Origin of the sequence: Geopseudomonas aromaticivorans, from assembly GCF_019097855.1 — a bacterium.
GTDB classification, from domain to species: Bacteria; Pseudomonadota; Gammaproteobacteria; order Pseudomonadales; family Pseudomonadaceae; genus Geopseudomonas; species Geopseudomonas aromaticivorans.
In genome coordinates this window covers 1-54,193 of sequence record NZ_JAHRGL010000013.1, presented here as the reverse complement: position 1 = coordinate 54,193, position 54,193 = coordinate 1, and the positions used below count along the sequence as shown (strand labels likewise).

At 67.0% G+C, this 54,193-nt stretch carries 55 protein-coding genes (1 of these 55 cut by a window edge); 28 read left to right on the top strand and 27 right to left on the bottom strand.

The genetic code is table 11. The features are described 5' to 3' along the window. The 4 genes from flgE to flgB form a co-directional block, all read right to left on the bottom strand. Window positions 1-1,211, bottom strand: partial view of a flagellar hook protein FlgE gene (gene flgE, locus KRX52_RS05470; protein ID WP_217680186.1) — the 5' portion only. Its footprint begins 19 nt before the window's first position; only the first 1,211 of its 1,230 coding nucleotides appear in the window; it begins with the start codon at window positions 1,209-1,211; its stop codon lies off the left edge, out of view. A 64-nt stretch (window positions 1,212-1,275) separates the two neighbouring features. Then, complete coding sequence (gene flgD / locus KRX52_RS05465; protein ID WP_217680184.1) at window positions 1,276-1,950, bottom strand: flagellar hook assembly protein FlgD; 675 nt, start codon at window positions 1,948-1,950, stop codon at window positions 1,276-1,278. A gap of 11 nt (window positions 1,951-1,961) precedes the next feature. After that, window positions 1,962-2,369, bottom strand: a complete 408-nt coding sequence (flgC, locus tag KRX52_RS05460; RefSeq protein WP_217680183.1) for a flagellar basal body rod protein FlgC — start codon at window positions 2,367-2,369, stop codon at window positions 1,962-1,964. Between the two features lie 6 nt (window positions 2,370-2,375). After that, on the bottom strand, window positions 2,376-2,792 hold the full coding sequence (flgB, locus tag KRX52_RS05455; RefSeq protein ID WP_217680180.1) for a flagellar basal body rod protein FlgB: 417 nt from the start codon (window positions 2,790-2,792) through the stop codon (window positions 2,376-2,378). A 165-nt stretch (window positions 2,793-2,957) separates the two neighbouring features. On the opposite strand from flgB, the gene flgA reads away from it, so the two are divergent. From flgA to KRX52_RS05435, 4 genes are all read left to right on the top strand, one after another. Then, the gene (gene flgA / locus KRX52_RS05450) at window positions 2,958-3,665 is read left to right on the top strand and encodes a flagellar basal body P-ring formation chaperone FlgA (protein WP_217680178.1); all 708 of its coding nucleotides are present in this window, start codon (window positions 2,958-2,960) and stop codon (window positions 3,663-3,665) included. A 118-nt stretch (window positions 3,666-3,783) separates the two neighbouring features. Further along, entirely contained in the window at window positions 3,784-4,065 is a 282-nt protein-coding gene (gene flgM, locus KRX52_RS05445; RefSeq protein ID WP_367890523.1) for a flagellar biosynthesis anti-sigma factor FlgM, read from the top strand. Window positions 4,066-4,087: 22 nt separating this feature from the next. Beyond that, complete coding sequence (locus KRX52_RS05440; protein ID WP_217680175.1) at window positions 4,088-4,540, top strand: flagella synthesis protein FlgN; 453 nt, start codon at window positions 4,088-4,090, stop codon at window positions 4,538-4,540. 148 nt (window positions 4,541-4,688) lie between these two features. Then, complete coding sequence (locus KRX52_RS05435) at window positions 4,689-6,350, top strand: methyl-accepting chemotaxis protein (protein ID WP_217680174.1); 1,662 nt, start codon at window positions 4,689-4,691, stop codon at window positions 6,348-6,350. A 99-nt stretch (window positions 6,351-6,449) separates the two neighbouring features. Here KRX52_RS05435 and KRX52_RS05430 read toward each other — a convergent pair whose 3' ends face one another. Together KRX52_RS05430 and KRX52_RS05425 are read right to left on the bottom strand one after the other, a co-directional pair. Next, window positions 6,450-6,980 carry a DUF934 domain-containing protein gene (locus KRX52_RS05430; RefSeq protein WP_217680173.1) on the bottom strand — a complete coding sequence of 177 codons (531 nt, stop codon included), beginning with the start codon at window positions 6,978-6,980 and terminating at the stop codon, window positions 6,450-6,452. Continuing rightward, window positions 6,977-8,644, bottom strand: a complete 1,668-nt coding sequence (locus KRX52_RS05425) for a nitrite/sulfite reductase (RefSeq protein WP_217680172.1) — start codon at window positions 8,642-8,644, stop codon at window positions 6,977-6,979. The genes KRX52_RS05430 and KRX52_RS05425 overlap by 4 nt, the downstream gene beginning before the upstream one ends. 260 nt (window positions 8,645-8,904) lie before the next feature. On the opposite strand from KRX52_RS05425, the gene ccoG reads away from it, so the two are divergent. From ccoG to KRX52_RS05405, 4 genes are all read left to right on the top strand, one after another. Beyond that, window positions 8,905-10,317, top strand: a complete 1,413-nt coding sequence (ccoG, locus tag KRX52_RS05420; protein WP_217680171.1) for a cytochrome c oxidase accessory protein CcoG — start codon at window positions 8,905-8,907, stop codon at window positions 10,315-10,317. Window positions 10,318-10,397: 80 nt separating this feature from the next. After that, a complete protein-coding gene (gene mapR / locus KRX52_RS05415; protein ID WP_217680265.1) occupies window positions 10,398-11,807 on the top strand; it encodes a GntR family transcriptional regulator MpaR in 1,410 nt (469 codons plus the stop codon). A 161-nt stretch (window positions 11,808-11,968) separates the two neighbouring features. Beyond that, on the top strand, window positions 11,969-12,301 hold the full coding sequence (locus KRX52_RS05410; protein WP_217680169.1) for a c-type cytochrome: 333 nt from the start codon (window positions 11,969-11,971) through the stop codon (window positions 12,299-12,301). 146 nt (window positions 12,302-12,447) lie between these two features. Further along, window positions 12,448-12,771, top strand: a complete 324-nt coding sequence (locus tag KRX52_RS05405) for a hypothetical protein (protein ID WP_217680167.1) — start codon at window positions 12,448-12,450, stop codon at window positions 12,769-12,771. 63 nt (window positions 12,772-12,834) lie between these two features. Here KRX52_RS05405 and KRX52_RS05400 read toward each other — a convergent pair whose 3' ends face one another. Then, entirely contained in the window at window positions 12,835-13,716 is an 882-nt protein-coding gene (locus KRX52_RS05400; RefSeq protein WP_217680165.1) for a LysR family transcriptional regulator, read from the bottom strand. A 102-nt stretch (window positions 13,717-13,818) separates the two neighbouring features. Between KRX52_RS05400 and KRX52_RS05395 the strand changes: the two genes are divergently transcribed. The 3 genes from KRX52_RS05395 (at window position 13,819) to KRX52_RS05385 (ending at window position 16,386) form a co-directional block, all read left to right on the top strand. Beyond that, the gene (locus tag KRX52_RS05395; RefSeq protein ID WP_217680163.1) at window positions 13,819-14,889 is read left to right on the top strand and encodes an alkene reductase; all 1,071 of its coding nucleotides are present in this window, start codon (window positions 13,819-13,821) and stop codon (window positions 14,887-14,889) included. Window positions 14,890-14,900: 11 nt separating this feature from the next. Continuing rightward, window positions 14,901-15,737 (top strand): pirin family protein, encoded by an 837-nt coding sequence (locus tag KRX52_RS05390; protein ID WP_217680161.1) that lies wholly within the window; start codon window positions 14,901-14,903, stop codon window positions 15,735-15,737. 64 nt (window positions 15,738-15,801) lie between these two features. Then, window positions 15,802-16,386 carry an isochorismatase family protein gene (locus KRX52_RS05385; RefSeq protein WP_217680160.1) on the top strand — a complete coding sequence of 195 codons (585 nt, stop codon included), beginning with the start codon at window positions 15,802-15,804 and terminating at the stop codon, window positions 16,384-16,386. A 205-nt stretch (window positions 16,387-16,591) separates the two neighbouring features. Here the strand turns inward: KRX52_RS05385 and KRX52_RS05380 are convergent, their stop codons facing one another. Further along, the gene (locus KRX52_RS05380; protein WP_217680155.1) at window positions 16,592-17,485 is read right to left on the bottom strand and encodes a LysR family transcriptional regulator; all 894 of its coding nucleotides are present in this window, start codon (window positions 17,483-17,485) and stop codon (window positions 16,592-16,594) included. A 245-nt stretch (window positions 17,486-17,730) separates the two neighbouring features. On the opposite strand from KRX52_RS05380, the gene KRX52_RS05375 reads away from it, so the two are divergent. From KRX52_RS05375 to KRX52_RS05365, 3 genes are all read left to right on the top strand, one after another. After that, window positions 17,731-18,786 (top strand): NAD(P)-dependent alcohol dehydrogenase, encoded by a 1,056-nt coding sequence (locus tag KRX52_RS05375; RefSeq protein ID WP_217680153.1) that lies wholly within the window; start codon window positions 17,731-17,733, stop codon window positions 18,784-18,786. A 214-nt stretch (window positions 18,787-19,000) separates the two neighbouring features. After that, window positions 19,001-19,891, top strand: coding sequence for an EamA family transporter (locus KRX52_RS05370; protein WP_217680151.1), 891 nt, complete (start codon window positions 19,001-19,003; stop codon window positions 19,889-19,891). Between the two features lie 157 nt (window positions 19,892-20,048). Further along, window positions 20,049-20,432: a DUF3775 domain-containing protein gene (locus KRX52_RS05365; RefSeq protein WP_217680149.1), complete on the top strand. Its 384-nt coding sequence runs from the start codon at window positions 20,049-20,051 to the stop codon at window positions 20,430-20,432. A gap of 11 nt (window positions 20,433-20,443) precedes the next feature. Here the strand turns inward: KRX52_RS05365 and umuC are convergent, their stop codons facing one another. Both umuC and KRX52_RS05355 read right to left on the bottom strand, forming a co-directional pair. Beyond that, window positions 20,444-21,721 carry a translesion error-prone DNA polymerase V subunit UmuC gene (umuC, locus tag KRX52_RS05360; protein ID WP_217680146.1) on the bottom strand — a complete coding sequence of 426 codons (1,278 nt, stop codon included), beginning with the start codon at window positions 21,719-21,721 and terminating at the stop codon, window positions 20,444-20,446. Beyond that, on the bottom strand, window positions 21,708-22,139 hold the full coding sequence (locus KRX52_RS05355; protein ID WP_217680144.1) for a LexA family protein: 432 nt from the start codon (window positions 22,137-22,139) through the stop codon (window positions 21,708-21,710). Before KRX52_RS05355 ends, umuC begins: the two co-directional genes overlap by 14 nt. A 404-nt stretch (window positions 22,140-22,543) precedes the next feature. Between KRX52_RS05355 and KRX52_RS05350 the strand changes: the two genes are divergently transcribed. The 6 genes from KRX52_RS05350 (at window position 22,544) to KRX52_RS05325 (ending at window position 28,545) form a co-directional block, all read left to right on the top strand. Beyond that, window positions 22,544-23,059, top strand: coding sequence for a rhodanese-like domain-containing protein (locus KRX52_RS05350; RefSeq protein ID WP_217680142.1), 516 nt, complete (start codon window positions 22,544-22,546; stop codon window positions 23,057-23,059). An 84-nt stretch (window positions 23,060-23,143) separates the two neighbouring features. After that, window positions 23,144-24,091, top strand: coding sequence for a serine O-acetyltransferase EpsC (gene epsC, locus KRX52_RS05345; protein ID WP_217680140.1), 948 nt, complete (start codon window positions 23,144-23,146; stop codon window positions 24,089-24,091). Window positions 24,092-24,300: 209 nt separating this feature from the next. Continuing rightward, window positions 24,301-24,864 carry an FMN reductase gene (msuE, locus tag KRX52_RS05340; RefSeq protein ID WP_217680138.1) on the top strand — a complete coding sequence of 188 codons (564 nt, stop codon included), beginning with the start codon at window positions 24,301-24,303 and terminating at the stop codon, window positions 24,862-24,864. Between the two features lie 77 nt (window positions 24,865-24,941). Then, window positions 24,942-26,129 carry an acyl-CoA dehydrogenase family protein gene (locus tag KRX52_RS05335; protein WP_217680132.1) on the top strand — a complete coding sequence of 396 codons (1,188 nt, stop codon included), beginning with the start codon at window positions 24,942-24,944 and terminating at the stop codon, window positions 26,127-26,129. Window positions 26,130-26,137: 8 nt separating this feature from the next. Then, window positions 26,138-27,241, top strand: coding sequence for a sigma-54 interaction domain-containing protein (locus tag KRX52_RS05330; protein ID WP_217680131.1), 1,104 nt, complete (start codon window positions 26,138-26,140; stop codon window positions 27,239-27,241). 260 nt (window positions 27,242-27,501) lie between these two features. After that, on the top strand, window positions 27,502-28,545 hold the full coding sequence (locus KRX52_RS05325; protein WP_217680130.1) for a lysylphosphatidylglycerol synthase transmembrane domain-containing protein: 1,044 nt from the start codon (window positions 27,502-27,504) through the stop codon (window positions 28,543-28,545). Window positions 28,546-28,613: 68 nt separating this feature from the next. On the opposite strand, the gene KRX52_RS05320 is transcribed toward KRX52_RS05325, so the two are convergent. The 7 genes from KRX52_RS05320 to msuE (KRX52_RS05290) all read right to left on the bottom strand — a co-directional run bounded on the left by KRX52_RS05320 (window position 28,614) and on the right by msuE (KRX52_RS05290) (window position 35,925). Beyond that, window positions 28,614-29,939, bottom strand: coding sequence for an ABC transporter substrate-binding protein (locus KRX52_RS05320; protein ID WP_217680129.1), 1,326 nt, complete (start codon window positions 29,937-29,939; stop codon window positions 28,614-28,616). 188 nt (window positions 29,940-30,127) lie between these two features. After that, complete coding sequence (locus KRX52_RS05315; RefSeq protein WP_217680128.1) at window positions 30,128-31,195, bottom strand: branched-chain amino acid ABC transporter permease; 1,068 nt, start codon at window positions 31,193-31,195, stop codon at window positions 30,128-30,130. A 12-nt stretch (window positions 31,196-31,207) separates the two neighbouring features. Next, window positions 31,208-32,089 carry a branched-chain amino acid ABC transporter permease gene (locus KRX52_RS05310; RefSeq protein ID WP_217680127.1) on the bottom strand — a complete coding sequence of 294 codons (882 nt, stop codon included), beginning with the start codon at window positions 32,087-32,089 and terminating at the stop codon, window positions 31,208-31,210. Between the two features lie 184 nt (window positions 32,090-32,273). Further along, the gene (locus KRX52_RS05305) at window positions 32,274-33,044 is read right to left on the bottom strand and encodes an ABC transporter ATP-binding protein (protein WP_217680126.1); all 771 of its coding nucleotides are present in this window, start codon (window positions 33,042-33,044) and stop codon (window positions 32,274-32,276) included. A 15-nt stretch (window positions 33,045-33,059) separates the two neighbouring features. Then, entirely contained in the window at window positions 33,060-34,217 is a 1,158-nt protein-coding gene (locus KRX52_RS05300) for an AMP-binding protein (protein ID WP_217680125.1), read from the bottom strand. Window positions 34,218-34,227: 10 nt separating this feature from the next. Next, window positions 34,228-35,316, bottom strand: a complete 1,089-nt coding sequence (gene sfnG, locus KRX52_RS05295; RefSeq protein WP_217680124.1) for a dimethylsulfone monooxygenase SfnG — start codon at window positions 35,314-35,316, stop codon at window positions 34,228-34,230. Between the two features lie 42 nt (window positions 35,317-35,358). Next, entirely contained in the window at window positions 35,359-35,925 is a 567-nt protein-coding gene (gene msuE, locus KRX52_RS05290) for an FMN reductase (RefSeq protein ID WP_217680123.1), read from the bottom strand. A 405-nt stretch (window positions 35,926-36,330) separates the two neighbouring features. Between msuE (KRX52_RS05290) and KRX52_RS05285 the strand changes: the two genes are divergently transcribed. The 5 genes from KRX52_RS05285 (at window position 36,331) to KRX52_RS05265 (ending at window position 40,484) form a co-directional block, all read left to right on the top strand. Then, window positions 36,331-37,572, top strand: a complete 1,242-nt coding sequence (locus tag KRX52_RS05285) for an acyl-CoA dehydrogenase family protein (RefSeq protein ID WP_217680122.1) — start codon at window positions 36,331-36,333, stop codon at window positions 37,570-37,572. A gap of 14 nt (window positions 37,573-37,586) precedes the next feature. Then, window positions 37,587-37,733 (top strand): hypothetical protein, encoded by a 147-nt coding sequence (locus KRX52_RS05280; RefSeq protein ID WP_217680121.1) that lies wholly within the window; start codon window positions 37,587-37,589, stop codon window positions 37,731-37,733. Between the two features lie 302 nt (window positions 37,734-38,035). Beyond that, window positions 38,036-38,641, top strand: coding sequence for an OmpW/AlkL family protein (locus KRX52_RS05275; protein ID WP_217680120.1), 606 nt, complete (start codon window positions 38,036-38,038; stop codon window positions 38,639-38,641). A gap of 56 nt (window positions 38,642-38,697) precedes the next feature. Beyond that, on the top strand, window positions 38,698-39,939 hold the full coding sequence (locus KRX52_RS05270) for an SfnB family sulfur acquisition oxidoreductase (RefSeq protein ID WP_217680119.1): 1,242 nt from the start codon (window positions 38,698-38,700) through the stop codon (window positions 39,937-39,939). A gap of 140 nt (window positions 39,940-40,079) precedes the next feature. Continuing rightward, on the top strand, window positions 40,080-40,484 hold the full coding sequence (locus tag KRX52_RS05265; protein WP_254797413.1) for a MarR family winged helix-turn-helix transcriptional regulator: 405 nt from the start codon (window positions 40,080-40,082) through the stop codon (window positions 40,482-40,484). On the opposite strand, the gene KRX52_RS05260 is transcribed toward KRX52_RS05265, so the two are convergent. The 4 genes from KRX52_RS05260 to KRX52_RS05245 form a co-directional block, all read right to left on the bottom strand. Continuing rightward, the gene (locus KRX52_RS05260; RefSeq protein WP_217680262.1) at window positions 40,467-40,964 is read right to left on the bottom strand and encodes a hypothetical protein; all 498 of its coding nucleotides are present in this window, start codon (window positions 40,962-40,964) and stop codon (window positions 40,467-40,469) included. The genes KRX52_RS05265 and KRX52_RS05260 overlap by 18 nt on opposite strands. Before the next feature lie 243 nt (window positions 40,965-41,207). Next, complete coding sequence (locus KRX52_RS05255) at window positions 41,208-41,687, bottom strand: VOC family protein (protein WP_217680118.1); 480 nt, start codon at window positions 41,685-41,687, stop codon at window positions 41,208-41,210. 240 nt (window positions 41,688-41,927) lie between these two features. Beyond that, complete coding sequence (locus KRX52_RS05250) at window positions 41,928-42,236, bottom strand: hypothetical protein (RefSeq protein ID WP_217680117.1); 309 nt, start codon at window positions 42,234-42,236, stop codon at window positions 41,928-41,930. A gap of 71 nt (window positions 42,237-42,307) precedes the next feature. Continuing rightward, complete coding sequence (locus KRX52_RS05245) at window positions 42,308-43,300, bottom strand: TerC family protein (RefSeq protein WP_217680116.1); 993 nt, start codon at window positions 43,298-43,300, stop codon at window positions 42,308-42,310. A gap of 535 nt (window positions 43,301-43,835) precedes the next feature. Here KRX52_RS05245 and KRX52_RS20640 point away from each other — a divergent pair. The 3 genes from KRX52_RS20640 to KRX52_RS05235 all read left to right on the top strand — a co-directional run bounded on the left by KRX52_RS20640 (window position 43,836) and on the right by KRX52_RS05235 (window position 46,190). Then, complete coding sequence (locus KRX52_RS20640; protein ID WP_254797427.1) at window positions 43,836-44,168, top strand: hypothetical protein; 333 nt, start codon at window positions 43,836-43,838, stop codon at window positions 44,166-44,168. Continuing rightward, window positions 44,141-44,842 carry an AmmeMemoRadiSam system radical SAM enzyme gene (gene amrS, locus KRX52_RS05240; protein WP_367890522.1) on the top strand — a complete coding sequence of 234 codons (702 nt, stop codon included), beginning with the start codon at window positions 44,141-44,143 and terminating at the stop codon, window positions 44,840-44,842. Before KRX52_RS20640 ends, amrS begins: the two co-directional genes overlap by 28 nt. Before the next feature lie 211 nt (window positions 44,843-45,053). Continuing rightward, window positions 45,054-46,190, top strand: coding sequence for a glycerate kinase (locus tag KRX52_RS05235; RefSeq protein WP_217680114.1), 1,137 nt, complete (start codon window positions 45,054-45,056; stop codon window positions 46,188-46,190). A gap of 12 nt (window positions 46,191-46,202) precedes the next feature. Here the strand turns inward: KRX52_RS05235 and KRX52_RS05230 are convergent, their stop codons facing one another. The 6 genes from KRX52_RS05230 to KRX52_RS05205 all read right to left on the bottom strand — a co-directional run. Further along, window positions 46,203-48,446 (bottom strand): beta-agarase, encoded by a 2,244-nt coding sequence (locus KRX52_RS05230; RefSeq protein ID WP_217680113.1) that lies wholly within the window; start codon window positions 48,444-48,446, stop codon window positions 46,203-46,205. A 148-nt stretch (window positions 48,447-48,594) separates the two neighbouring features. Next, on the bottom strand, window positions 48,595-49,422 hold the full coding sequence (locus KRX52_RS05225) for an NADPH-dependent oxidoreductase (protein ID WP_217680112.1): 828 nt from the start codon (window positions 49,420-49,422) through the stop codon (window positions 48,595-48,597). Between the two features lie 45 nt (window positions 49,423-49,467). Further along, window positions 49,468-50,709, bottom strand: coding sequence for a bifunctional 3,4-dihydroxy-2-butanone-4-phosphate synthase/GTP cyclohydrolase II (locus KRX52_RS05220; protein WP_217680111.1), 1,242 nt, complete (start codon window positions 50,707-50,709; stop codon window positions 49,468-49,470). A gap of 221 nt (window positions 50,710-50,930) precedes the next feature. Continuing rightward, window positions 50,931-51,707 carry an ABC transporter ATP-binding protein gene (locus KRX52_RS05215; RefSeq protein ID WP_217680110.1) on the bottom strand — a complete coding sequence of 259 codons (777 nt, stop codon included), beginning with the start codon at window positions 51,705-51,707 and terminating at the stop codon, window positions 50,931-50,933. 283 nt (window positions 51,708-51,990) lie between these two features. Further along, window positions 51,991-53,328 (bottom strand): OprD family porin, encoded by a 1,338-nt coding sequence (locus tag KRX52_RS05210; protein ID WP_217680109.1) that lies wholly within the window; start codon window positions 53,326-53,328, stop codon window positions 51,991-51,993. Between the two features lie 593 nt (window positions 53,329-53,921). Next, window positions 53,922-54,193 (bottom strand): 4Fe-4S dicluster domain-containing protein (locus KRX52_RS05205; protein WP_217680108.1); only part of this gene is annotated, 272 nt, incomplete at its 5' end.

The window sequence follows — 54,193 nt, the reverse complement described above, 5'->3', positions numbered from 1 at the left end:
TGCTGCAGCACTTCGTCCTGCAGCTTGATGGTCTGGGCGTTGGCCTGGAAGTTGCGCTGGGCGATGATCAGATTGACCAGTTCCTTGGTCAGATCGACGTTGGACGTCTCCACCACCCCGGCCTCAATGCCGCCGAACAGCCCCGTGCCGGCCTCGCCGATCAGCGCCTGCCCGGAGTCGGAGGTTTCCACCCAGGCGCCGCCCACCGGCGACAGGCCCTCGGGATTACGGAAGTTGGCCATTGCGATGGTGCCCAACACCTGGGTGCGCTCGTTGGAGTAGCTGCCGATGATCTGGCCCTTCTTGTCGACGGAAATATCCACCAGGCTGCCGGAGGTGAAGCCGTCCTGATTCAGGCTGCCCAGCTCGAATTCGTTGGCGAACTGGGTGCTGCCAGTGAGGTTCAGCTGGAAGTCGAGGTTGTTTGCCCCGCCAGTCAGCGCAAAGGTGACCGGAGTCGACTCGTAAGGACTGCTGGCAGTACCCGCAACGCCCCCGCTGATCGAGGAGCTGCCCTGCAGCAGGCCGTTGCTGTCGAAGGTCAGCCGGGTAGTGTCTGCGGAGAACTCCTGCCCTTCGGGTGTCGCACGCGCCGCCTTGACCTCCCAGGTGTTGACGCCGGTCTTGAGGAAATACAGGGTGAGTGTCTGCGCGCTGCCCTGCGAGTCGAAGACGGTAGCCCCGTTGGCGTAGGAGTAGGTGGCCGGCTTGAGCGGATCGAAGGCGGCCGGATCCAGAGTTGCCATTCCGGCGTCCAGGTTCAGGGTCGCCTTGAGCTCCTCGGTGGCCTTGGCCGGCAGCCCCACGGCCGGGATGTTCAGCTGCTGCAGCTGGCCGCCATTGCCGGCAGCCCCCGGATAGCCGGTCAGACGGCCGCCCTGGGCATTCTCCAGGTAGCCGTCCGGGGTCATGGTCAACTGGCCGTTGCGGGCATAGACGATCTGCTCGCCCTGGTCAAAACGCAGGAATCCGCCCCCGCTGATGGCCAGGTCGAGATTGCGTCCGGTAGCCTCCAGGTTGCCGTCCTTGAAGTTCTGCTGCACCCCGGCGACGCTGACACCCAGGCCGACCTTGGCGCCGGCATACACATCGGCAAACTGCATGGTGGCGCTCTTGTAGCCGATGGTCTGCGAGTTGGCGATGTTGTTGCCCATCACATCGAGGTTCTTGGAGGCCGCGTTGAGACCGCTGAGTGCCTGCGAAAAGCCCATATTGACTTCACTCCCCTGGCGCAGCGGCCGTCAGCCTGCCACGCGAATCCGTATAAAAAGGCGGTTAAAGGATCTGACGAACGTTCTGCAGGCCGACTCGGCCCAAGGTGGCGCCCAGGTCCAGCAGCGGGCCGCTGGCGCCGGTACTGATCGCGCCGACCTGCGCATAGCTGAGCACGGTGGCCTGCTGGGCCTGCTCATCGGCACTGGCCTCGACAGCTACTCGGTAGGCCCCGTCCGGCGCGGCACTGCCATCGTCCAGCGTGCCGTCCCAGACGAACGACTCGACGCCAGCGTCCAGCGCGCCGAGTTCGAACTGGCGCACCAACTGGCCGCTGCCGTCGTAGATGCTGACCTTGGCCTGATCGACCGGCGCCGCCAATTCGATGCCGAACGGGGTCGCCGTTCCGTTACCGACCAGCACGCGGTCGCCGGGCACCAGCACGTTGCGCCCGATCAGCGCCGAGGCCTGCAGGGTCTGCCCGGCATCGATCTGTCCGGTGATGCCCTGCAGCGTCTCGTTCAGCTCCTCGATGCCGCTCAGCGTGTTGACCTGGGCCAGCTGCGAGGTCATCTCGGCGTTTTCCATCGGCTTGAGCGGGTCCTGGTTCTGCAACTGGGTGACCAGCAGGGTCATGAAGTTGGAACGCAGGTCTTCGGCCTTCTGCCTCTCGCTGGCAGTCGTCGCGGCGCCGCCGTTGATCGCATTGATGACCGAAGTATCGATAGTGGTAGTCATGCCGGTACTCCTCAGCTATCGCCCAGCGTCAAGGTCTTGAGCATCAGCTGCTTGCTGGTGTTCATCACCTCGACGTTGGCCTGGTAGGAGCGGGAGGCGGAGATCATGTTGACCATCTCGTTGACCGGCTCGACATTCGGCATGCTCACATAGCCGCGCTCGTCCGCCAGGGGATGACCGGGGCGGTACTCCAGACGCATCGGCGCGTCGTCCTCGATCACCCGGGCCACGCGCACGCCGCCCACGCCCTGGCTGTCACCGCCCTGGGCCTCGAAGATCACCTGCTTGGCGCGGTAGGCCTGGCCATCGGGACCGGTCACGCTATCCGCATTGGCCATGTTGCTGGCCGTGACGTTCATGCGCTGCGACTGCGCGCTCAGCGCGGAGCTGGAGATATTGAAGATGTTGAACATCGACATGACGGATTACTCGGGCTGCAGGGCCGACTTGAGCCCCTGGATACGACTGTTCATCAGGGCCAGGCTGGCCTGGTAGCGCACCGCGTTATCGACGAACTCGCCACGCTCGAAATCCATGTCCACGGTGTTGCCGTCCATGCTCGGCTGGGCGGGGATGCGATAGAGCATCTCGCGCGCGGCACCGAGGCTGTCCAGCTGTGCATGGAGGTGGCGGGCATTGGTGGTCCTGAGCCCCTGGGCGCCAGAGGCAAGCGGGGCGCCCTGGGAGGCCTTGCTCAGTTCGGCGGCAAAGTCGAAGTCCCGCGCCTTGAAGTTCGGCGTGTCGGCATTGGCGATGTTGTTGGCCAGCACCTGCTGGCGCTCTGCACGCAACCCCAATGCCAGCTGGTGCATACGCAGTGCACCGTCAAGCTTGTCGATCATGCGGGCGACCTCCGCGCACAAGAAAATATGATTCAGTGCACAGAATAGGGGGCGCCCGGCCAACGCAAAGGCCTGAACAGGCCGGTATTTACCAGCCAATTTCAGCCTTGCCGTATGGCCTGCGCCCCTAGAATTGCCCTCCGTCGCACCTCCCGAGCCACCGCCATGCCGAGCCAGCGCTGCCCCTCCCACACCCGGTTGCGCACGGCGCTGTCCGCCGTGCTGGCCCTGCTGGCGCTACTCAGCGCCGGTCACGCGACCGCCGAGCCGGAGCCGCTGGCAGCCCGGGTGCAGGAACTGCTGGTCGGTGCGGCTGGCGGCCCCGGCCGGCAGGTCAGCGTGACGGTGCAGCCGAGCGCAGCCCAGCTGCCCCCCTGTGAGAACCCCCAGCCCTTCCTGCCGCGCAACGAACTGCCGGTGCCCGGACGGGTAGCCGTGGGCGTGCGCTGCGAGGGTGCCAGGACCCGCTATCTACAGGCGACGGTGGCGATCAGCGCCGAGTATCCGGTCACCCGCCGCGCGCTGAGCGCTGGCGAGATCCTGACTGCCGACCTGCTGGAGCTGCGGCACGGCGATCTCGGCCGCCTGCCGCGCCATGCAGTGCTCGACACGGCGCAGGCTGTCGGCCGCCAGCTCGCTCGCGACCTCCCCCAGGGCAGCCCGCTACCGGGCAATGCCCTGCGCAGCGTGCCGCTGGTCAGCCGTGGCGCCCAGGTTCGGGTCGAGGCACGCGCCAGCGGCTTCGTCATCAGCCGCGACGGCACCGCCCTGGACAGCGGCGCAATGGGCGAGCAAGTCCGCATCCGCAGCGAAGCCGGCGAGGTCATCCGGGCCCGGGTCAGCGGTCGCAACCTGCTGAGCGTGGAGTTCTAGACCGCGGCCATGGCGTGCATAATCTGAGACCAAGCGCACACATCTGCCCTCGGAACGGCTCAAGTCGGCTCGCCAGCGGCCGATATTGCGTACAGAACCCATGCAAGGGAGATTTCCCGTGAAAATCGACAGCTCTCATCCGCCGACCCGCCCGACAGCGACGGAAGGCAAGGAAGCCAGTGCCCGGGCTTTGCGCAGCCAGGCCAAACCCGTGGCCGAATCGCCGTCGACGGTCAGCCACCTGAGCGCCGCCAGCGGCAAGAATGCGACCCAGGATGTCGACCCGGCGCGTGTGGCCGAGATCCGCCAGGCCATCCTCGAAGGTCGCCTGCAGATCAGTGCCGAGCGCATCGCCGACGGCCTGATCGCCAGCGTGCGCGAACAACTCGAGCACGACTGATCCATCCCACTCCGGAGTCCGCATGAGCCTGGCCAAGCACCTCGCCCGCCAATCCGCCACCGTGGCGCGCTTCATCCAACTGCTCGAAGCCGAGGCCCAGCAGCTGGGTGCAGGCCGGGTCGACGGTCAGCGCCTGAGCGCACTGGCGAACGACAAGCAGGCCCTGCTGGACGAGATCGAGCAGCTGGAAACCCAGCGCCAGTATGCCCAGCGGCGCCTCGGCTATGGCGAGGAGCGCGCGGGGGCGACCCGTGCGGCCGAAGATGCCGGCTGCCTGGCGACCTGGCAGCAACTGCTCGAACAGGCCGGCCGCGCCCAGCAGCTCAACCGCCTCAACGGCGCGAGCATCCGCAATCGCCTCGAGCACAACCAGCGCATGCTCAACTTCCTCCACGAAGCCGCCGGCAAGGGACTCTACGGCCCTGACGGCCAGGCCCGCCGCGGCAGCCTCGGCGGCATTGACTCGCGGGCCTGACGCCCCCGGCTCCCAGTCCGGCACCGGCAGGCCGCCGCCGAGCAGACGCAAGACGTTGACCCTCGCACCCGGAGCAGCCCGCCGTCACTAAACCGCAACGACCAGATGATATCAATACGCCATCATTTGGTTGACTGTGGAACTCTGGATGCTATCCCGCCTGAAAATTGGTCCCCGCCTCGGCATTGCCTTTGGCTCCATCGCGCTGCTGCTCGCCGCCGCTACCGGGGTTGGATTGCAGGGCCTAGCGGCGCAGAAGCGCACCGCCAACGAAATGCTCCGCGTCGATGTCGCCCTCTCCAGCAATGCCGCTGAAGTCCGTCGCCTGTCCCTCGAAGGACGGCGTGCCGAAAAGGACATCTTCCTCAACGTCAACAACCTGCAAGCCGTGCACACCCACAAGCAGCACTGGGATACCAGCCAGCAGGCGCTCGCCGAAACCCTGAAAGCAGGTGCCGCACTGGCCCCGAATGCCGAATTGCGCGAACTCTACTTGCAGTCGAGCACCTTGCTGGACGCCTACAGCAACGGCTTCGCTAGCGTATACGGCCGGATCGAGGCGGGCGAAATTACCGACCCGTCGATTGCCGACATGGTCTTCGGCCAGTTCAATGACGAGATCCAGCAACTGGACAAACTGGCGGCAGGCATCGACCAGGCGGCCGTGAAGCTGGTCGATGGCGCGGGCGAACAGATCGCCCGGCAACACCGCAACGCCCTGATCGGCCTGCTGGCATTCTCCGCGCTGGCCCTGCTGATCGCCGCGATCATGGCCGTGCGCATCACCCGCAGCATCTGCGCTCCGCTGCGCAGCGCACTGGAGGCGACCCGCCGCGTCGCCGACGGCGACCTGACCCAGGACATCTTCGGCAACCCCCACGACGAAACCGGCCTGCTGCTCGAGGCCATGGGCGAAACCAATCAGAAGCTGTCGGCGCTGGTGGATTCCCTGCACGACAGCAGCGAGCAGGTCTTCACCGGTGCCCACGAGGTCTTCCTCGGCAGCCAGGAGCTGTCTTCCCGCACCGACGAGCAGGTAGCCGCCCTGCAGCAGACCGCCTCCAGCATGGAGCAGATCACCGCGCTGGTGCAGCAGAACAGCGAATCCACCGAGCAGGCCAACCGCCTGGCGTCATCGGCCGCCCGCACGGCGCAAAGTGGCGGCCAGGACGTCGAACAGAGCATCGCCCTGATGCAGGAAATCGCCGCCAGCTCGCAAAGAATCAACGACATCATCACGGTCATCGATTCGATCGCCTTCCAGACCAACATTCTCGCCCTCAACGCCTCGGTCGAGGCCGCGCGCGCCGGCGAGCAGGGCCGCGGCTTCGCCGTGGTCGCCGCCGAAGTGCGTAGCCTGGCCAGTCGCAGTGCCGCCTCGGCCAGCGAGATCCGCGACCTGATCGAAGCAACGAGCAGCAAGATCAGCCATGGTGTGCGCCAGGCCGAACACAGCGGCCAGACCATTCGCGAAACCGTGGTCTCGATCGGCCAGCTTTCCGGCCTGATGCAGGAGATCGCCTGCGCTACCCGCGAACAGAGCGCCGGCATCGGCCAGATCAATACCGCGATCAATCAGCTGGACAGCACCACCCAGCAGAACGCCGCCCTGGTCGAACAATCCCGCGCTGCCGTCGCCGCCCTGGAAAGCCAGGCCGGCCAGATGAAGCAGCGGGTCGCCTCGTTCAAGACCAATGCCCCGGCCTATCGCGAGGAGCGGCAGAGCGAAACCGCTGCGCGTAGCGTCCTTCCATCCGCATCCAGATACAGCGAAGCCGAGCCCCGCGAAGCAATGTGGGCCGCTTTCTAATCGGCAGCCTCGCCTCAGGACGCTCACTGGCCAGAACAGCTGGCGGCGCCCGCCAGCTGTAATACCAGGAGCATGCACCAACCGCGCACGGTCGCCGCCCTACTCCTCCTTGTCCGCCCCAAGGCGCCGGCGGAACAGCGGCCGTGGCTCCAGCACCGAGCGTCCGTACAGCACGCTGATGCCCTGCAGGCCCTTGAGCGCGTCGGCAACCGACTTGTCCTCGCGCACGGCGAAGGCGTCGAAGCCGCATCGGCGCATGTGGCTGAGCTGGTCGCGCAGCACATCGCCCACCGCGCGCAGCTCGCCCTGCCAGCCCAGGCGGGTACGCAGCAGGTAGGCCTGGCTGTAGGCACGGCCGTCGCGAAAACTGGGGAATTCCAGGGCGATCAGCGGCAGACCGGCCAGCCAGGGCGCCAGTTGCTCCGGCTCGTCGTCGGGAGCCAGCCAGAGGCCGTCGCGGCTGGCGGCCTCACCGGCGAGTACCGCCGCGCTCTGCCGCTGCCGCCACAGCGCCAGGGGCAGCAGCAGCGGGCCTTCCGGCAATGGATCGGCCGGCTCGCGCACCCAGCTCCACGGATCGTCGGCGACCAGACGTGCGCCGCCCTCGCCCAGCTTGATCAGGTTGTTCATGCCGGCACCTCCTGACGGTAGACCCGCTCCTTGAACGGCTCCAGGCCGATGCGCTGCACGGTGTCGACGAAGGGCTCGTCGCCCTCGCGGTAGGCGATGAAGGTGTCGACCAGCCGCTCGATGACCTCGGGAATCTGCTCGGCGCCGAACGCCGGGCCGATCACCTTGCCCAGTGCGCTGGCCTTGCCCTGGGCGCCACCGATGGTCACCTGGTACCACTCGCTTCCGTTCTTGTCGACGCCGAGGATGCCGATGTTGCCGATGTGGTGGTGGGCGCAGGCGTTCATGCAGCCGGAGATGTTCAGGCTCAGCTCGCCCAGATCGTGCAGGTGGTCGAGATCGGCGAAACGCTCCTGGATGGCTTGGGCGATGGGGATCGACTTGGCGTTGGCCAGCGAGCAGTAGTCGCCGCCGGGGCAGGCGATGATGTCGGTGAGCAGGCCGATGTTCGGCGTGGCCAGGCCCAGCTCGCAGGCGCGCTGCCATAGGGCGTAGAGGTCGGCCTTGCGCACGTCGGGCAGCACCACGTTCTGTTCGTGGGCGATGCGGATCTCGCCGAAGCCGTAGCGCTCGGCCAGCTCGGCGATGCCTTCCATCTGCGCCGAGGTCACGTCGCCCGGCGGCGCGTCTGCGCCGGGTTTGGTCGACAGCACCACCGAGGCGTAGCCCGGCACCTTGTGCGCCCGCAGGTTGCGCGCCGCCCAGCGGGCAAACTCAGGATCGCAGGCCAGCGCGCTGCCGTAGTCGAGGTCGGTGTCGGGCAACTGCGCATAGGCTGGCGGCGCGAAGAACGCCGCTACCCGCTGGTATTCCGCCTCGGTCAGCTCGGCCGGGCCGTCCTTGATGTGCTGCCACTCCTCCTCCACCTCGCGGGCGAAGACATCGACGCCCAGCGCCTTGACCAGGATCTTGATGCGCGCCTTGTACTTGTTGTCGCGCCGGCCATGGCGGTTGAACACCCGCAGGATGGCCTCGACGTAGGACAGCAGGTGCCGCCAGGGCAGCGCCTCGCGCACCTGCTGGGCGAGGATCGGCGTGCGCCCCAGGCCGCCGCCGACCATCACCCGCAGCAGCAGCTCGCCGGCATCGTCGCGGTAAAGGTAGAGGCCGATGTCGTGCATCATGATCGCCGCGCGGTCCTGCTCGGCCGAGCACAGGGCGATCTTGAACTTGCGCGGCAGGTAGAGGAATTCCGGGTTGACCGTCGACCACTGGCGGAGGATCTCGGCCAGCGGCCGCGGGTCGAGCAGCTCGTCGGCCGCCACCCCGGCGAACGCCTCGGTGGTGATGTTGCGCACGCAGTTGCCGGAGGTCTGGATGGCGTGCATCTCCACCTCGGCCAGGCGTTCGAGGATGTCGCCGACCTGCTCCAGCGCGATCCAGTTGAACTGGATGTTCTGCCGGGTGGTGAAGTGGCCGTAGTCGCGGTCGTAATGGCGGGCGATGTGCGCCAGGGTGCGCATCTGGACGCTCGACAGCGTGCCGTAGGGGATGGCCACACGCAGCATGTAGGCCTGCTTCTGCAGGTACAGGCCGTTCTGCAGGCGCAGCGGCAGGAACTCTTCCTCGCTCAGCTCGCCACTCAGGCGGCGCTCGATCTGGTCGCGGAACTGCGCGACGCGCTCGAGCACCAGGGCGCGGTCGTATTCGTCGTATTGGTACATGGGCCACCTCGTCCGGCCCGCGCCCTCGCGGCAGCGGGCAATCAGGGCGGCGACTATGCCCAGCGGCAACAGGCAAAAACAGCGGCAGATCCCGCTAAAAAAACCATATCAGAACACCGGCGTGCCCCTGGTCGAGCGCCGCCCCACGCCGGATGCCGGCAATCTGATCCGCTTTTTATCGACGGATCTGAGTCTGTTTCCCCCGCAGCCATGCGCCGATCATTGCCCCCATCTTTTGTAGGCCCGATGGAGCTATCCCCATGAGCGAACGCATTCCCGCGCAGATCGTCGAGACGATCGAGCCGCGGCCGACACGCCTGACGCCTGCGCAAGCCGGCGGCGCCATTCATACCCGCAGTTTCACCGGGCTGTTCCGCAACCTGCGCCTGTATGGCGCCGGAGCACTGTTCCTGCTGTTCTTCGGCACCGCCTGGCTGAACTGGGGTGGTCGACAGGCCGTGCTGTGGGATCTGGCCGAGCACCAGTTCTACATCTTCGGCGCCACCTTCTGGCCGCAGGACTTCATCCTCCTCTCGGCGCTGCTGATCATCTGCGCCTTCGGCCTGTTCGCCATCACCGTGGCCGCCGGCCGCATCTGGTGTGGCTACACCTGCCCGCAAAGCGTGTGGACCTGGGTGTTCATGTGGGTGGAGAAGGTCACCGAGGGCGACCGCCAGCAGCGCATCAAGCTGGACGCGGCGCCCTGGTCGGCCGCCAAGCTGCTGCGCCGCAGCGCCAAGCACGGCCTGTGGCTGGCGGTGAGCCTGGTCACTGCGCTGGCCTTCGTCGGCTACTTCACGCCGATCCGCGCGCTGGTGCACGACCTGTTCACCCTGCAACTGGATTCGACCACCGCCTTCTGGGTGTTCTTCTTCACCGCCGCCACCTACGGCAACGCCGGCTGGCTGCGCGAGAAGGTGTGCCGCGACATGTGCCCCTACTCGCGCTTCCAGAGCGTGATGTTCGACGCCGACACCCTGACCGTGTCCTACGACAGCGCGCGCGGCGAAAGCCGTGGCCCGCGCCGGAAGGAAGTCGACCACCGGGCTGCCGGCCTCGGCGACTGCATCGACTGCACCCTGTGCGTGCAGGTCTGCCCGACCGGCATCGACATCCGCGACGGCCTGCAGCTGGAATGCATCGGCTGCGGCGCCTGCATCGACGCCTGCGACAGCATCATGGACAAGATGGGCTACGACCGCGGCCTGGTGCGCTACACCTCCGAGCGCGAGCTGGCCGGCGGCAAGACCCGCTGGCTACGCCCGCGTCTGGTCGGCTACGCCGCCGCATTGCTGCTGATGTTCGGCGCCTTCGGCTGGGCGCTGAACGTGCGTCCGATGGTGCAACTGGACGTGACGAAGGACCGCGGCCTGTTCCGCGAGAACAGCCTCGGCCAAGTGGAGAACATCTACCGCCTCAAGGTGATCAACAAGACCCAGCAGCCACATCGCTACGCCGTCTCCCTGGTCGATGCCGGGCCGTTCGTGCTGCAGGGCGCGCACGAACTGCAGCTGGCGCCCGGCGAGATCCTCGACGTCGCGGTGAGCGTGGCGCTGACCGCCGAGCGCGCCAGCGACAGCGCAACCCCGCTGCGCTTCGCAGTGGCGGACCTGGACCAGCCCGAGGTGCGCGTCACCGCCAAGAGCACCTTCGTGTCGCCCCTCAATCGCTGATCGCCCAGGAAAACGCCCACGCCATGCACAGCCGGAACTCGATAGACTGCCATCCATCCACCCCGCTCAACCCGGACAAGATGAAGCGCTACGAGAAGTTTGCCGAGGAAATCGCCGAGCTGATCCGCACCGGCGTGCTGGCTCCCGGGCAGAAAGTCCCCTCGGTGCGCCACGCCAGCCGCACCTACGGGGTCAGCCCGTCGACGGTGTTCCAGGCCTACTACCTGCTGGAAAGCCGCGGTCTGATCCTCGCCCAGCCGCGCTCGGGCTACTTCGTCCGCGAGCTGGCGCAGCGCGGGCTGCCCGAACCGGGGATCAGCGCGCGGGCGGCGCAGACCAGCGTGGTCGACGTCAGCGAGCTGGTGTTCTCGGTGCTCGGCTCGCTGAAGGACCCGGATACCGTGCCGTTCGGCTCGGCCTTCCCCAGCCCCGACCTGTTCCCCCTCGCCCGCCTGGCGCGTTCCATGAGCCATGCCGTGCGCGAGCTGTCGCCGCACGCGGTGATCGCCGACATGACCGAGGGCAACGCCGACCTGCGCCGGCAGATCGCCCTGCGCTACATGGTCAGCGGGGTGATGCTGCCGCTGGAGGAGCTGGTGATCACCACCGGCGCCATGGAGGCGCTCAACCTGTGCCTGCAGTGCGTCACCCGCCCCGGCGACCTGGTGGCCATCGAGGCGCCGGCGTTCTACGCCACCCTGCAGGTGCTCGAACGCCTGGAACTCAAGGCGGTGGAGATCCCTGTGCACCCGCGCGAGGGCATCGACCTGGCCAGCCTGGAAGACAGCCTCAGGCAACTGCCGATCAAGGCCTGCTGGTTCATGAGCAGCCTGCAGAACCCGCTGGGCGCCAGCATGGACGATGACAAGAAGCGCGCGCTGTACGCGCTGCTGCAGCGCCACCAGGTGCCGCTGATCGAGGACGACGTGTATGCCGAGCTGTACTTCGGCAGCCAGCCGCCCAAGCCGGTGAAGAGCTTCGACCGCGAGGGCCTGGTGATGCACTGCGGCTCGTTCTCCAAGTGCCTGGCGCCGGGCTACCGGGTCGGCTGGGTGGCCGGCGGGCGCTACGCCGAGCAGATCCGTCGCCTCAAGCTGATGACCACCATCTCGCCGTCGGTGCCGGCGCAGGCGGCCATCGCCGACTACCTGCAGCACGGCGGCTACGACCGCCACCTGCGCAAGCTGCGCCATGCGCTGGAGAGCCAGCAGGCGTCGATGCTCGCCTCAGCGGCGCGGCACTTCCCGGCCAGCACGCGGGTGACCCGGCCGGGCGGCGGCTATTTCCTGTGGTTCGAGTTCCCCGAGCAGGTCGACTCGCTGCAGCTGTTCCAGCTCGCCCTCGCCCAGGGCATCAGCCTGGCGCCGGGGCCGATCTTCTCGGCCACCCGGCGCTTCGGCAACTGTGCGCGGCTCAACTACGGCCACCCGTGGGACGCGCAGAGCGAGCGTGCCATGGAAGTGCTCGGGCGCATCATCGCCTCGTTCTGAGCCGCAGCACACGCGCCCATGAATCCAAAGTAGCTATAGAAGTGGGGGCGATTCATCCCGCTGGCAAGGATGGTCGCATCCTGGCGGCTACACTGCTTGCAGGACAGTCTGCGCAGGACTGCGTGGCAGCCTTTGCGCTACCGAGGAAGCAGGAGAAAAACATGAAGGGTTCGCTGGTTGTCGCCGCCGTTGCCTTGCTTGCTTCCAGCTCGACGCTGGCTGATGCAGCCCTTGAGCTGGCGACGCAGAAGGAGTGCCTGAGCTGTCACTCGCTGGAGTCCATCTCGCAGGCGCCGTCCTTCAAGAGCATTGCCCACAAGTACCGCGGGCAGGCCAAGGTCGAGGACCGCCTGGTCAGCACGGTCATGTGGGGGTCGCCCACTTACGGCGGCTACCACTGGGGCACCACGAAGATGCCGACCCCAGGCAGCCGGCCCCGGGTTACCCAGTCGGAGGCCAGTCAACTCGTGCAGTGGATCCTCAGCCTGAAATAGCCGGCACCGGGCGCGGTGATCAGGCCGGTGCAGTTACGCACGCGGACCGAACCCTGCCCGCCGTCCATCGGCACGCCAGGATTTTCCCCTCAGGGCATGGTCCAACGAAGTGACCGGCGATATCCGGCATCCGAGGGGGTTCGACCATGCTTGCGCACCTTTCCCTTGTCACTGCTCTGCTTGCCTGCCTGGCCTTGAGCAACCCGCGGCCCGTCGAGGCTTCCGACCATGATGTGGACATCCGCATCGGCTACCCCAGCGTCGAGATCTACTCGCCGCCGTTGAGCATCTATTTCGGCCCGCCGCCGATCTACCAGCCTTATTACTACTACCCACCGCACTACTACGATTACCGCGGCCCGCCGCCCTACTACTACCAGCCGCGCTACTACCCCCGGCATTGGCATTCCCAGCCATACCACCGCTACTACCGGGACTACCGCTACCGCGGCTATCACCATCGCCGCTGAACCCGGTCGCTGAACTTGCCCGCGCCCGGAGCAGCTCGGCGTGGAGCATTTCGAGGGGCGGCGTCAGGCATCCGCGAGTTGCTCGCGCAGGAACTCGATGAACCGCTGGGTCTTCGCCGGCAGTAGCCGTGTCTCGGTGAGGGCATAGACCGGGATGGGCTGGGCGTACCACTCGGGCAGCACGCGCCGCAGCTTCCCGCTGGCGAGGTCGTCCGCCGCGATGCCTTCCGCCAGCACGGCGATGCCCAGATCGAGGCTCGCCAGGCGCCGGATCATGCCGACGCTGTTGAGTTGGAAGCGCCCGCTCACCTCGACCTCGACCCGCTCGCTGTACCTGGACAGCGTCCAGCTGTCCGCCCTGGCTGTACGCAGACGCAGACATTCGTACCGCGCCAGGTCGGCCGGATGACCTGGCTCGCCAAAAAGCTCGAGATAGCGGGGCGAAGCGTACAGACAGCGGCGCAGGCTGGTGAGCTTGCGGGCGATCAGCTGCGAATTCGCAGGCTCCCCCATGCGAATGACGACATCGACCGGCTCGCTCACCAGGTCGACCTGGCGCGGTGTGAGGTCGAAGTCGAAGCTGATCCCCGGATAACGCCGGGCGAACTCGGCAATCAGCGGCGCCAGATAGATGGTGGCGAAATCCACGGGCAGCGAGGCGCGCAGCAGGCCGCTGGGCTGGGCGAGCATTTCACCCAGTTGCTCGTGCGCGAGCCTGGCCTCTTCGACGATGCGCCTGCAGCGCTCGAAGTACAGCTGTCCAGCCTCGGTCAGCTCGATCTTGCGCGTGGTGCGGTGCAAAAGCCGTAAGCCGATGGCCTTTTCCAGCCCACTGATGCGGCGGGACAGCGTCGAGTTCGGCATCCCCATCGCCTCCGCCGCACGGCGAAAACTGCGCGCCTTCACGACCTCGACGAACAGCGCCATATCGTTCAACAATTCCAATCCAATTGCTCCATCAGCGGATCAGTCATTTCAATTTTACCTGGTTTATCCCGTATTCGGATTGATCGATGATTGCCACACCGCTTACCGAGGAGCACCGCAATGAATTCGCTTTTTTCTCAAGTCCGTGTCGGTCGCCATACCTTGTCCAACCGCATGGTCATGGCCCCGATGACGCGCTCCCGTGCCGACGATGCCGGCGTACCGAGCGCGCTGGTGCCGACCTACTACGCGCAGCGCGCCAGTGCCGGCTTGATCATTACTGAAGGCGTGTTTCCTGTTGCCCTGGGCAAGGGTTACGTACGCACCCCGGGCATCGAGACCACCGAACAGGTGGCGGCCTGGAAGCAGGTCAGCGCCGCGGTACACGCCCGCGGCGGCCGCATCTTCATGCAGCTGATGCACTGCGGGCGCATCTCCCACCCCTCGCTGCTGCCGGAAGGCGCTCTGCCCCAGGCCCCCTCGGCGATCAAGCCGGCAGGCCAGACCTGGACGGCGACGGGCCTTGTGGACTTCGTCACCCCGCATGCGCTAAGCGTGACCGAGATCGCCGCGGTCATCGACGGCTACCGCCGGGCGGCACGTCTGGCGGTGGAAGCCGGGTTCGATGGCGTCGAGTTGCATGCCGCGTCGGGGTATCTGCCCGAACAGTTCCTCTCCTCCGGCAGTAACCAGCGCGATGACGAGTACAGCGGCTCGGTGGCCAACCGTGCGCGCTTCGTCCTTGAGGTGCTGGCCGCGCTGGCGGCCGAAATTGGCGGCGACCGCGTGGGCATCAAGATCTCGCCGGAAATGAACTTCAACGACATCGTCGATACCAACCCGCAGGAGACCTACACCTATCTGGTCGAGCAACTGCGCGGGCTCGATCTCGCCTACCTGCACGTTGCCCTGTTCGGTGCCAGCACCGACTACCACGCGTTGTTGCGCCCACTGTTCGACGGCAGCTACCTGATCGGTGGCGGACTCGATCAACACTCTGCCGAAGCCCTGCTGGCCGCTGGCCGGGCGGATGCGGTGGTGTTTGGCAGCGCCTTCCTCGCCAATGCGGACCTGCCCGAGCGCTTCCGTCAAGGCGCCGCCCTCAACATTCCGGACAAGGCGACGTTCTACACCCCTGGCGCGGAGGGATATATCGATTACCCGGCCTTGAGCCCGGCCGCAGGCGCCTGAGGAACACCGCCATGAATGCCATTGCACGGCTACAGCGCATGAGTCACGGCAGCCACTTCCGCGCACTCACCCTGCGCGGAGGTGAGGCCGCCGCGCCAATCGACCCGTTCCTCGCCGTCGATCATGCCTGGATGAGCGGGCCGCCCTTTCCACCGCACCCTCATGCGGGCTTTTCGGCGGTGTCGTATCTGTTTCCGGACTCGGACACCGCAATCGACAATCGCGATTCATTGGGTACCCGCAACCTGATTCAACCGGGTGGCCTGCACTGGACGGCCGCCGGCCGCGGCGTGGTGCACGAGGAAGTCCCCGCCGAACCCGGCAAGACCGTGCACATGCTGCAGATCTTCATCAACCTGCCACGCGAGCGGCAGGATGCCCCGCCATTCGCGCTCAACATCGCTCCAGAGGACGTCCCGGTCGTGCAGTTACCGGGCGCCACGGTGCGCGTGCCGCTGGGCAGTTTCGCCGACGCACTCTCCCCGTTAGTCCCGCCCACCGATGTGTGCATGCTCGACATCTCCCTTGAAGCAGGCGCTGAAGTCCGCGTGCCACTGCTGACTGGCCATACTGCGTTCATCATGCCGATCGACGGCAAGGTGTGGGTCGACGGCCAGCCCTTCTCGCTCGCCGAGGCAGGGCTGCCGGTGAGCCTGTCGCAGGGCGAGGATCGGGTCGTTACGTTGTGTGCCAAACAAGGCAATGCCAGGGCCGTGCTGTTTTCTGGCGTGCCGCTTCGTCAACCGGTGTATTGGCAGGGGCCGTTCGCGCTTGCTTCAGCAGAGGCGCTGGCCGAGACCATTGAAGCCTACCGGCGGGGGGCGTTCGGGACGCTGCAACCCCGTTGAGCGATCCGGACGGTCCATAACCCGGGGCGCCAGCGCCCCTCATCCAACGATCAGGAGAGGTTCCATGAGTTACGAGAAATTCAGTGCCGACAATGCCGCCCTGCTGCTGATTGACCACCAGGTCGGCACCATGGGCTGGGTCAAGTCCATTCCGTTCGATGAGCTGAAACGCAACGCCCTCATGCTCGCCCAGACAGCAAGCATCCTGAAGCTGCCGGTGGTACTGACTTCCAGCATGGAAGAGTACGCGCAGGGTCCGCTGCTCAGCGAGCTGGAAACGATCCTGCCTGCCGAGTTCGCCTCCCGCGTCAAGCGTATGGGGATCGTCAACGCCATGGACGACGAGAGCTTCGCCGCCGCGGTCAAGGCGACCGGGCGCAGGAAGCTGATCATCGCCGGAGTCACCAATGACGTCTGCACGGTCTATCCGGCGCTGAGCCTGGTGCGCGATGGCTATGAAGTACAGGTGGTCGCCGATGGCGGTGGTTCGCCAAGCGCAATGGCCGACGATATCGCCCTGCGCCGGATGGAAAAGGGCGGCGTCACGCTGACCACCACCAATCAGCTGATCGCGGAGCTCGCCGGAAGCTGGGCGACGCCGGAAGGTGGCCAGTTGGTGCAGGTCCTGATGACGGCGCTTCAGGGCTGAATACACCGGTAAAAGTCCATGTCCATGCGTAGTCCGCTATAGATCAGAGCCAGTTCTTCATGGCCTCCAAAGAAAGAAGGCACCGACACTGAGGGCACAATTCGCACGTTGCGGAAACGCTACCGACACGGTTTCAAGTTCACGACACTGGAGCGAGCAGAAAAGCTGATCGAGGCTGGCTGATTGACCTCGTAACGCCCGTCTATCAGCCCCGATAGCGCAGCGTGTCGATCAACAATGTCAGCGCGCGAGACGACTGGCGGCGGCTGGGGTAGTACAGGTGATAGCCCTGCCACACCGGGCACCAGTCCTCAAGCACCCGCACCAGCCGCCCCTCGGCGACGTGGGTCAACACCACGTCCTCGGGCAGGAACGCCAGGCCAAAGCCGGCCAGCGCCGCCTTGAGGATCGGCTGGAGGTAGTTGAACACCAGCTGCCCCTCGACGCGCACCTTCAGCTCGTGGCCGTCCTTCTCGAACTCCCAGGCATACAGGCCGCCCAGGGTCGGCAGGCGCAGATTGATGCAGTCGTGACCGGTCAACTCCTGGGGCGTGATGGGCGGCGGGCGCCGGGCGAAGTAGGCCGGCGATGCGACGACCGAAGTACGCATGTCCGGCGCGATGCGCACGGCGATCATGTCCTTGGCCACCTGGTCGCCGAGGCGCACGCCGGCGTCGTAGCGGTTGGCGGCTATGTCGGTCAGGCCGTTGTCGATATTGATCTCGACCTTGATGTCCGGGTACTCCGCCAGCAGCGGCGCCAACTTGGGCCAGAGGATGGTTTCAGCCGAGTGTTCGCCACTGGTGATGCGGATGGTGCCGGACGGCTTGTCGCGCAGCTCGCCGAGGGCCGCCAGTTCGGCCTCGATCTCCTCGAAGCGCGGCCCGATGGTCGCCAGCAGGCGCTCGCCGGCCTCGGTCGGCGACACGCTGCGCGTGGTGCGGGTCAGCAGACGGATGCCCAGGCGGCTTTCCAGCCCGCGGATGGTGTGGCTCAGCGCCGACTGGGAGACGCCGAGCTTGCCGGCCGCCTTGGTGAAGCTGCCCTCGCGCGCCACGGCGAGAAAGGCCTGGAGGTCGTTGTAGTTTTCGCGCGCCATTAATGAATCCCACTCATATATCCATGCGAAGCATAGCAGCTAATCAACTACCTCCTCACCCGGTACATTGGCCGACACCAGATAAGGGGCTAACCGGGACACCCCCCTCCCGGGTCGCGCCCACCCGCAGCACCGCCGCTCGCTGCGCGAACCCGACCGACTATCCACCAACTGCACAACCCCCACCTTGAGCCGCCGGCTACGGTTCGGCGACAAGCCGGACTTCGCCTGACTGGAGACACGTCATGACCCTGAAAGTACTTGGATACGCCGCACAGTCCGCCACGGACGCCCTGGCCCCCTATCGCTTCGAGCGTCGCGAGCCGCGTGCCGACGATGTGGTCATCGAGATCCTCTACTGCGGCGTCTGTCACTCTGACCTGCATAACGCCCGCAATGACTGGAACAACACCCTCTACCCGGTGGTGCCGGGCCATGAAATCGTCGGCCGGGTGCTGAGCGTCGGGCCGCAGGTGACCCGCTTCCAGGCGGGCGATCATGTCGCCGTCGGCTGCATGGTCGACTCCTGCCAGCATTGCGCGGCCTGCGAGCGGGGACAGGAGCAGTACTGCGTGGAGTTCCCGACGGTCACCTACAACGCCCTCGACCGTCACGACCAGCGACCGACCTATGGTGGCTATTCCGAGCAGATCGTCGTCACCGAGCAGTTCGTTCTCAAGGTGCCAGCCGGCCTGGACCTGCCCGCGAGCGCGCCGCTGCTCTGCGCCGGCATCACCACCTGGTCGCCGCTGCGCCACTGGAAGGTGGGCAAGGGCAGCAAGGTGGCGGTCGTCGGCCTGGGCGGGCTGGGTCACATGGCGCTCAAGCTGGCCAAGGCACTCGGCGCCGACGTCACCCTGTTCACCCGCTCGCCCGGCAAGGAGCAGGACGCGCGCCGCCTCGGCGCCGACCGCATCGTGCTGTCCACCGACGCACAGCAGATGGCCGCGGTCGGCGGGCAGTTCGACCTGATCGTCGACACCGTGCCGTACGTACACGACGTCAATCCCTACGTGCCGACCCTGGCGGTGGGCGGCACCCTGGTGCTGGTCGGCTATCTGGGCGAGCTGGAGCCCGCGCTGGATACCTCGCCGCTGGTGCTGCAGCGCAAGTCGGTGGCGGGCTCGCTGATCGGCGGTATCGCGGAAACCCAGGAACTGCTGGATTTCTGCGGCGCGCACGGCATCACCTCGGATGTCGAGGTGATCCGCATCCAGGACATCAACGCGGCCTTCGAGCGCATGCTGAACAGCGACGTGAAATACCGCTTCGTGATCGACATGGCATCGCTGCAGGCCTGACACGCAGCCACTCTTGCCAGCGCCGAGGCGCTGGACAGGCAAGCGGCGAGCAGGATGGCGAAGGTCAGCGACGAGCAATACCGTCATTGGGTCAGCCGGGGTCCAGCGGGGAGTCAGCCAGGAGGCCGCTACGGCCCCCCGGCCTGCCAGCGCCGCACTTGACGCCCGACAGAAAGAGTCCGACCCTGCGCAGCTTTTCACGCCGGCCTCTCCCATGCTCTGGATCCCCTTCACCCTGCTCGCCGCCTTTACCCAGGCGCTGCGCAATGCCCAGCAGAAACAGCTCAGTCGCGATGTGAATGCGCTGGGCGTGACCCTCGCGCGCTTCATCTGGGCCTTGCCACTGGCTGTCATCTACCTGGCGCTGCTGCACCTCATCGAGCCCGCCGAACTGCCGCAGTTCAGCGGCCGCTTCGTCTTCGACGTCAGCGCTGCCGCCTTCGCGCAGATCCTCGCCACCGCCCTGATGGTGCTGCTCTTCCAGCGCCGCAACTACGCCGCCGGCGTCGGCCTGGCCAAGAGCGAAGCCTTGCTGGCGGCGGTACTCGGCTCGGTGTTTTTCGGCGCCCTGCTCGGCCCGCTCGGCTGGCTGGGCATAGTGGTCGGCTCGGCAGCCGTCTGGTTGATGAAGGGACGCAGCGCCCCCGGCTCGCTGGATCTCTCGACCCTGCTGCTGGGGCTGGGCAGCGGCCTGTGCTTCGCCCTGACCACCCTGTGGGTACGCGATGCCTGCCACCAGCTGTCGCTGCCCTTCATGCATACCGCCGCCTGGGCGCTGGTGTGGACCATCAGCATCCAGGTCGCGGCGCTGACCGGCTGGCTGGCCCTGCGCGACCGTCAAACGCTGGTGAAGCTGTGGCAACGTCCTTCGCTGGTATTTCGCATCAGCCTGTCCAGCTCCATCGCCTCGCTGTGCTGGTTCACCGCGGTCAACCTGCAAGATGTCGGGCTGGTGAAGACCCTGGGCCAGATCGAGGTGTTCTTCACCCTGCTGCTGTCGCAGCACTGGCTCAAGGAGCAGGTTTCCCAGCGGGAAAAAATCGGCCTGCTGCTGATCGTCATCAGCGCCATGCTGGTCGTGCTGCCAACATTGGCGGTCTGGTGAGACCAGCAGCACGAACAACGCGCTGCAGATCGTCCGTCGCATACGGCAACTCGCAGATCACGCCTATACCGTTCACGCACTCATGCAAGCCCCCGTCAGGCAAGCCGCTCAATCCGATCCATACTGGAATGTCGGACCAGCAATGAGGTGCACGAACATGATCAACGTCAATCCAGAAACCATCTCCCGACTCATTGCATTAGCCCAGGCCTTCCACGCCAAAGAAGACGTCGTTATCCCCCAGGAGCCCAACAGTCCGAGCGACGACTGGGCGCTGCAGGCGCTTGCCGATCATGCCGATGACGAGAACTTCAACGAGTTCGAGTCGATCATTGACGATCTGGAACCGGACCAGCAGCAAGAGGTGGTCGCCCTTCTGTGGCTGGGCCGCGACGATGCGCCGCTGGAAGACTGGGATGCACTGCTCATGCAGGCCCGCGAACAATGGAACGATCGTACTGCCGAGTACCTGATCGCCCACCCGTTCCTGGCCGAGTATCTGCGTGCTGGCCTGGATATGCATGGCTACGAGAGCGATTGACCCCCAACCGCTCATCCCCCCACCCGCCACAACTGGTCTATCCGCGTCGTAAAGCTCTGGCTCATCAGCTCCCGCCGCATGCCCCAATCGGGCGCGGTGGGGACGCTGGCCGGGCGCATGGTGCCCCTGCCCCACCTGGCGTTGATCGCATCCATCACCCCCATCACCCGCTCGGCCGCGGCGGGCGGGTGGGTGGCGAACAGGTCGGGCGTGTACTCGCCGCGCCGACGCAGGTCGAGCAGCAGCACCTCGGCCTTGCTGAAGGCAAAGCCCTCGCGATAGACCAGCTCCAGGCCCTCGGTCGCAGCGCGGATGATCAGCCGGGTATCGTCGGTCGGGTACGGCAACTCGCAGATCACCCCCTTGGCGAACTTCGGCTCGGCCGGGTTGAACATGCCGGTGCGGATGCTCACCCGCACCTTCTTGCACAGCGAGCCCTGGGCGCGCAGCTTCTCGCAGGCCCGCGCGGCGTAGGTGGCCACCGCCTCGCGGATCGGCGCCAGCTCGTGCAGGCGCTGGCCGAACATGCGGCTGCAGCAGATCTCCTGCTTCGCCGCCGGCTCGTCGTCCAGGCCCAGGCAGGCCGTGCCGCGCAGCTCGCGGGCGGTTTTCTCCACCACCACCGAGAAGCGCTTGCGGATGGTCCAGGGGTCGGCCTGGGCCAGATCCCATGCCGTGCGGATGTCCATCTCCGCCAGGTGCTCGGTCAGCTTGCGGCCGATGCCCCACACCTCGCCCACCGCCACCGCGCGCAGCAGCTTGTCGCGCCGCTGCGGATCGCGCAGATCCACCACCCCGCCGGTCTGCCGCTGCCAGCGCTTGGCGGCGTGGTTGGCCAGCTTCGCCAGCGTCTTGCTGCTGGCGATCCCCACGCCCACCGGAATGCCCGTGCAGCGCTGCACCGTGGCGCGCATCTGCCGGCCCAGCGCCTCCAGGCTGCCGGGCATCCCAGTCAGCTCGGCGAACGCCTCGTCGATGCTGTACACCTCCAGCGCCGGCGCCATGCCCTCGAGCAGGGTCATCACCCGCTGGCTCATGTCGCCGTACAGCGCATAGTTCGAGGAGAACGCCACGATGCCGTGGCGACGCAGCGTGTTGCGGATCTGGAAGTACGGCTCGCCCATCTTCACCAACGGCTTGGCCTCGGCGCTGCGCGCGATCACGCAGCCGTCGTTGTTGCTCAGCACCACGATGGGCGTGCGCGCCAGATCGGGGCGGAACACCCGCTCGCAACTCGCGTAGAACGAGTTGCAGTCAATCAGCGCAAAGGCCGGCTCAACGCGGCTCATGGCAGCGCACGCTGAAACGCACCACACCCCAGATGGTCAGCTCGTCGCCTTCCAGGATGTAGCGCGGCGCATAGCGCGGGTTCTCGGCACGCAGCACCACCTGGCGACCGTCGTAGGCGAGGCGCTTGACCAGCGGCTCGCTGTTCAGCGCGGCGATCACGATGTCGTTCGCCTGCGCCTCGCGGGAGCGGTCGACCACCATCAGGTCGGAGTCAAAGATGCCGGCGCCCTGCATGCTGTCGCCGGCGGCACGCACCAGGTAGGTGTGCGGCGCGCGGATGTCGAGGATCTCGTCCAGGGAAATCTCCCGCTCCAGATGGTCCTGCGCCGGACTGGGGAAGCCGGCCGGGATGCGGAAACCGTACAGCGGTAGCGGCTGGCCGCCGGGGGCGAGACGGATGGCGTTGGGAGAAGGCATGGCAGCACCTCAAATACTGTATTTACATACAGTATTTCGCGCGACACCATGGCTGGCAAGGGCCAACGACGAGTGGCCGCGGAGAAGAACGTGCGGCCCGGCCTGTGGCAGGAGTGATGCATGCTCTCCGCGCAGAAGCGTGGGGGCCAGCAATTGAAGGCTTCACGCTCACCGCGCGGGGCTGGGCGCAACTCAGCAAGCAGTCGATCGGTTGTTACTGAATCAACAGTGGCGCCACGAACAGCAGCGGCAACCGGATGGCTGTACTGGATTCGCAGAGATATATTCTTTTTAGAACTAAAAATACAATAAATAATTATTTTTTAGGAATATACAACACGACTACAGTGCCGACATCGGCTACCCCGCAGCCAGACCGACTAGCCCACTAGAGGACTCCCATCATGTCCGCCACCGATCCCCACACCACCCTCGAGCCCCTGCCCGCCCTGGACCTGCCCGCCGCCCAGGCACTCAGCGCGCAGGACCTGCTGGAGCGTGGCCGCCAGCGCGGCCAGCAGGCCCAGCTGGACTACGCCGGCAGCCTCTATCCGCCCGAAGCCTGGGCGCTGGTCGAAGCCGGCGCCGCCCGCCTGATCGACGTGCGTACCGCCGAGGAGCTGAAGTTCGTCGGCCGGGTGCCCCACAGCCAACATGTCGCCTGGCAGACAGGCCCGGCGATGATCAGGAACCCGCGCTTCCTGCGCGAGCTGCAGGGCAAGAGCGCACCCGACCAGGTACTGGTGCTGCTGTGCCGCAGCGGCAAGCGCTCGGCCGCCGCCGCCAGCGCGGCTGCCAACGCCGGCTTCACTCAGGTGTTCAACGTGCTGGAAGGCTTCGAGGGCGACCTCGACCAGCATCAGCAGCGTGGCGACAGCGGCGGCTGGCGCCTGCGGGGACTGCCCTGGGTGCAGGATTGAAGCTTCAGGACTGAGCCGCGGCGACGGACGAGCAGAGAGTTCCCCAGCAGCTGCGGGAACCGACGACACTTCGGGAACATATCCATGACGGATCAGCATTTGAGACTGGCGGCCACGCGGCAGAGCGGCTGGCAACTGGAGAATATCGTCGGCGATTTGCGCGTCGCCCGCAGCGAATGGCGGGCGCAGCATGGCCGCCCCCGCGAGCCGGGCGGCCGCGAACTGCCTTCACGCAAGGTCATGGGCGAGGTGGTCGAGGCACTGGCCGGCGCGCTGTTCCCGATGCGCCTCGGGCCGCCCGACCTGCGCCAGGAGAGCGAAGACTTCTACGTCGGCCACACCCTCGATGCGGCGCTCAACGCCCTGCTACAACAGGTCTGCCTGGAGCTGGGCCATGCCGCCCGCCCCGGCGCGCGGCCTAGCCAGGAGATCGAGCGGCAGGCGCGACGCATCGTGCAGGACTTCGCCCTGACCCTGCCGGGGCTGCGCCGCCTGCTGGACGACGACGTGATGGCCGCCTTCCGCGGCGACCCGGCGGCGCGCAGCGTCGACGAGGTGCTGCTGTGCTACCCCGGCATCATCGCGGTGATCCACCACCGCATCGCCCACCACCTGTACCACGCCGGCCTGCCGCTGCTGGCGCGGATCATCGCCGAGCTGGCGCACTCGGCCACCGGCATCGACATCCATCCCGGCGCGCAGATCGGCAAGAGCTTCTTCATCGACCACGGTACCGGCGTGGTGATCGGCGAAACCGCGGTGATCGGCGACCGGGTGCGCATCTACCAGGCGGTCACCCTCGGCGCCAAGCGCTTCGAAGCCGACGACACCGGCCAGTTGCTCAAGGGGCAACCGCGCCACCCCATTGTTGAAGACGACGTGGTGATCTACGCCGGGGCCACCATCCTCGGGCGCATCACCATCGGCGCCGGCTCCACCATCGGTGGAAACGTCTGGCTGACGCGCAGCGTGCCTGCGGGCAGCAACGTCAGCCAGGCGAACCTGCAGAACCAGGTGGGCAACGTGGGGTAGTCGCGTGCGACGCCAGGCTTGTGTCTGCTGGCGGCGCAACAGCTGCCCAGCTGTCTCTCCAGCAACAGTCGTCCAACAGAAAGCGGCCTTGCCAACAGGGGTGGTCCGACAGATATAGCCATGAGCCTGATTTTAAAGGACTTTTCCCTATGGCACGGGGTTTGCTCTGAGTCCTGGACCTGAAGCAACAGTTTGAAGGAACACAGCCCATGAGCACTGCCCTGAAAGTCGTCGCCGTCTCCGGCGGTACCTTCCGCCCCTCGCGCACCCTGGTGCTGACCGAGGCCCTGGTGGCCGAACTCGCCCGCCATCGGCCCATCGACAGCCGCATCATCGAGCTGGGCGACATCGCCCGCCCGCTGGGTGGCGCGCTGTCGCGCAAGGAACTGCCGGAAACCGTCGAGCACGAGCTGCGCGCCATCGAGTCCGCCGACCTGCTGATCGTCGCCGCGCCGGTCTACCGCGGCTCCTACCCGGGCCAGTTCAAGCACCTGTTCGACCTGATCGGCCAGGACGCGCTGATCGACACCCCGGTGCTGCTCGCCGCCACCGGCGGCAGCGACCGCCACGCGCTGGTGATCGACCACCAGCTGCGCCCGCTGTTCAGCTTCTTCCAGTCGCTCACCCTACCGCTCGGCGTGTACGCCGCGGAGGCCGACTTCAGCAACTACCAGATCAGCAGCGATGCGCTGCAAGCACGCGTGCGCCTGGCCATCGAACGCGCCCTGCCGGCGCTCGGCGCGGCGGCCGGCGACCTGCGCAAGAGCGCCTGAGTTCGCGTCCGGGACGGGATTGCCGCGCTCCGGCGCCTCTTTCACCGGCCCCTCACCCCCATCGAGAGGAACAGCGTGTGACCGCTATCCATCAACCCAAGGTGCTGTCGCCGCTGCAGACAGCGCGCCAACTGGCGGCCGCGTTCGCCGAAACCGCTGTCGAGCGCGACCAGCACGGCGGCACGCCGAAGGCCCAGCGCGATACCCTGCGGCGCAGCGGCCTGCTGGCCCTGAGCATTCCACGCCAGTACGGCGGCCTGGGCGCCAGCTGGAGCGAGACCTTCGAGGTCGTCCGCGAATTCGCTCGGGTCGACAGCTCGATCGCCCACGTCTATGGCTTCCAGCACCTGATGCTGGCCACCGTGCGCCTGTTTTCCCGCCCGGACCAGTGGCAACCCTGGTTCGAGCTGACCGCACGCAACCACTGGTTCTGGGGCAACGCCCTGAACCCGCTGGACACCCGCACCCTGTCGAAGAAGCTCGATGGCTGGCGCGAGTTCTCCGGGCGCAAGAGCTTCTGTTCCGGCTCGGCCGACTCGGAAATGCTGATCGCCTCGGCGCTCGACGAATCCACCAGCGGCAAGCTGCTGATCGCCGCCATTCCCAGCGGGCGCAGCGGCATCACCCTGCACGGCGACTGGGACAACATGGGCCAGCGGCAGACCGACAGCGGCAGCGTCACCTTCGAGCGCGTGCGCGTCGAGGAGAGCGAGCTGCTGCTCGAGCCGGGGCCGCTGAGCACACCGTTCGCCTGTCTGCGCCCGCTGATCGCCCAGCTCACCTTCGCCAACCTGTTCCTCGGCATCGCCGAGGGCGCCTTCGCCGAGGCGCGCCACTACACACTCAAGGAGAGCCGGCCGTGGTTCAAGTCCGGCGTCGAGCACGCCGGCGAAGACCCCTACGTGCTGCGTCACTACGGCGAGTTCTGGGTTGGTCTGGAGAGCGTGCGCCTCCTGGTCGAGCGCGCCAACGGCCTGCTCGACGAAGCCTGGAGCAAGGAACACAACCTCAGCGCCGACGAGCGCGGCCGCCTGGCGGTGGCCGTCGCCAGCGCCAAGGTTGCCGCCACCCGCAGCGGCCTGGACCTGACCAGCCGCCTGTTCGAGGTCACTGGCGCCCGCGCCACCCACGGCGCCCTGCGCCTGGACCGTTACTGGCGCAACCTGCGCACCCAGACCCTGCACGACCCGGTGGACTACAAGCTCCACGAACTCGGCGACTGGGCGCTGAACGAGGCACTGCCCACTCCCACCTTCTATTCGTAGCGATCGCCATGGAACTGTTGACCCTGCCGCACTCCCCCGCCCTTGCCACCTCGATCCGGGCCACCGCCCAGGTCTTCGAGGATGCCAAGTCGCAAGCACTGCTCGAGCACCTGCAGCAGGTCGCGCCCAGCGACGCCAGCGTGCTGATCATCGGCGAGACCGGCACCGGCAAGGAGCTGGTCGCCCGTCACCTGCACAACCTCAGCGTCCGCCGCGGCGGACCCTTCGTCGCGGTGAACTGCGGCGCCTTCTCGGAAACCCTGGTGGAAGCCGAGCTGTTCGGCCACGAGAAGGGTGCCTTCACCGGCGCCCTCAGCGCCAAGGCCGGCTGGTTCGAGGAAGCCAACGGCGGCACCCTGTTCCTCGACGAGATCGGCGACCTGCCGATGCCGATCCAGGTCAAGCTGCTGCGCGTGCTGCAGGAGCGCGAGGTGGTGCGCCTCGGCTCGCGCAAGAGCATCCCGATCAACGTGCGGGTGCTGGCGGCGACCAACGTGCAGCTGGAGAAGGCGATCAACGCCGGGCATTTCCGCGAGGATCTCTACTACCGGCTCAACGTGGTCAGCCTCAACCTCAGCCCGCTGCGCGACCGTCCGGGCGACGTGCTGCCGCTGGCCCGCCACTTCATCGCCGAGTACAGCCGGCGCCTGGGCTACCACGGCATCCGTCTGGGTGCGGATGCCGAGGCCAAGCTGCTCGGCTACTCCTGGCCGGGCAACATTCGCGAGCTGGAAAACGTCATCCACCACACGCTGCTGCTCTGCCGCGAGCAGTTGATCGGCGCCAACGACCTGCACCTGTCCAACCTGCGCATCGAGCGCCAGGAGGACAGCCAGCCCGTGCCGGACGAGTCGGCCGATGGCCTGCTGCAGCGTGCCTTCCTCAAGCTGTTCGAGGAGCAGAGCGGCGCCCTGCACGAGAAGGTCGAGGAAACCCTGCTGCGGGCGGCCTACCGCTTCTGCCACTACAACCAGGTGCACACCGCCAACCTGCTCGGCCTCAGCCGCAACGTCACCCGCGCGCAGCTGATCAAGTTCGGCGAACTGGTGGTCAACCGTCGCCGCCAGGCCGTGGCCACCCAGGGCGGCAAGGTGGTCAACCTCTCCATCTGACGGGCACCGAACCGCCCAACGGCCGTGCGCCAACCGGGGTACGCCGCCAGCGCCAAGGCTGGCGGGAGCATCATCGACTATCGTGAAGCGGAGGACACCGCGCCAGGCGCTGTTCCTGCCGCCCCGGAGCGGGCGCGCCCGGTCCTGTCCACCAGACGTCAGCGCATGTCCCTCCGTGCAGGGTTTGAGCCCTGCATGGCCGACCATTTTGGTGGTGCAGCCGCTGGCGGAAATGGTTCTCCAGCGATTGAGGCGCCCTGATGCACACTCGACCGCGCCCGGCGAGGCGCTCCATTCCGGGCGCGTTGAGCGGCGATCAAGAGGCGCCACCCCTGCCGCACACCGTGCGCCCGCCGCGGCTGCTCTGGCTATCGTGGCTGCTTGGCGCCGCCGCCCTCGCGGCCGTGGTGGCGGTGGCCCTGCACCTGTCCGAAGCCAGGGACCTCAAGCGACTGCTGCAAGAGGCCCAGCCCGCCTGGTTCGCCCTGGCCTTGCTGCTGCAGGCGCTGACCTATCTGGCGCAGGGGCAGATCTACCGGCAGGTGGTGCATGCCGGCGGGGCTATCCTGACGCTGCGCAGCGCGTGCCGGCTGGGGCTGGTGAAGCTGTTCGTCGACCAGGCGCTGCCCACCTATGGGCTGAGCGGGGCCCTGGCGGTCACCGCCGCCTTCGAGCGCCTCGCCGTTCCGCGTCCGGTGGTGATCTCCTGCCTGGTCATCGGCGTGTCTTCCTACTTGCTGGCCTATGTGTTCGCCATCGGGGTGGCGCTGGGCATCGTGATTGTCGAAGGCCATGCCACCGCCCTGCTGATCGTGACCGCTACCCTGTTCGCGCTGGGTAGCCTCGCGGTGGCGCTGGGGATTGCGCTGCTGGCAGGGCGGCGTCTTCCCCGGCTGGCCGAGCGCAGCTGGATCGGCCGGGGACTGGCGATGCTTCGCCAGGTCGATCCTGGACTGACGCGCAACCCGCGGCTGCTGGCGCGGGTAGTGCTGCTGGATCTGAGCATCATCCTGCTGGATGGCACGACGCTGTGGGTGTTGGTGCGCGCCATGGGCGAGGGTGCACCGTGGAGTGGGGTGTTCGCCGGCTACATGCTGGCCAGCGTGCTGCGCAGTATCGGGGTGACACCCGGCGGCCTGGGGGTCTTCGAGGGGGCCGCAGTCACCACCCTGCACTGGGCTGGCGTCTCGCTGCCGGTGGCGCTGTCCGCGACGCTGCTGTTCCGTGGCCTGAGCTTCTGGGCGCCGATGCTGCCCGGCATCCTGGTGGCGCGCCGCGCGCTGCTGCCGCCCAGCTCGCACTGATCGCCGGAGCGCCGCGGGCCAGCCCAGCCGGGACGCTCGCGCGCCCCGGCTGTCGATCAGCGCCCAGCTCAGCCTTCCTTGCTGCAGTCGCGCGGGGTGATGCCCTTCTCGGCGGCGTACTTGTGCGAGGACGCCTCGATGATCGGCCGCAGCAGGGCGCGGTCGGCCTGCACCCAGTCGCTGATCAGGTTCCACTTCGCGCCGTCCCACTGCTGGAAGCGCACCGCGCCACCGCCTTCGTGGTCGGAGCAGGACAGCTGCAGCGGCTGCACCAGGCCGAGAGCGCCCAGTTCCTTGAGGCGAGCGTCATCCAGCTTGAAGTTCTCGAAGCCCCAGCGCACCTGCTCGCCGGTCAGCGGCTGCTGGCCGAACTTAGCCTGGGCGATGCGCACCGCCTCGACGTTGAGGATGCCGTTGACCACGCCGAGGTTGTAGTAGACGTTGCCGAAGCGTTTCGGATCGGACAGGTCGCCCTGGCCCTTGTCGACCACCTCCTGCTTGATGCCCTGCAGCACCGGGAACTCGGTGCCGGACGGGTGGGTGGTGATGGCGATGAAGCCCTTGGCGGCGGCGCCGGCCGGGGCGGCGTCATCCTCGGAGTTGCTCCAGATGTTGCCGATGATGCGGTTGGCCGGGAAGCCGACCTTCTGCGCGGTCTTCAGCGCCACCGGGTTCATCACGCCCCAGCCGCGCAGGATCACCCAGTCCGGCTTCTCGCGGCGGATGTTCAGCCACTGCGACTGCTGCTCGTTGCCCGGGTGCGGCACTTCCAGCAGGGTCAGCGCGAAGCCGTACTTGTCGGCCAGGGTCTTGAGAACCTCGTTGGTTTCCTTGCCGTAGGGCGAGCCGTGGTACAGGGTGACGATCTTCTGGCCCTTGAGCTTGTCGAGGCCGCCGGCCTGCTGGCCGATGTAGTTGACGATGGCCGACACCTCGGAATACGGGTTCAGCTGCAGCGGGAAGGCGTAGGGGAACACGCTGCCGTCGGTGGAGTCGGTGCGGCCGTGGTTGATGGTGATCAGCGGCAGCTTGTCGGCGGTGGAGCGATCCAGGGTGGCGTAGGCGATGCCTACCGACAGCGGGTTGGTGGCCGCCGCCGGGGCGCCGTTGAGGCCGCCCTTCAGGCGCTCGTAGCACTCCACGCCCTTCTCCACCACGTACTCGGTCTCGCACTCGCTCCAGGTCAGCTTGACGCCGTTGACCCCGCCGTTGGCGTTGACGTACTTGAGGTAGTCGATGAAGCCGCCGAAGAAGCCGGTGCCGCCGGCAGCGTAGGGGCCGACCCGGTAGCTCTGCAGCGGGAAGTATTGTTCGCTCTCGGCGTGAGCACTGAGCGCCGCGCTGCCCAGGCTGACGGCCAGCGCCAGGCTGGCGACGAAACTGCGTTTGAACATCGTGATTATCCTTGTCGAAATGAGGGAAGTCGGGGGCCGGACCGGCGTCCGGTAGTGCTTGGAAGTTCTAGGGAAGCCCTGAAATGCCACTTGTCGCCGCTCCCGCGTAGGCGGGAGCCCTGGTGCTACGGACCCTCTGGATTCCCGCCTGCGCGGGAATGACGACTTTTCAGCATTTCCCTGAGGGCTCAGTAGCGCAGCGGCCACACTCGGGCGCGCTCGCGCAGGCGTTGCCAGAGGCGCGCGAGCCCCTCGGGTTCCTTGATCAGGAAGGCGATGATCAGCGCGCCGAACACCATCTTCTGCAGGTTCTCCAGCTGCCCGGCGTCGATCAGCCCGGCCGGCAGCAGGCCGGCGAGGTTCGACAGCAGCAGCGGGAACAGCACGATGAAGGCGGCGCCGAGGAAGTTGCCGAGGATGCTCCCCAGGCCGCCGATGATGATGATGAACAGCACCTGGAACGAGCGGTTGAGATCGAAGCCGTGCGGCTCCACGGTGCCCAGGTAGGTGAAGGCCCACAGCGAGCCGGCGACGCCGAGGAAGAAGCCGCTGATGGCGAAGGCCAGCAGCTTGGTCTTCGCCAGCGGGATGCCGATCACCGCGGCGGCGGTGTCCATGTCGCGCACCGCCATCCAGTTGCGCCCCAGCTCGCTGCGCACCAGGTTGTGGCCCAGCCAGAACAGCGCCACCACCACGCCGAGGGTCAGCAGGTAGCGCCCGGCCGGCGAGGCGAAGTCGGCGCCGAGGATCTCCAGCTTCGGCGCGCTGATCACCCCCGAGGCGTTGTCGTTGGAGAACCAGCCGAACTTGGTCAGCGCCCACTGCACGAAGAACTGCGCCGCCAGGGTCGAGACGATCAGGTAGAAGCCCTTGATGCGCAGGCTGGGCAGGCCGAACAGCAGCGCCACCAGCCCGGCGACCACGCCGCCGAGCACGAGGCTGGCCAGCAGCGGTAGGCCCGGCACGCGCAGTTCGAAGTTGTAGGCAGCGAAGGCGCCCACCGCCATGAACGCCGCCGAACCGAGCGACAACTGGCCGGCATAGCCGGTCAGCAGGTTCAGCCCCAACCCGGCCAGCGACAGCACCAGGAACGGAATCAGGATGGCGCTGAACCAGTAGTCGTTGCCGAGAAACGGCACCGCGCCGAAGGCGAAGGCCAGCAGCAGGGCCAGGCCGAGGCGGTCCTGGCGCAGGCGGAACAGGCGGCGGTCGTCGGCATAACGGGTGCTGAACTGGCCGGCTTGTTGATAGAGCATGGTGCGATCTCCTTAGACGCGCTCGATGGCGCGCTCGCCGAACAGCCCAGCCGGACGCACCAGCAGGAACAGCATGGCCAGCACATAGGGGAACCAGTTCTCGATGCCGCCGCCGACGAAGGGGCCGAGATAGACCTCGGCGAGCTTTTCCGCGGCGCCGACGATCAGCCCGCCGACGATGGCGCCGCCGATCGAGGTGAAGCCGCCGATGATCAGCACCGGCAGCGCCTTGAGCACCACCAGGGACAGCGAGAACTGCACGCCGAGGCGCGCGCCCCACAACAGCCCGGCGACCAGGCCGACGAAGCCGGCCACCGCCCACACCACCGCCCAGATGCGCTGCAGGCGAATACCCACCGCCAGCGCGGCCAGCGGGTCGTCGGCCACCGCGCGCAGCGACAGGCCGATGCGGGTCTTGCTGAACAGCAGCGAGAGCAGCGCCACCAGCGCGGCGGCGGTGCCGGCGGCGAACAGGTCGAACTGCGACAGCAGCAGGCCGCCGACCTCCAGCGGCGCGTCGCTGATGCCTAGCTCCAGGCCGTGCACCTGCGCGCCCCACAGCGCCTGGGCGAAGCCCTCGATCATGTAGGACAGGCCGAGGGTGGCCATGAACAGGGTGATCGGCGAGCGGTTGACCAGCGGGCGCAGCACCGCGCGCTCGATCAGCAGCGCCAGCACCACCATCGCCGCCAGGGTGATGAGGAAGGCCAGCCAGAACGGCACGCCGCGCTCCTGCAAACTGACGAAGGTCAGCGCGGCGAACAGCACCATCGCGCCCTGGGCGAAGTTGAACACGCCCGAGGCCTTGTAGATCAGCACGAAGCCGATGGCGACCAGCGAGTACATCACCCCCGCCAGCAGCCCGCCGATCAGCACTTCGAAGAAGAATTCCATGTTGCGATTCCTGCCGGTTGCGGGCGCAAGCCGCCCCTGGCCGCCTGCATGCAGGCGGTCGTTGTCGATTGCGGGTCTTGTCGGGTGGGCAACGGCGCAGCCTTGCCCACCGTGGTGGTGGATGGCCACCCCGTGGATGGCCACCCCGTGGGAAATCGCTGCGCGAGTTTCCCACCCTACTTCCCTAGTGCCGCGTGCCCAGGTAGGCGGCGATCACCTCGGGATTGCGGCGCACTTCGGCCGGAGGGCCGTCGCCGATCTTGCGGCCGTAGTCGAGCACCACCACGTGGTCGGAAATGCCCATCACCACGCCGATGTCGTGCTCGATCAGCACCACCGTGGTGCCGAACTCGCGGTTGACCTCGACGATGAAGCGGCTCATCTCGGCCTTCTCCTCGGCATTCATCCCCGCCATCGGCTCGTCGAGCAGCAGCAGGCGCGGCTCGGCGGCCAGCGCACGGGCCAGTTCCACACGCTTCTGCAGGCCGTAGGGCAGCCGGCCGACGATGGCGTCGCGCCACGGCTGGATGCGCAGGAACTCGATCACCCGCTCGGCCGCCGCGCGCTGGCGGTCGTCTTCGCGGCTCGCCCGGCCGACGCGCAGCGCCTGCTCGAGCCAGCTGCTGCGGCGCTTGAGGTTGCGCCCGGTGAGCACGTTGTCGAGCACGCTCATGCCCTTGAACAACGCGATGTTCTGGAAGGTGCGGGCGATGCCCAGCTCGGCGGCGGCGTGCGGGCGCATGCGCGCCTGTTCGACCCGGTCGAAACGAATCAGGCCGGACTGCGGCCGATATACACCATTGATTATGTTCAAAAGCGAACTCTTGCCCGCGCCGTTGGGGCCGATCAGCGCGCAGATCTCGCCCGGGGCCACGGCGAAGCCGATATCGCTGATCGCCTTGACGCCCTTGAACGACAGGGAAATGTTTTCCAGCTCGAGCAGTGGTTGCGACATGGGGTTTTCTCCTCGTCAGGCCGGTTGGGCGCCGTCGTCGATCCAGCCGCTGACGGCCCGGATCGGCCGGCTCGGCGTGCTGTGCCATTGCGCCGGATCGGGCCAGGTGCGCACCGCGATGCCCAGCTCGGCAAAGAACTGCTGCGCCTCCTCGGCCAGCGGCTCACCGACCAAAAGCGGCGCGTGGGTGCGCGAGAAGCCCAGCACGTCGCGCAGCGGCCGGCGCACCAGCGCGTGACCGAGGGTGCGGCGCAGCAGGCCGGAACGGCGCGCCAGCGCCCAGTCCACCAGCCGGCGCTGCAGCGTGCCCGGTTGCGGCAGGCGAGCCAGCGCCAGCTCGTAGAGCCGCCCGTAGGTCTCGCGGGTGCCGGCCACCAGGGTCGGTCCCAGCTCGCGGCGGTCGTTGTCGCGGGTGGCCAGGTTCTCCGGGAAGTTCAGGCGAAAGCCCGCGATCAGCCAGGGCGCCAGCAGGTAGCGCGCCTGGCCACCGGCGGCGAAGGCGCGCGCCGCAAGGGCTTCCTCGTCGGCATCGAGCTGCTCGACGCGCACCAGCCGCTGGCCTTCCTGCAGCAGTTCGGCATGGCTGATGCGCTGCTGCTCGCGGCCGCCGTCGGCGCCGCGCCGGTAGAAGGCGAAAGCGCTGCGCTCGGCATGCGCCTGCGGCTGCGCTGGCACCGCCGCGTCCTCGGCGAGCAGGCGGGCATAGGCCTGCGCCCCGCCCTCGCCCTCTTCCATCCCGCGGCCGTCGGCGTAGAACGCCAGGCGCGGCGCCAGCGCCGCGGCCTTGAGGCGCTGCAGCTCCTCCAGGCCCTCGGCGAAGACGAACTCCGGTTGCAGTTCGCGCAGCAGCTCGAGCTGATCGCCCGCCGCCTCCAGCGGATCGAACAGTGCCGCCACCCCGCCCAGCCACTGCGCGGCCAGCGCCGCCAGCAGCGCCTCGGGACGCGGCCGGCTGAGGATCGCCAGGGTCGCGCCTTCGGCGAAGCCGCGCACCTGCAGGGCGCCGGCCAAGGCGATCACCTCGGCGGCGACCTGCGCCCAGCTGCGCACCTGCCAGACGCCCAGGCGCTTGTGGCGCAGGGCGATGCCCACGCCCTGCTGGCGCGCCTGCTGCTGCAGCCACTCGGGCAGGGTGGCGGGGCTGCTCGTCCCGCTGTCCGCGAACCGAACCATGGCCTGCCCCTTACGCCGCGGCTTTCGCAGCGGCGCGCTGGGCTTCCAGCTCGCGCACCAGCGGCAGCACCTTCTCGCCGAAGTAGGCGACTTCTTCCTGGAAGTGCAGGAAACCGCTGAGGATCAGGTCAACGCCGACATCCTTGAGGGCGACGATGCGCTCGGCGATCTGCTGCGGGGTGCCGATCAGGTTGGTCTTGAAGCCGTCGTTGTACTGCACCAGGTCCTCGAAGGTGGACTTGGCCCAGTTGCCGTCGCCTTCCGGACTGGCCGCGCCGGCCTGCTTGACCTCATGACCGAAGGCGTTGACCGCATCGAAGTCGGCCTTGGCGATGATCTCGGCCAGCACTGCCTTGGCCTCTTCCTCGGTGTCGCGGGCGATGATGAAGGCGTTCACGCCGACCTTGACCTGATGGTTGTTGGCGGCGGCCTTGGCGCGGATGTCGTCGACCTGGGCCTTGATGCCCTCGACGGTGTTGCCGTTGGTGAAGTACCAGTCGGAAGCACGCGAAGCCATGTCGCGCGCGGCGCGCGAGCTGCCGCCCTGGAAGATCTCCGGAGTCTGCAGCGGCTTGGGCTTCAGGCTGTAGTTGTGGAAGCGGTAGAAGTCGCCCTTGTAGGTGAAGTCGTCCTGGGTCCAGATGCCCCTGAGCACGTCGATGAACTCTTCCGAACGACGATAGCGCTCGTCGTGCTCCAGCCACTGCTCGCCGATGGCGGTGAATTCGCCGCGGAACCAGCCGGAGACGATGTTCACCGCGATCCGGCCATTGGTGAGGTGGGAGATGGTGGAAATCTGCTTGGCCAGCACGGCCGGATGCCACGGGCCGGGCAGGATGGCGGCGATCACCCGCAGCTTGTCGGTGGAAGCCAGCAACGCGTGGCTGATGGCCACCGACTCGTGCTGGTATTCGGCGCCATAGCCGGCGGTGAAGCGGATCTGCGACAGCGCGTACTCGAAGCCGGCGTTCTCGGCGATCTGCGCCAGCTTGCGGTTGTAGTCGATGTCCCAGTGGGTGCGCTGCTCGATCTTGCTGACCACCAGGCCGCCGCTGACGTTGGGTACCCAGTAGGCGAATTTGATGTCGTTCTGGCTCATGTTGTTTCTCCGTATCGGAAGGCAGTAAGGGAATGGCTGGGATCAGGCCACGCCGAGGCGGGCCGGGTGTGCACGCAAGGCAAGGGACGGCAGGGCTCGCTCGACGGCGAGCGCGATGCGTTCGTGCAGCGCCGGGTTGGCGATGCTGTAGTTGTCGAAATCGGTTTCGGCGCCATACACGCCGATCGGCAGGGTCTGCGCCTGGAAGAAGGCGAACAGCGGGCGCAGCTGGTGGTCGATGGCCAGCGCATGGCGGTCGCTGCCGCCGGTGGCGGCGAGCAGCACCGGCACGCCCTCCAGCGCCTGGTGATCGACAAAGTCGAACAGGTGCTTGAACAGGCCGGTGTAGGAGGCGCGGTAGACCGGGCTGGCGGCGATCAGCAGGTCGGCGCTCTCGATGGCCAGCAGGTCGTCACGCACGGTCTGCGGCAGCTGCTCGCGCTTGAGCACCCCGGCGAACTGCGGACCGATTTCGCGCAGCTCGATCAGGCGTACCTCGATCGGCAGTGCCTGCTCCAGTTGCGCCAGCAGCGCCTTGACCAGCACCAGGGTGCGCGACGGCTGCTGCACGCTGCCGGACACCGCGACCACTTTCAGTTTCTTGCTCATCGCTCAGCCTCGTTGCCGAGGGCGCCGAAGCGGCACCCGCAAGAGACCTAGAGCAGCAACCGTGCCATCCTTAAATATGCTTTAAAATCAATGAGTTAAATATCTATGACAACTTCCGGCGCTGTCGCGGCCCGGGCAACCTGTTGAACCACTGTTGCCGGGCCAACAGTTGACACGCCAGCGAGCCGCTCACGGCGGACGGCCAGCGGCGCCGGCCAACTGTTCATTCGGCAACAGCCGGCCAACAAGTTGCGCCGTGCGGAACACGGCGCCATCCTCGCCACCGGGCGGCAGCCCGCATGAAACCTGGCTTCGAGCCAGTCGGCACGGCCTGTGCAATATCCCCTGTCACGGATTCGCGGTCGCCCGGACCGCTTCGTTTCAACCGTCTACAGGAGTCACCCCATGACCGCCCAGCAACAGCTGCAGCCCCTCTCCACCGGCACCGACTACGAACGCCTGGCCGAGCGCTTCCGACCTATCTTTGCGCGTATCGGCGAAGGCGCCCTCGAACGCGAGCGCACCCGCAGCCTGCCCTATGAGCAGATCAAGTGGCTGAAGGAAGCCGGCTTCGGCGCCGTGCGCGTGCCGGTGGAATACGGCGGCGCCGGCGCCTCGCTGCCGCAGCTGGTGCAACTGCTGATCGAACTGGCGGAGGCCGACTCCAGCGTGCCGCAGGCGCTGCGCGGCCACGTCGCCTTCGTCGAGGACCGCCTCAATGCCCATGCCAGCGCGCCGCAGGACAAATGGTTCCAGCGCTTCGTCGCCGGCGAGCTGGTCGGCAACGCCTGGACCGAGGTCGGCGCGGTGAAGATCGGCGAAGTCGGCACCCGCGTCAGCCGCAAGGACGGCAAATGGCTGGTCAACGGCACCAAGTACTACAGCACCGGCAGCATCTTCGCCGACTGGATCGACGTCTACGCCCAGCGCGACGACAACGGCACCGACGTGATCGCCGCCGTCAGCACGCGACAGAGCGGCGTGCGCCACAGCGACGACTGGGACGGCTTCGGCCAGCGCACCACCGGCAGCGGCACCTCGGTGTTCGACAACGCGGTGGTCGAGGAGGAGAACCTCATCGACTTCGCCAGCCGCTTCAAATACCAGACCGCGCTGTACCAGCTGGTACTGCTCGCCGTGCTGGCCGGCAGCGGCCGCGGCGCCCTGCGCGACTTCAGCCATGAGGTGCGCCAGCGCACGCGCATCTTCAGCACCGGCAACGCCCCGCGGGTCAGCCAGGACGCCCAGGTGCTGCAGGTGATCGGCAAGGCCTCGGCCCAGGTGTATGCCGCCGAAGCCGCCGCCGTGCGGGCCGCCGGCGCGGCCCAGCGCGCCTACGAGAGCCACTTCGGCCATGACGCCCAGGCCGAGCACGCCGCCAACGTCGCCGCCGAGCTGGAGTCGGCTCAGGCCCAGGTGGTGATCGCCGAACTGGTCCTGCGCGCCGCCAGCGACCTGTTCAACGCCCTCGGCGCCTCCGCCACCAGCGAACTCAAGCAGCTCGACCGCCACTGGCGCAACGCGCGCACTGCCGCCTCGCACAACCCGCTGATCTACAAGGAGCGCATCATCGGTGACTGGGAAGTCAACGGCAGCGAACCGCCCTATGTCTGGCAGATCGGCAGCGGCCCGGCCGGCGCCAAGTGACCGGGAGCACCGCCATGTCGAAACTCCTGCAACTGTGCCGCGAAGGTTTCGCCCTGCTGCTGCGCGGCAGCCTTGAACAGTCCGCCCTGGCGGCCGAGGAGCAGTATCTGGCGCTGCTCGACTACCGCGTCAGCCATTGCCCGCCGATCCCGCGCGACTGAGCAACGTCCCTTCCACCCTGCCCCGAGGCCAGCGCTTGCGCTGGCCTTTTTGCATCTGCAACTGCCCTGCTGCAGTCGGTGTTCCGCGGCCAACAGCAGTTCATCAGCGCTGTTTTTCGGGATACAGCTCCGCCAGCCAAATAATCTGAAAAGCCCTTTAGAAACAAACAGTTAAAAACATGGCACGAAGCCTGCTCTTGTCCTTGTGCACCCCCTGCCGACCGGACGTACGGACGCGTGGAGCGCCCCGTAGCGCGGCCCCTGCGCCGCATTCGCACAACAGCACGTACAAGGAATACCGCATGTCTCTGAACTGGCTCAGCCACGCCACCCTTGGTGCCCTGCTGCTCGCCGGCAGCGCCACCGCCCAGGCCGGCGACAGCCCCTGGCAAGCGCGGATCGGCGTCAGCAAGATCGTCCCCACCTCCGACTCCGGCAGCATCCTGCCGGGCGAAGTGGACATCGACAGCTCGACCGGCCCGACCGTCAACCTGGCCTACTTCTTCACCCCCAACCTGGCCATCGACGTGCTCGGTGGTCTGCCGTTCAAGCACGACATCAAGCTCAACGGCAGCAAGATCGGCAGCACCAAGCAGCTGCCGCCGATCGTCTCGCTGCAGTACCACTTCGCCCCCCAGGCCCGTCTGCGCCCCTTCGTCGGCGTCGGCCTCAACTACACCTATTTCTTCGACGAGAAGCTGGACAACGGCGCCGATCTGGAACTTTCCGACTCCTGGGGCGCCGCCTTCCAGGCCGGCCTGGACGTCGCCATCGACGACAACTGGACCGTCGGCGGCGACGTGCGCTACGCCAAGATCGACAGCACCGTGAAGGTCAACGGCGTCACGGTCGGCAGCGTCGACGTCGACCCCACGGTGTACAGCGTCAACCTCGGCTACCGCTTCTGAGCGCCCAGCGCGCCCCTTACCCACGCCATCCGGCAAACCCAGCAAGGAACTTCATCATGAGCGAATCGCAAACCGCCGACCGCGTCGTCGACCCCTACCTGCAACCGCTGCCGCAGCAGCCGGCCCACCGCATCCACAGCGATGCCGAAGCCATCGAGATTGCCCGCGCCCTGGCCGCCGACTTCGCCCGCGAAGCCGCCCTACGCGACCGCGAGCGCCGCCTGCCGGTGGCCGAGCTGAATGCCTTCTCGCAGAGCGGCCTGTGGGGCATCACTGTGCCCAAGGCCTATGGCGGCGCCGAGGTGAGCTATCGCACCGTCGCCGAAGTGATCAAGACCATCGCCGCCGCCGATCCGTCGCTGGCCCAGCTGCCGCAGAACCACCTGGTCATCGTCGACCACATCCGCCTGGACGGCACCGAGGAGCAGAAGCGCCACTTCTTCGGCCTGGTGCTCGACGGCGTGCGCTTCGGCAATGCCTTCTCCGAGCGCCACAGCCGCACCGTGGCCGACTTCGAGACGCGCATCGAGGCGGAAGGCGACGGCTTTCGCGTCAACGGCCAGAAGTTCTATTCCAGCGGCGCGCTGCTCGCCCACTGGGTGCCGACCGTGGCGGTGGACGCCGAGAAGCGCCCGCACCTGGCCTTCATCCCGCGCGACACCGAAAACCTGCGGGTGATCAACGACTGGTCCGGCTTCGGCCAGCGCACCACCGCCAGCGGCACCGTGCTGATCGACAACGTCAAGGTGCCGGCCGTGCACGTGGTGCCGGTGTACAACGCCTTCGCCAACCCCACCGCCGCCGGGCCGTTCTCGCAGTTCCTGCAGGCCGCCATCGACGCCGGCATCGCCCGCGGCGCGCTGGCCGAAACCATCGTCCAGGTACGTCGCAGCGCCCGCGCCTGGATCGATTCGGGCCTCGAGTTCGCCCATGAAGACCCGTACAGCATCCAGGCGGTCGGCGACCTGCAGATCCGCCTGCGCGCCGCCGAGGCGGTGCTCGACCTGGCCGCCGACCAGATGCAGATCGCCGTCGACACCCCCAACGAGGACACCGTCGCCGCCGCCTCCATCCTGGTCGCCGAAGCCAAGGTGCTGACCACGGAGGTCGCCATCCAGGCGACCAACAAGCTGTTCGAGCTGGTCGGCACCCGCTCCACCCTCGAGGAGTACAACCTCGACCGCCACTGGCGCAACGCGCGTACCCACACCCTGCACGACCCGGTGCGCTGGAAGTTCCACGCGGTGGGCAACTACTACCTGAACGGCATCAAGCCGCCGCGCCATCCGTGGTTGTAAGGGCGTAAGCCGCAGGCCATCGCCAAGGCCCTGCCGGTCGGCGACCCCGCCGCCCGGACAGCCGCATCGCCGCCGCGCAGGCGGCGATCCGCTCCGTCTCGGAACGGGTGGAGCACGCTGCCGAGGAGCACTACCGGCAGATGGGCCTGCGCTATACGCCCGTGCTCAGGGCCATCCAGGCGGGCGCCAAGACCGTCACCGAAATCACCGCTCGCACCCACCTGACCCAGGGGGCCATCAGCCAGACGGTTGGCCACATGGAGAACGACGGAGTGATTTCCCGCCATCGTGTCAAGGTCGGGCGCAAGAGCAGCATCCGACTCACCCCCCACGGCGCGGAGCTGCTGGCCAGGCTGAACCAGCACTGGAGTGCGACCTTTGCGGTGATCGAAGAGCTTGAGCAGGAGATCGGCCATCCGCTGCGCCGTGCCCTGCAAGACACGGCGAAAGCGCTGGAGCGGCAAGGCTTCTCGCAGCGCCTGACGCACACCAAGCTCGGCAAGAAGCAAGGGCTGCTCGGCGCGCTGCTAAGCTCGGCTGCTTGAGGTGCCGCGCGCGTACTTCTTCTGCAGGATCATCGACGCTTCGTTGTAGGCAGTCTGGAAGGCGTCGCCGCCGATCCAATTCACGGCCGTGTCTTCGTCTTCATCATGGAAGATCCCACGATAGACGATCAACAGGCCCATCATGAAGTCGATGGCAGCGTCTTCCGTTTCCTCCGCGACCACCAGCTCCAACACCGGGTACTGCAGGAACACCAGGCACATCGCGAGTAGGCTGATGCCCTCGCCGACTTTCATCGCCTGGAACAAATCGTCGAAGTGCGCCGGGTCGAAACCGTTCTCTTCGATGTCTTTGAAGTCGAAGGTGCTCAGGTCGATTTCGACATCATCGAATGGCTCGTTGACCAGCGGATTGGCCAGCAGCGGATGTACGACATTGGCCTTGGCTTTGCCCGAATGGTTCTGCTTGGCCTTGGCTTTGGCCTGTTGGGCACGTTTTTGCTGTTTATCCGGGGAGGCCATGGAGGCAAGTTCCTTGTTCGATGCAGCCATGTTCATGGCTCAGGGTAATCGGTCGCAAATTGTATTGAGTCTTGGCTAGGTTCGTCGGCCAAGGGGGCAGATTTTTGTGCTCTAAATGTTTGCTTTCGGCCAGAGGCAGCCCTTTGCTCGAGGCTGCTTTTGGCCGATTTTTGCCAGTCGCCACTGACCGCATCGGGTCGATAAGGCCGTTCGCGGAGGGTGCAAGCTGACGCCCGTTGAGCGTCAGCCGCGCCGAGCCGCCTCGATCGCGGCGATGTCGATCTTACTCATCTGCATCATCGCGTCGAATGCGCGCTTGGCCGCCGCACGATCGGGATCGGCCAGCGCGTCCGTGAGGGCGCGTGGTGTGATCTGCCACGACACCCCCCACTTGTCCTTGCACCAGCCGCATTCGCTTTCCTGGCCCCCGTTGCCAACGATCGCGTTCCACAGACGGTCGGTTTCGGCTTGGTCGTCGGTGGCAACCTGGAATGAGAACGCCTCGTTGTGCTTGATCCCCGGACCACCGTTGAGGCCCATACAAGGAATACCCAGCACGGTGAACTCGACCACCAGGACATCGCCCTCCTTGCCGGCGGGATAGTCGCCGGGCGCGCGAACGATTGCCCCCACTGCGCTGTCCGGAAAGGTCTTGGCGTAGAACTTAGCTGCGTCCGCCGCGGTGCCGTCGTACCACAGGCAGATCGTGTTCTTGCTGACCATGCTCGTCTCCAACTTATGAGAGGTGGAGTCACGAAGGCTAGTCGAGTTCTTGGGCAACTGGCGCTGCTGGCGCTGCTGGCACCAAGACCAAACCTGTTGGCCCATCGGCAACATCTATCAGAGTGACTAACAAGGCGTACTGCGCGACCCGCTTTAGGCCAGGCCTTATTACAGAGCGCCTGCCAGCAGAACTACGCACCCAGCTGTGAGGTGCTCAGCATGACACCCCTGAGAAGCCAATTAGGTTTCAACAGCCGTTTTATCGACTGGCTCTGCTGGCTCGCTAGCTGCAGGCAGGTCTTCCCGCGCCTCGTCCTGCTGCGCGTCCTCGGCCAGCGGCTTGCCTAGCCACTTATTGGTTGACTGCTGTACTTGATCCACCTGTTTATTGAGTTGTTGCAGGGTCTCATCGACTGCTTCGCGGGCTACGTCCTGCACCGCCTGCTCAGCCTTCTCGGTCAGTTTCTGCGCCGATTGCTCGGCTGCGTCACAGCCAGCCAGGCCTACCAGTACCAGCCCCAGGGCCGTCATTTTCAGCGTTTTGTTCATCACCGCCTCCATTGCTCAGAGTTGCCAATTCGATAGGAGGCAGCCGACTGGCGGCCGCCACCTGTTTGGATCTACACCTGCCGGCCAGCAGAGGCCTGGCCGCGGGTTTTCCAGAGAGACAGCAGCACACCGCCCAGCAGCAGCCCCAAGGTCACGCTGAGGGAAATGACCGCCGGAATCTTGCCGATGATGCCGACCAGGAAGATCTTGCCGCCGATAAACACCAGCACCAGTGCCAGGGCGTACTTGAGGTAGGCGAAGCGGTGAATCATCGCCGCCAGGGCAAAATACAACGCACGCAGGCCAAGGATGGCGAAGATGTTCGAGGTGTAGACGATGAAGGGGTCTTGGGTGATTGCGAAGATCGCTGGCACGCTGTCCACGGCGAAAACCAGGTCGGCACACTCGATCAGCACTAGGGCCAGAAGCAAGGGCGTAGCCCAGACCACGGACTTACCGCTGGCGTCCGCCTGAAGGACAAAGAAGCGCCCTTCATGCAGCCGCTCGGTCACCCGCATGTGTTTGCGCAGGAACTTCACCAGCAGGTTTTCACTAAGGTCCGGGTGGGCATCGACCTTGCTGAACAGCATCTTCACCCCGGTCAGCAGCAGGAAGATGCCGAACACATAGAGAATCCAGCTGAACTCGGCGATCAGCGCCGCTCCAAGGCCAATCATGATCGCGCGCAACACGATCACTCCGAGAATGCCCCAGAACAGCACCTCGTGCTGGTACTTACGCGGAATGGCGAGGAAGCTGAAGATCATGGCCATCAAGAACACGTTGTCCATCGACAGCGATTTCTCGATCAGAAAGCCTGTGTAGAAATCCATCCCGGCGTCACCGCCCTTGACCTGCCAGACCCATAGGCCGAATAGCAAGCCAGCCGTGATATAGCCAGCAGACAGAAGCAGACTTTCACGAACGCCGATTTCTCGATGCTCACGGTGTAGCACCCCGAGGTCGAAGACCAACAGGCCGATCACGATGCTGATAAAGACGAGCCACAACCAGATGGCGGTGCCGAGAAATTCGGCAAGGAAGAACGGTTCTAGGGCAGTCATGAGCCCCTCCTCTAAGTGTCTAAGTTGTACAAACTGCAACTCCGACATGGCAGCGGTTAGCTGTCAGAGGGGCCCGGTGCTGCAAGAACAAATCTAGAGAGACGCGTGGAACTCCTCAATCACGCAAGGGTTGCAAGGTATTTCAATATGGAAGATCGAAGCTGAATTCGGAATATGGATAAAAAGAAATTGAATAAGCCCTGCTTCCCTATGGAGTTCAAAGTCTCACCGTGAGGCCAGTACAGTCGGAGCATATCAGTCGCTTTTGGCCGTTTCCCGCCTGTCGCAACCGGCAGCTCTGGGTCGAGTGCCGCCGGTCATGACAGGCCAGCGTTGCCCCAAAAGCGGCGACTCACAAGCAACAATATCCTGGCCTTATCCTGCATGTTCCCCACATTGTCCGACCCCGCCAGCAATGGCATAGTGACAGCATTCCGACGTACCCGCGGCACCCTCCTGCCGCAGGTGCGGGAGCACCTGCCCTGACCGGCAGGCTTCTTCGCGCAGACCGTCGGCACGCGGTGGGAGGCTTGCGATGAATGACCTGTCCGCACACTACCCGGGGCGCTGGTGGCACGGCCTGGCCGATGGCCGAATCCAGTGCGACCTCTGCCCTCGCGACTGCAAGCTGCACGACGGCCAGCGTGGCGCCTGCTTCGTGCGCATGCGCGAAGGCGAGCAGGTGGTGCTGACCACCTACGGCCGCTCTTCCGGCTTCTGCATCGACCCCATCGAGAAGAAGCCGCTCAACCACTTCCTCCCCGGCTCGGCGGTGCTGTCCTTCGGTACAGCAGGCTGCAGCAGATTGCTCTGGCGGCGGAGAATTCGGGCTGCGCCAGCGTGGCCTTCACCTACAACGATCCGGTGATCTTCGCCGAATACGCCATCGATACGGCCATCGCCTGTCGTGCGCATGGCATCCGCACGGTGGCGGTGACCTCCGGCTACATACACGCTGAACCGCGCCGCGAATTCTTCGCAGTGATGGACGCGGCGAATGTCGACCTCAAGGCCTTCACCGACGACTTCTATTTCAAGCTCACCGGCGCGCATCTGCAGCCGGTGCTGGATACCTTGGTCTATCTGCATCACGAGACCGACGTGTGGACGGAGATCACCACCCTGCTGATTCCGGACTACAACGATTCGGATTGGGAGATCGAGGCCCTGTGCGCCTGGGTATTCAAGGAACTGGGTCCGGATGTGCCGCTGCACTTCACCGCCTTCCACCCCGACTTCAAAATGCTCGAAACCCCGCGCACCCCGCCGGCAACGCTCAGGCGCCCCCGGCAGATCGCCCTCGCGCAGGGGCTGCACTATGTCTACAAGGGCAATGTGCACGATGCCGAGGGCGGCACGACCTTCTGTCCGGGCTGCGGCGCGCCTCTGATCGAGCGTGACTGGCACCAGATCCGGCACTACCGGCTGACCGCCGAGGGTCGCTGTCCGCAGTGCCACACCGCCATCGCCGGGCGCTTCGACCAGCAGGCCGGCACGTTCGGCCAGCGCCGGATTCCGCTGCGGCTGAATCCTCACCCCTGAGCGATGGGCGTCCTATCGATGGGCGGCAGCGCCGCGCGAACCTCAGAAGCTATTTACGATCTCCTGCGCTCTGCCTGAACCCCCGGACGCAGATCGATTTCGAGCCGCTCGCCTCGTTCGGCGCCAGGCACCGACGGCAGGTGCGCACCCCGGGCCGGCCGGTCAGAATGACGCCAGCGCCGCGCGCCCATCGTCCGAGAGTAGATCCGCCATGAAAATCGTCATCGCCCCCGACTCGTTCAAAGAAAGCCTGTCCGCCGCTGCGGTCGCCGAAGCCATCGCCGCCGGTCTGCGCGAGGTCTGGCCGCAGGCCGAGCTGCTGTGCCGGCCGATGGCCGACGGCGGCGAAGGCACGGTGGCGGCGCTGGTCGCGGCGACCGGCGGAGAGTACCGCGAGACGCAGGTGCGCGGCCCGCTCGGCGAGCCGGTGGTGGCGCACTGGGGCTGGATCGCCGCAAGCCGCAGCGCGGTGATCGAGATGGCCGCCGCCAGCGGCCTGCATCGGGTGCCGGCGGAGCGTCGCGACGTGCTGCGCGCCTGCACTTTCGGCACCGGCGAGCTGATCCGCGCAGCGCTGGACGCCGGCGCCGCGCGGATCGTCCTCGGCTTCGGCGGCAGCGCCACCAACGACGCCGGCAGCGGCATGCTGCGCGCCCTCGGCGCACGCTTCGCAGATGCCGCGGGCCGCCCGCTGGAGCCGGGCGGCGCGGAACTGGCGCGGCTGGCCCTGATCGACCTGTCCGGCCTCGACCCACGCCTGCAAGAGGTCGACTTCGAGGTGGCCTGCGACGTCGACAACCCGCTGTGCGGGCCACGCGGCGCCGCGCAGGTGTTCGGCCCGCAGAAGGGCGCCACCCCGCAGCAGGTGCACCAGCTCGACGCCGCCCTCGGCCATTTCGCCGACCTCTGCGCGCAGACGCTGGGCCGCGACGCCCGCGACCTGCCCGGCAGCGGCGCGGCCGGCGGCATCGGCTTCGCGGCGCGCAGCTTCCTGGCCGCGACCTTCCGCCCCGGCATCGAACTGGTCGCCGAGGTCAGCGGCCTGGAGCAGGCGGTGGTCGGTGCCGATCTGGTGATCACCGGCGAGGGCCGCCTCGACGAGCAGACCCTGCACGGCAAGACGCCGATGGGCGTGGCGGCCGTCGCCAAGCGCCACGGCGTGCCGGTGGTCGCGCTGGCCGGCATGCTCGGCGCGGGCTACCAGCGCCTCTATGACCACGGCATCGACGCCGCCTTCAGCCTGGCGCCCGGGCCGATCAGCCTGGCCGACGCCCTCGCCGGCGCCGCGCCCCTGCTGCGCCAGCGCGCCGCGGACATCGCGCGGCTCTGGCAGCTGGCGCGCGGCTGAGCTCGTCGCGGGTCAGCGAGGCTCATCCCCGGCGGCCGGCAGCAGGCGCGCGGCGACCGCCAGGTTGGCCTGGCGCACCGCCTCGACGAAGCCCTGCCAGGGTCGGTCGGTGATCGCCACCAGGCCCAGGTGGCCGTTCTCGCCGTCGAGCAGACGCCCGGTCGCCGGCTGGTCCAGGTACTGGAACCAGTGCAGGCCGACGATGGTCGGCTCGGCCAGCGCCTGCTCCAGGTAGTGCGCGTAGGCCGGGCCGCGCTGCTCCTCCGTCCAGACCTCCTGCATGCCGCCCCAGAACGGCCCGCGGTCGCGCGAGCCGAAATGGAACTCGGTGACCAGTAGCGGCTTGTCGAGCGCGCGCAGCACCGCGAAGTCGTAGCCGTGCTGCGGCTCGCGGGTGTAGAAGTTGAAGCTCAGCACATCGCAATACTGCGCGCAGGAGGCCACCGCCTCCGGCGTGGTGCCGGCGAACCGCCCGCCGAGCAGCAGGTGGTTGGGCGCCTGCGCCTCGAGCGCTTCGGCCACGGTGCGGAAATAGCGGTCGGCGTACAGGCGCTGGAAGCGCTGCAGGTCCGCCTCGATGGCCGGATGGCCCTCTTGCGGCAGCGGCGCCTGGAAGCCGGCCCCCTCCAGCACGCTCCAGTCCGTCAACGCGATGCCCCAGGCCGTCGCCAGCGCCTCGGCGCTGGCGTAGCTGCCGCGCAACTGGTCGACGAAGGCGCGCTTGGCCGGCGACTCCGGGCCGAGGCGCAGGGTGCCCAGCGCCAGCGCGTAGCGTGCGCGCAGCGGATCGCCGCTGCCGACCCAGGCCAGTTCGTTGTCGGCGAAGTAGCCGATCAGCCAGGGATCGTCGCGATGGCCGCGGCTGGCGACCTGCACGGCACGCTCGGCGGCGGCGGCGAAGCGCGGATCGAACGGATCGGGCATGCCGCCCCACAGGTCGAAGCCGGTGCTGACCACCGCGTAGTCGCCGCTGATCAGCAGCGGCAGGGTGTAGGGCATGCGCTGGGCGGCGCCGAGGGCGGCATCGCTCCAGTTGCCGATGGTGTTGAAGCCCCAGGCCTGCAGGCGATCGAGGGTGTGCGTCGTCCAACGCTCGTCGTCGAAGACGCTGCAGTCCGTCGCGCCGGCTGCGCCGGCGGGTGCCGCGCTGCTGCAGCGCGGCTCGGCGTAGCTGCGCAGCAGGTTGGCGCGGTAGAAGTCGAACCAGCGCCCGTGGGCGAAGCCGAGGTCGCGGCTGGCGCCGGTGCCGCGCCGGCTGTCGTCGCTGCCGTACCAGGCGGCCAGCGCACTGCCGGCCGCCGGCAGCTCGGCGAACATGGCCTCGCGGCCCTCGACGTAGGTCGCGCTCTGCGTAGCGCTGAGCGTGTTCACACCCAGCGAATAGAACGGATGCCCTTCCGGAGTGACCAGGTACCAGCGGCCGTCGCGCTTCTCGGTGCGGAAGAAGCCCGTCGCTGCGAACGGCTCGCCGCCCAGCAGGCCGCCGTAGCGATCCTGGCGCGGGCGCTCGGCCTGCCAGCGTTGCAACTGCTCGTGCTCCGCGGCGGCTGCTTCGCGCAGCTGGGCGTCGCTGGCGACCTTGCCGGGCCACTGGCCGCGGCTGAACTGACCGTAGCCGTCGACGAGGCCGGCATAGGCCGCTTGCTGGAGCTGCGCTCCTTCGCGTACGCCGAACTGGCCGAGCAGCAGGCTCTGCGGCGCATTCGGATGATCCAGCGAGAGCGTCACCGCCACCACCCGACCGCGTTCGAGCTGGCCGTCCACGCGGGTGGCCAGCAGGGTACGCTGGCCGCCGTGCTCCCACGGCATCGGCGGCGCGGCGCGCATGCCCTGCTGGCGCGGCGAGCTGCCCTGCAGCGGCACCAATAGCTCCTGCGCCGGTCCGGCCGGCAGGGCAATGTGACTGACCAGCGCCTGGCCGTCGGCGCTTTCGATCCGCACATCGAGGGTCAGCGCCCAGTCCATCGCGTTCTGCAGGCGCAGGCTGATGGCGCTGGCCTGCGACCAGTCCCAGCTCCCAGTCGGCGGTGTCAGCCGCAGGCTGGCCGTGTCGCCCGCCGCGAAGGTCAGCCGGCGCAGCGCCTCGCCCTGCGCGGTGATTTCGGCGGCGCCCGTCGACAACTCGGCGTTGAGGGTGGTCACCGCCACTGCCGGCGCGGGGCTGACGAAGTCGAACAGAGGCTGGGGCTCGACCTGCCCGGCGCACAGCGGGACGGCAACCAGCAACAGAACGGCGGGCAGTACGGAACGTAGCATCTGCGGACTCTCCATGGGCCCGCGGAACGCGCGGGCTGGCGCAGTAAACCACGTCGCGGCCCGTGGTTTCCAAGCCCGGCGCGCCGAACGGCACCCGCTCGGGCTTGCTCGGCGGCGCTTGCCTGGTTCCCGGATCGCCGTTACCCACCTAGCGCAGCGGGAAGCCCTGGGCCTTGACCGCCGCGGCCAGCCGCTCGCGGCCGTGAAGGATCGCCACAGTGCGCAGGCGCTCCAGCGACTGGCGGCTCCAGCCCGGCGACTGCTGGCCCTGCTCGGCGTAGAACTCGATCAGGGTACGGTCGTAATCGTCGATCAGCCGCTGTTCCTCCGGGTGCACCGCGTAGGTCTCGCGGTGCAGGATCAGGCTCTGCGGCAGGCGCGGCTTGACCTGCGCGGGCTTGTCCGCGTCCGGGTAGCCGACGCACAGACCGAACACCGGGTAGACCAGCGGCGGCAGGCGCAGCTCGTCGACCACCGCCTGCAGGTTGTTGCGCAGCGCGCCGATGTAGACGGTGCCCAGGCCCAGGGATTCGGCGGCGGTGACCGCGTTCTGCGCGGCCAGCGCCGCATCGATGGCGCCCATCAGGAAGCTGTCCAGGTACGGCAGCGCCTGCAGGTCGATATCGTGACGCTCGGCCTGGCGCTGGATGCGCGAGAAGTCCGCCAGCCAGACCAGGAACAGCGGCGCCTGGCGGATGTGCGCCTGGCCGTTGGCCAGCTCGGCGAGGCGCGCCTTGCGCTGCGGGTCCTCGACGGCCAGCAGGCTCCACACCTGCAGGTTGGAGGAACTCGCCGCCGACTGGGCGGCGGCCAGCAGGGTTTCCAGGGTGCCGGCGGGCAGCGGGCGGTCGAGGTAGGCACGCACGCTGCGGTGTTCGAGCAGCGTGGCGATGACCTCGTCGGCAGCGAAGGCGCCCTGCTCCGGGGCGTGGTCACGGTAGCGTTGTTGCCACAGACGGCTGTTGGTTGCGGACATGTCGGTCCCTCGGGTTCAAGGTCGTTGCGTGAGATAGACCAGCTATCAGGCCCGGCGCTGCACCGCCAGCGGCAGCAGCAGGCGATGGCCCAGACGGTCGCGCTTGGTGGTCAGATAATGCTGGTTGGCCGGATTGGCCGCCACCTCGTGCGCCAGCTGGCGCTGCACGGCGATGCCCTGCTCCTGCAGGGCACGGGCCTTGGCCGGGTTGTTGCTTAGCAGCTGCACCGAGCCAACGCCGAGGTGCTGGAGGATGGCGGCGGCGGCACGGTAGTCGCGGGCGTCCACCGGCAGGCCGAGCGCCTGGTTGGCCTCGACGGTGTCCAGACCGGCGTCCTGCAGCGCGTAGGCGCGCAGCTTGTTGGCCAGGCCGATGCCGCGCCCCTCGTGGCCGGTGAGGTAGACCAGCGCGCCGCGGCCCTCGCGGGCGATGCGCGCCAGGGCCAGGTCGAGCTGCTCGCCGCAGTCGCAACGCAGCGAACCTAGCACGTCGCCGGTCAGGCATTCGGAATGCAGGCGGGTCAGCAGGCCCTCGCCGGCCGCCTCGCCGGCGAGCAGCACCGGGTATTCGCCGCCCTCGAAGGCGTACAGGTGCAGGCGGAACTCGCCGTGACGGGTGGGCAGGCGGGTTTCGGCGAGCAGTTGCAGCGCCGACTCCGCGGCTTGTGCACGGCGGTAGGCGATCAGCTGCTCGATGGTGATGATCGGCAGGCCGTGCTGGCGGGCGAAGGCCAGCAGCTCGGGACGGCGCGCCATGCTGCCGTCGTCGTTGACGATCTCGCACAGCACCCCGGCCGGCCGGCGCCCGGCCAGCACGGCGAGATCCAGCGCCGCCTCGGTGTGGCCGGGGCGCTCGATCACCCCGCCGGCCTTGGCGCGCAGCGGGAAGATATGCCCGGGGCGGGCGAAGTCGGCGGGCTGCGAGGCCGGATCGGCCAGGGCGTTGAGGGTCAGCGCACGGTCGGCGGCACAGATGCCGGTGCTGGTGCCGTGCAGGTAGTCGACGCTGACGGTAAAGGCGGTCTGGTGCGACTCGGTGTTGGCCTTGACCATCAGCGGCAGTTCGAGCGCATCGAGACGCTCGCCGGGCAAGGCCACGCAGACCAGGCCGCTGCTGTGGCGGACCAGGAAGGCCATCTGTGCAGGGGTGATGGCGTCGGCGGCGATGATCAGGTCGCCCTCGTTTTCACGGTCGGTGTCGTCGACCACGACGACGAATTCGCCGCGAGCGATGGCGGCAAGGGCGACCTCGACGGTGTCGAAGGCGGCGTCGGCAAGTGCGGGCATGGCGGTAAACCTGTACTGAAGAAATCGGAGCGCCCAGGGCGCGGGTACAGTGCTCCAGCAGATTGCGTGCCAGCCCTATGGGGACGGTTTTCCCGGGGTTGCGGGGACTCTCGCCGGAATCGGTGTTCGCGGGACAACAGTTCGGGGAATCACTGTTGCCTAAGCGACAGTTGCCGATCCGCTGGCCTCATGCACGGCGTGAGAGCCAGCGGCTGGGTGGCTCACGGCGCCTTGCCTCCCAGGTAGAAATGCTGGATATCCTCGCGCGCCGCCAGCTCCTGGGCCGCGCCCTCGCCCACCACGTGGCCGTTCTCCAGGATGTAGGCATAGTCGGCGTGGCGCAGGGCGACGTTGATGTTCTGCTCGGCGACCAGGAAGCTCATGCCCTCCTTCCCGTTGAGCTGGGCGACGATGTCGAAGATTTCCTCGACGATGATCGGCGCCAGACCCATCGACGGCTCGTCGAGCAGCACCAATGTCGGCTTGGTCATCAGCGCGCGGCCGATGGCCAGCATCTGCTGCTCGCCGCCGGAGGTCAGCCCGGCCTGGGTCTTGCGCTTGGTCTTCAGGCGCGGGAACCAGGCGTAGATGCGCTCCAGCTCCTGCTCCAGCTCGCGGCGGCTCGGCCCGCGCAGGAAGCCGCCGCTGCGCAGGTTCTCCTCGATGGTCAGGTGGGCGAACACGTGGCGGCCTTCCAGGACGTGGACGATGCCGCGCCGCGCCAGCACGTTGGCCGCCACCCCGGCGGTGTCTGCGCCGAGGAAGTGGATGCTGCCGCGGCTGACCTGGGCGCGGTCGGCCTGCACCAGCCCGGAGATGGCCTTGAGGGTGGTGCTCTTGCCGGCGCCGTTGGCGCCGAGCAAGGCGACGATGCCGCCCTGTTCGACGCGCAGCGACACGCCGCCAACGGCGAGGATGGCGCCGTCGTAGATCACCTCGATGTCGTTGACGGCCAGCAGCTCGGCGGGAGCGGCGGCGGGTTGGAGCTGGGTGTTCATGGGTGTCCCTCTATTCGAATCACGAAACCTGCGGTTACGCGGCATCCGCGCAATGCGCTGTGTAGGGCGGGTCAGCCGCATCGCGGCGTAACCCGCCAAGGATGCCCCTAGGCATACCGGACGGCGGCGCAACTGCCACCGAGTTGAAGGCGGCACCTGCGGTGCCGATGGTGGGTTACGGCCTGGCGGCCCGACCCACCCTACGGCGGTTACTGCTCCGCGCGGCAATCGCGCGCGGTGATGCCCTTTTCCTTGACGTGGGCGGCGGGGAGTTCTGGAGGGATTACAGGAAACGCAGATCCAGCGGGTATTGCACGATCACCCGCAGTTCGTCGACATCACGCTCGTAGTGATTGCCGCTGCTGCGGTGGGTGGCCTGCATCACGTTGAAGGACAGGTCCTTGGCCGGACCGCTCTGCACCACGTAGTTGACCCAGAAGTTGCGCTCCCAGTGCTTGCCATCGCTGGTGCCGTTGAAATAGCTGTACTGCGGCGCCGTCGCCTGGGTACCGTCGATGTCGCTGCCGCGCACGTAGCGGGCAGTCAGGCTCAGACCGGGGATGCCGACGCCGACGAAGTCGAAGTCGTAGCGCGCCTGCCAGGAACGCTCGTTGGGGTTGTTGAAGTCGGAGACCTGGGAGGCGCTGTCCAACTCGATATCGTAGGTGTTCCACACGTAGTCGAACGGCGTGTCGCCGTCGATGCGGGTGTAGGCAAGGGTGAAGGCGTGGGCGCCGACGCCGAGGCCGACGCGGGCGCTCCACGAGTTGTTGTCGATCTCGCCGAGCAACGCGCTGCCGCTGTCGCGGGTGCGGTAGTAGTTGAGGCCGGTCTTGAAGGTCAGTCCGTTACCCAGCGGTTGCGCCAGGGTCACGCTGAAGAACGACTGGTTCCAGATGTCGTCAAGCTGGCTGGTGTGCAGTTTGAAGTTCAGGGCGTCGTTCAGGCGGTAGTCGCCGCCGAGGTAGGTCACGTCGTCGGCGTCCTTGAAGGTGCCACCGTAGACCGTGCCGAGATCGCCGCGATGGTTGCTGGCGTTGCGGTCGCTGCTGGACTCCAGCTTGCCGCCCTGCAAGGTCAGCCCCTCGATGGAGGTGTTCTTGAATATGGTGCCGCGCAGGGTCTGCGGTAGCAGGCGGATGTCGCTGGCGTTGAGTACCGGGCTGCTCGGTCGCACATCGCCATAGCGCAGCACGGTGTCGAAGGCGCGCAGCTTGATCGCCCCGCCGGCCTTGCCGTACTGGCTCTTCGGCTCGCCGTCGTTGTCGCGCGATACCAGGCCGGGGATAGCGCGGCCATCGCCCACCAGGCCGTTGCCGCCATCCAGCTTCACGGCCCACAGCCCGTGCACATCCGCACCGACACCGACCGTGCCCTGGGTGAAGCCGGACTCGAAGTTGGCGATCACCCCATGTGCCCACTCGGCATGGCGGCTCTGGCGCTTGCCATCGGGCGTAACGGCGAAGTCGCCGTTGCGAAAATCCTGGCTGAAGTAGTAGTTGCGATTGACCAGCTTGAGGTGGGAGTCCTCGATGAAGCCCTCCTCGGCAACGGCTAGCGGCGGGATAGCCAGGGCGACCGCAAGGGCCAGGGTCGATACGGGATGGTTCTGGAAACGCATGGATTCATTCCTGTTGATCGAGCATGACGGGCGCCCACCAAGGGCGCGTGCAAAGCTTCAAATCAACATCCATGCCAAAATAATAAATCTTTAATTTTCAACAACTTGAAGATAAATCCCGATAAACAAACGAGCTACCGGAAATGCAGAATGCCTATTCGCTGTTGCCCGACGAACAGTTGCTCGCGCCGATGCCCGTGGTCAGGTCCAGGGCTGTTCGACACATCTGGTTAACTCTTTGTAGGCATATACTCGTTGCTTGAGCGGTCTGCTTGCCTTCGAAGGTCTGACTTTCCTGGCAAACCCTCGAACCATTCTCGCAAGATCCTGGTGCGCGGGATGGCGACGGCAGCCCGCACGCGAGCCTGTACCGATAAGCCCAGCCGGGCTCAGTCTGCATCAGGCGCTGGATATCCGTCGTGCCCGCTTCGTTCGTGTCGAACGTGTGAGTGGGTTGGCTCACCCATCCCGTCGACCCGCAGTGGTCACCCAGGCGTTCAGACCGCCACTCGCGCGGCCAGCGCTTGGTCATGCGCAGGACAGTCTGAAGCCCGCGGGTCATCCACGATGACACGCACAGCAACTCGCTCATCTTACATGTTGGGGTAGTTCGGCCCGCCGGTGCCTTCCGGCGTCACCCAGGTGATGTTCTGCGCCGGATCCTTGATGTCGCAGGTCTTGCAGTGCACGCAGTTCTGCGCGTTGATCTGGAACTTCTTCTCGCCGTTTTCCTGGGTGACGATCTCGTACACCCCGGCCGGGCAGTAGCGCTGCGCCGGCTCGTCGTACAGCGGCAGGTTCTTGCCCAGCGGGATCGAGGCATCGGCCAGCTTCAGGTGGCAGGGCTGGTCTTCCTCGTGGTTGG

What these genes read in the sequence shown, in the direction of transcription:
- flgD (WP_217680184.1), bottom strand. Translation starts at nt 1,950, where the DNA reads ATGACTACCACTATCGATACTTCGGTCATCAATGCGATCAACGGCGGC.
- flgC (WP_217680183.1), bottom strand. Translation starts at nt 2,369, where the DNA reads ATGTCGATGTTCAACATCTTCAATATCTCCAGCTCCGCGCTGAGCGCG.
- flgB (WP_217680180.1), bottom strand. Translation starts at nt 2,792, where the DNA reads ATGATCGACAAGCTTGACGGTGCACTGCGTATGCACCAGCTGGCATTG.
- flgA (WP_217680178.1), top strand. Translation starts at nt 2,958, where the DNA reads ATGCCGAGCCAGCGCTGCCCCTCCCACACCCGGTTGCGCACGGCGCTG.
- KRX52_RS05440 (WP_217680175.1), top strand. Translation starts at nt 4,088, where the DNA reads ATGAGCCTGGCCAAGCACCTCGCCCGCCAATCCGCCACCGTGGCGCGC.
- KRX52_RS05435 (WP_217680174.1), top strand. Translation starts at nt 4,689, where the DNA reads ATGCTATCCCGCCTGAAAATTGGTCCCCGCCTCGGCATTGCCTTTGGC.
- KRX52_RS05430 (WP_217680173.1), bottom strand. Translation starts at nt 6,980, where the DNA reads ATGAACAACCTGATCAAGCTGGGCGAGGGCGGCGCACGTCTGGTCGCC.
- KRX52_RS05425 (WP_217680172.1), bottom strand. Translation starts at nt 8,644, where the DNA reads ATGTACCAATACGACGAATACGACCGCGCCCTGGTGCTCGAGCGCGTC.
- ccoG (WP_217680171.1), top strand. Translation starts at nt 8,905, where the DNA reads ATGAGCGAACGCATTCCCGCGCAGATCGTCGAGACGATCGAGCCGCGG.
- mapR (WP_217680265.1), top strand. Translation starts at nt 10,398, where the DNA reads ATGAAGCGCTACGAGAAGTTTGCCGAGGAAATCGCCGAGCTGATCCGC.
- KRX52_RS05410 (WP_217680169.1), top strand. Translation starts at nt 11,969, where the DNA reads ATGAAGGGTTCGCTGGTTGTCGCCGCCGTTGCCTTGCTTGCTTCCAGC.
- KRX52_RS05405 (WP_217680167.1), top strand. Translation starts at nt 12,448, where the DNA reads ATGCTTGCGCACCTTTCCCTTGTCACTGCTCTGCTTGCCTGCCTGGCC.
- KRX52_RS05395 (WP_217680163.1), top strand. Translation starts at nt 13,819, where the DNA reads ATGAATTCGCTTTTTTCTCAAGTCCGTGTCGGTCGCCATACCTTGTCC.
- KRX52_RS05390 (WP_217680161.1), top strand. Translation starts at nt 14,901, where the DNA reads ATGAATGCCATTGCACGGCTACAGCGCATGAGTCACGGCAGCCACTTC.
- KRX52_RS05385 (WP_217680160.1), top strand. Translation starts at nt 15,802, where the DNA reads ATGAGTTACGAGAAATTCAGTGCCGACAATGCCGCCCTGCTGCTGATT.
- KRX52_RS05380 (WP_217680155.1), bottom strand. Translation starts at nt 17,485, where the DNA reads ATGGCGCGCGAAAACTACAACGACCTCCAGGCCTTTCTCGCCGTGGCG.
- KRX52_RS05375 (WP_217680153.1), top strand. Translation starts at nt 17,731, where the DNA reads ATGACCCTGAAAGTACTTGGATACGCCGCACAGTCCGCCACGGACGCC.
- KRX52_RS05370 (WP_217680151.1), top strand. Translation starts at nt 19,001, where the DNA reads ATGCTCTGGATCCCCTTCACCCTGCTCGCCGCCTTTACCCAGGCGCTG.
- KRX52_RS05365 (WP_217680149.1), top strand. Translation starts at nt 20,049, where the DNA reads ATGATCAACGTCAATCCAGAAACCATCTCCCGACTCATTGCATTAGCC.
- umuC (WP_217680146.1), bottom strand. Translation starts at nt 21,721, where the DNA reads ATGAGCCGCGTTGAGCCGGCCTTTGCGCTGATTGACTGCAACTCGTTC.
- KRX52_RS05355 (WP_217680144.1), bottom strand. Translation starts at nt 22,139, where the DNA reads ATGCCTTCTCCCAACGCCATCCGTCTCGCCCCCGGCGGCCAGCCGCTA.
- KRX52_RS05350 (WP_217680142.1), top strand. Translation starts at nt 22,544, where the DNA reads ATGTCCGCCACCGATCCCCACACCACCCTCGAGCCCCTGCCCGCCCTG.
- epsC (WP_217680140.1), top strand. Translation starts at nt 23,144, where the DNA reads ATGACGGATCAGCATTTGAGACTGGCGGCCACGCGGCAGAGCGGCTGG.
- msuE (WP_217680138.1), top strand. Translation starts at nt 24,301, where the DNA reads ATGAGCACTGCCCTGAAAGTCGTCGCCGTCTCCGGCGGTACCTTCCGC.
- KRX52_RS05330 (WP_217680131.1), top strand. Translation starts at nt 26,138, where the DNA reads ATGGAACTGTTGACCCTGCCGCACTCCCCCGCCCTTGCCACCTCGATC.
- KRX52_RS05325 (WP_217680130.1), top strand. Translation starts at nt 27,502, where the DNA reads ATGCACACTCGACCGCGCCCGGCGAGGCGCTCCATTCCGGGCGCGTTG.
- KRX52_RS05320 (WP_217680129.1), bottom strand. Translation starts at nt 29,939, where the DNA reads ATGTTCAAACGCAGTTTCGTCGCCAGCCTGGCGCTGGCCGTCAGCCTG.
- KRX52_RS05315 (WP_217680128.1), bottom strand. Translation starts at nt 31,195, where the DNA reads ATGCTCTATCAACAAGCCGGCCAGTTCAGCACCCGTTATGCCGACGAC.
- KRX52_RS05310 (WP_217680127.1), bottom strand. Translation starts at nt 32,089, where the DNA reads ATGGAATTCTTCTTCGAAGTGCTGATCGGCGGGCTGCTGGCGGGGGTG.
- KRX52_RS05305 (WP_217680126.1), bottom strand. Translation starts at nt 33,044, where the DNA reads ATGTCGCAACCACTGCTCGAGCTGGAAAACATTTCCCTGTCGTTCAAG.
- KRX52_RS05300 (WP_217680125.1), bottom strand. Translation starts at nt 34,217, where the DNA reads ATGGTTCGGTTCGCGGACAGCGGGACGAGCAGCCCCGCCACCCTGCCC.
- sfnG (WP_217680124.1), bottom strand. Translation starts at nt 35,316, where the DNA reads ATGAGCCAGAACGACATCAAATTCGCCTACTGGGTACCCAACGTCAGC.
- msuE (WP_217680123.1), bottom strand. Translation starts at nt 35,925, where the DNA reads ATGAGCAAGAAACTGAAAGTGGTCGCGGTGTCCGGCAGCGTGCAGCAG.
- KRX52_RS05285 (WP_217680122.1), top strand. Translation starts at nt 36,331, where the DNA reads ATGACCGCCCAGCAACAGCTGCAGCCCCTCTCCACCGGCACCGACTAC.
- KRX52_RS05280 (WP_217680121.1), top strand. Translation starts at nt 37,587, where the DNA reads ATGTCGAAACTCCTGCAACTGTGCCGCGAAGGTTTCGCCCTGCTGCTG.
- KRX52_RS05275 (WP_217680120.1), top strand. Translation starts at nt 38,036, where the DNA reads ATGTCTCTGAACTGGCTCAGCCACGCCACCCTTGGTGCCCTGCTGCTC.
- KRX52_RS05270 (WP_217680119.1), top strand. Translation starts at nt 38,698, where the DNA reads ATGAGCGAATCGCAAACCGCCGACCGCGTCGTCGACCCCTACCTGCAA.
- KRX52_RS05265 (WP_254797413.1), top strand. Translation starts at nt 40,080, where the DNA reads ATGGGCCTGCGCTATACGCCCGTGCTCAGGGCCATCCAGGCGGGCGCC.
- KRX52_RS05260 (WP_217680262.1), bottom strand. Translation starts at nt 40,964, where the DNA reads ATGGCCTCCCCGGATAAACAGCAAAAACGTGCCCAACAGGCCAAAGCC.
- KRX52_RS05255 (WP_217680118.1), bottom strand. Translation starts at nt 41,687, where the DNA reads ATGGTCAGCAAGAACACGATCTGCCTGTGGTACGACGGCACCGCGGCG.
- KRX52_RS05250 (WP_217680117.1), bottom strand. Translation starts at nt 42,236, where the DNA reads ATGAACAAAACGCTGAAAATGACGGCCCTGGGGCTGGTACTGGTAGGC.
- KRX52_RS05245 (WP_217680116.1), bottom strand. Translation starts at nt 43,300, where the DNA reads ATGACTGCCCTAGAACCGTTCTTCCTTGCCGAATTTCTCGGCACCGCC.
- KRX52_RS20640 (WP_254797427.1), top strand. Translation starts at nt 43,836, where the DNA reads ATGAATGACCTGTCCGCACACTACCCGGGGCGCTGGTGGCACGGCCTG.
- KRX52_RS05235 (WP_217680114.1), top strand. Translation starts at nt 45,054, where the DNA reads ATGAAAATCGTCATCGCCCCCGACTCGTTCAAAGAAAGCCTGTCCGCC.
- KRX52_RS05230 (WP_217680113.1), bottom strand. Translation starts at nt 48,446, where the DNA reads ATGCTACGTTCCGTACTGCCCGCCGTTCTGTTGCTGGTTGCCGTCCCG.
- KRX52_RS05225 (WP_217680112.1), bottom strand. Translation starts at nt 49,422, where the DNA reads ATGTCCGCAACCAACAGCCGTCTGTGGCAACAACGCTACCGTGACCAC.
- KRX52_RS05220 (WP_217680111.1), bottom strand. Translation starts at nt 50,709, where the DNA reads ATGCCCGCACTTGCCGACGCCGCCTTCGACACCGTCGAGGTCGCCCTT.
- KRX52_RS05215 (WP_217680110.1), bottom strand. Translation starts at nt 51,707, where the DNA reads ATGAACACCCAGCTCCAACCCGCCGCCGCTCCCGCCGAGCTGCTGGCC.
- KRX52_RS05210 (WP_217680109.1), bottom strand. Translation starts at nt 53,328, where the DNA reads ATGCGTTTCCAGAACCATCCCGTATCGACCCTGGCCCTTGCGGTCGCC.